Origin of the sequence: Mesorhizobium sp. (assembly GCF_005063415.1) — a bacterium.
Classification (GTDB): Bacteria; Pseudomonadota; Alphaproteobacteria; order Rhizobiales; family Rhizobiaceae; genus Mesorhizobium.
In genome coordinates this window covers 1-57,671 of sequence record NZ_SUEG01000003.1, presented here as the reverse complement: position 1 = coordinate 57,671, position 57,671 = coordinate 1, and the positions used below count along the sequence as shown (strand labels likewise).

Here is a 57,671-nt window from a genome sequence, read left to right as displayed (position 1 = left end):
GGACTTTCCACCTTGAGATCCAGCGCATTGCCGCGACCATAGTTAGAAGCAAACAGATAGGGATAAAAAATCGTCTGCCGCCATGCCGGGCCATTCGGAACGGTCATGATCGGCGCGATGACATTGACCAGTTGTGCCAGGCAGGCGATCTTGACGACATCGGAACGGCGGATGAAGGTGTTGAGGATCAGGCCGACCTGCAGCACATCCTCGAAATTATAGATGTCTTCGAGCAACGGCGGGGCGAACGGCCAACCGTCGCTGCCGCCAAGTATCTTCTTGTCCTGCTCCTTGGAATGGTACCAGACGTTCCATTCGTCGAACGAGATGTAGACCTGCTTGTTGGAGCGCTTCTTGGCCTTGATATAGTCGATGACGCCGGCGACCGAGACAATGTAGTCGTCGAGCTTTTCGCTCATGGCGAGATAGTTCGGAGCGTCGTTGGCTTCGTTGTCGAAATACATGTGCAGCGAGATGTAGTCGACCTCGTTGTAGGTATGGTCGAGAACCGTCGCTTCCCATTCCGGGTAGGTCGGCATCTTGGCATTCGAAGAGCCGCAGACCACCAGCTCGAGTGACTTGGAGAAGGCGCGCATGGCCTTGGCCGTCTCATGCGCCAGCCGGCCGTACTCGTCCGCGGTCTTGTGGCCGATCTGCCAGGGGCCATCCATTTCATTGCCGAGGCACCAGAGCTTGACGTCGAACGGCTCCTTGCGGCCGTTGGCGATGCGCTTGTCGCTCCATTTGCTGCCGCCGGGATGGTTGGCGTACTCCAGCAGGTTGCGGGCTTCGTCGAGGCCGCGCGAGCCGAGATTGACGGCAAGCATCATCTCGGTGTTGGCGCAGCTGCACCAATCGGCAAATTCATGCAGGCCGACTTCGTTGCTTTCCGATGTGTGCCAGGCAAGGTCGAGGCGGACTGGGCGCTGTTCCTTGGGGCCAATGCCGTCTTCCCAATTGTAGGCCGAGACGAAATTGCCGCCGGGATAGCGCACGATCGGAACATTGAGTTCCCTGACGAGATCGATGACGTCCTGACGCATGCCGTTGGCGTCCGCTGTCGGATGGCCGGGCTCATAGATGCCAGTGTAAACTGCCCGCCCCAGATGCTCGATGAAGGATCCGTAGAGCCTCGGATCGATTTCCGAGACAACATAATGCGGATGAGCCGTAACGGCTGCCTTCATGCATTCCTCCCATCGATATCACAAACGATGATTTAAATCATCTTGCCCGATATCAAAGCGGGATTGGCAGCCCTTCGTCAAGCCAAAATACCCAAATGTAGGACAATTAGACGAACGCTTTGGCACGGAAGAAAGCCAGCTAGTTGAAATTGCTGCGTTATCTTTAGAACCCGGTTTCATGATATCAACCAGTTTTGATCCTAAGCAGGATGTCCTGATCGTAATTTCCAAAGCCCTTGCCGAAAATGTTGATCCCACCGGGGCGCTTGGCGTCGTCCTTGACGCCGATACGGACGCGGATTGAATGATGGCTCTTCAGATCGAGTGCGGCGAGGCCGGTTTCGGAAATCCTGAGGCCGTCGACATAGGTGCCGTCATTGGCAATTCGCCAGTTCTTCAACTTGCCGTATTGCGAGCCCTTGAGCTTCCACCAGGAGGGCGTGAAGACGCCGCGCTTGTCGCCGAAATCCCCCGGCGACGTCCAGGTGCCGACATCGACGCCATTGATTGTCAGCGTAATGTCCGAGGGCCAATCGGCGCTGGTGCCCGGCACTTCCGAGGACAGCTCTATCGCCACTTCGAGTTCGGTGATCTCGGCATTGGCGAGCTTGGCATTGTTGGGGAACTGGTATTCGACAAAACCGCGCGTGAACCATAGCAGACCGGCTTTCATGCGGTCCGGATCGAGGAAAGTGTTGGGAACATCGAGCAGACCGATGATGCCGTCCGGCGAGCAAAGGCCGCAGGGCGCGGTAACCTCGAAGCCGGTGTAAAGCCCGATCGGCATCGACACTTCGATCGCGTCGTTCTTGACCGCACGATATTCGCTCTTGAACACGACGAGCACTTCTTCGGCCGTCGGATAACAGATTTTCTGACTGCCTTTCCTCGCTTTCAGATTCTCGGTGCGGATCAGCCCCGCATCCTCCAGCACCTGGATGTTGGTCGAGACGGTCGACTGCGGCAGCGACAGCACGGCGGCGATTTCGTTGACATTCATCGGCCCCTTCTCATGCAGCAGTTTCAGCATCGAGATACGCGCCGAAGAGGCAAGCCCCTTGAGCACGGCAATGCCTTCCTCAGGTTCAATCACCAGAAAATTGCGACTCATGAAATTGCCCGACCCATGCAAAATCTATATCCGAAATTATCCTGTATATCGGGATATCTGATTTAATCAATGGCAGGCAGAACGCCGAGCAATTTGTTGAATCCAGCAAGGCCGGTGGTCGCGCGGTGGCCCTGCACAGAATTTGTGCAGGAGCCATATGCAGAGTGGACACCTGAACGCCGATCGCCCAATCTAGTCCGGAGCTGAGCCGGTGATGGCGGCTTGCAATTAAAGCGGTTGGACGGGTCGTGACCAAAGGGTGGAAATTATACGATCAGCGACTGGCCTGGATCCTCGTCGCGCCTGTCCTTTTGCTGCTTATCCTGCTTCTGCTGCTGCCGATCGCGATGATGACGGTCTACACGTTTTTCACCTTCGTCACCGCGGGGGTGGAGTCGGCGGTGCTGACCTTCGACAATTGGAAGGAATTCCTCACCGATAGTTACTATCACGGCTTTCTTTGGAAGACCGTTCGCGTCGGCGCCATCACCGCTGTGATTTGCGCGATCCTTGGCTATTTCCCCGCCTATTTCATCTGGGCCACGACTTTCAGGCACAAATGGCTGCTGTTGCTGCTGCTCATCGTACCGTTCTGGATCAGCTTCACCATCCGGACATTCTCGTGGATCCATATTCTCGGCGAACAGGGGCTGATCAACGTCGTGCTCATCAGGCTGGGGGTTATCAGCGAGCCGTTGCCGATGCTCTACACCGAGGGCGCCGTCATCATGGGGCTGCTGCATTTTCTGCTGCCCTATATGATCCTGAACGTCTATGTCAGCCTGGAAAGCATCGACCGCACGCTGATTGCCGCCGCCCGCTCGATGGGCTGTACCAGCGCGCAGGCGTTTCGCGAAGTGACCCTGCCGCTATCGATGCCGGGGCTGGGTGCCGGGCTGCTGCTCTGCTTCGTGCTGGCGGCCGGCTCCTATGTGACACCGCAGCTGCTCGGGGGAAGCCGCGACGCGCTGTTCGGCAACTTGATTTACGACACCATCATGGGGCAGCTCAACTGGCCGATGGGCGCAACGCTTTCCATCGTCCTGTTCGTCCTGCTCGGCGCGGCCGCCGCCGCTTACAGCCGCTATATGGGCCTGTCGCAGATCATGAAGGGTCTTAGTGCATGAGAGCGGATCATCCCGATCGCGAAGGCAGATGGGCGTGGCGGCTGACCGGCGCGATCACGCTGTGCGTCTATGTCTTCATGTTCGCGCCGATCATCGCCACGGTCGTGCTTTCCTTCAACGCCTCGATGTTCGGCGGCTTTCCCCTCACCGGCTTCAGCCTGCGATGGTACGAAAAGCTGCTCACCAACGAGCCGGTTCTCGACGCCTTCCGGACATCGATGTGGATTGCCCTGGTGACGGCAACGGTGACGACGCTGCTCGGCATCATGGCGGCATTGGCGCTGGTGCGCTTCGAGTTCCGTGGCAAGCAGGCGATCAACACGCTTGTCATTCTTCCCGCGCTGGTCCCCGAAACGATACTCGGCGTCGGCCTGCTGGTCATGATCAAAGCCGTCGACCAGCCGCGCAGCATGGCGCTGCTGGTACTCGGCCACATTCTGCTCACGCTCCCCTACGTGGTGCTGATCGTTCAGGCGCGCATGGTCGGCATCAAACGTTCCTATGAGGAGGCGGCACTGTCGCTCGGAGCGCCGCGTGTGTCGACATTCCGCGAGATCACGCTGCCGCTGCTCATTCCCGCAGTGCTTGCCAGTATTCTGCTCGCTTTCACCATTTCGTTCGACAACACCTCGGCCAGCCTGTTCTGGCGGCCGGCGGGCGTCGAGACCATGCCGACTCAAATCCTTTCGATGCTGAAGATCTCGATCAGCCCCGAGGTGAACGCACTAGGAACCGTCATGATCCTTTTGACGGTCGGCATTCCCTTGGCTGGCGGGCTCATCCTGCAAAGCCTCACCTGGTTCAAGGCAGGCAAGTGAAAATGAAAATGGGAGAATGGAAATGAAACTGACAACCACCAAGCGACTGGAGCGGCTCAACGAACGCTATGCCAATGGCGACATCAGCCGGCGATCATTCCTGACGCTGACGGCCGCCGCTGCCGCCGCCACCGGGCTTTCCATGCCCTGGATGGGACGGGCGCTGGCCGCGGTTTCGGAAGTGCGCTTCGACGGATGGGGCGGCGTGGTGCAGGAGGCGATCGACAAGTACGCGTTCCAGCCTTACACCGCCAAGTCCAAGGTCAAGGTCGTCCAGGGAACCTTTGGCGACGAGAACGAGATCATCACCAAGATCAAGACGTCGAAGCCGGGCGACTTCCAGATCGTCCATTCTTCCGGCGTCAACTACTACATCAAATACGTCAACGGCGGTTTCAATTCGGAGATCAACGAGGCGAACATTCCAAACATGGCGAATGTGCTGACCGCCATGATCGAGCCGTTCCGCAAGATCACGCCGAAGCTGTCGGCAGTGCCATATGATTACGGCACCACCGGCATCGCCTACAACAACAAGGTCATCTCGCCGGAGGAAGCCAAGGAAAAGGGCGCCAACCTGCTTACCGACACGAAATATGCCGGCAAGATCGGCGGCTACGCCGATATGACGACGCGCGTCTGGTACGCGGCGCTGCAGACGAAACAGGACCCCAACAGCATCCAGGATATGGATGCGGTCTGGGCCAAGGTTCGCGAGACCCGCGACCTGGCCAAGAAGTTCTGGAGTTCCGGCGCGGAACTCATGGACCTCCTGTCGCGAAACGAGATCGTCGTCACTGACGCCTGGTCGGGACGTGTCGCCGCCCTGCAGCAGCAGGGCCAGCCGATCGGCTATCTCGACCCCGCCGGCTCATACGCATGGATGGAGGACATGCTGGTGCTCAAGGGATCGCCGATGGCCGAATGCGAGGAGTTGATCAACTTCATGCTGGATCCGGCCACGTCGATCGCCGTCGCCGAGGGCCAGAACTATCCGCCATCCCTTGACCCCACCAAGGTGAAGCTGACCGACAAGATCGCCGCGCTTCCGGCCTTCGACCCGACCGGATCGATGAAGTCGCTGACCTTCGCCGATCCGCTCTACTGGGCGAAGAACGAAGACGCCTGGACCAAGCAATGGGACAGGGTGTCGAAAGGTGCATGACGACAACAGCCACGACCAGCAGCCCCGTCCGGCTTCGGCCGGGGCTGCCGGCGACCAGCTCGCCCAGAGCGAGCGGCAGCCGACAGGAATGCCTGCGGTCGAGTTTCGCGACATTGATATTTTCTACGGCAAGTTCGCCGCTGTGCGCGATTTTTCACTGGCGATCCGGAAAGGTAGTTTCGTCACCTTGCTGGGGCCGTCCGGGTGCGGCAAGACGACGATCCTGCGCTCGATCGCGGGCCTGGTCGACATCTCCAGTGGCCAGATCTCGATCGGCGGAAAGCGGGTCGACGACATCCCGATCTACAAGCGCAACATTGGTCTGGTGTTCCAGAACTACGCGCTCTTTCCGCACAAGAACGTCTTCGACAACGTCGCATTCGGCCTGAAATACCGAAACGTGCCGAAACCGGAAATCGTGCGCCGGGTCAAGAAGGCGCTGGATATGGTGCGGCTGCCCGGCAGTGAGACAAAGCTGCCGTCACAGCTCTCGGGCGGCCAGCAGCAACGCATCGCACTGGCCCGCGCCATCGTCTTCGAGCCGGAAGTGCTGCTGCTGGACGAGCCCTTGTCGGCGCTCGACGCCAATATGCGCGAGGACATGCGCGTCGAGATCAAGAAAATCCAGAGGGAGACGGGCATCACCGCTATTTTCGTGACGCACGACCAGGAAGAAGCGTTATCGATGTCCGACCACATCGTCGTGATGAACGCCGGCCTGATCGAGCAGATCGGCTCCCCCGCGCAGGTCTATGACCAGCCGGCCACCGCATTCGTCGCCAATTTCCTGGGCAAGGCCAACATGCTGCCCGGCAGCGTGACAGTGATGGACGGCAAGATGGCGATGATCGCGCTGGCCAGCGGCCATGTCGTAAAGGTGGCCGCGCCGAAGGCGCTCGCGACCGGCAGCGCGGTCACCGTCGTCGTTCGCCCGCAGAAGCTTACCGTCGGTACCGCCGGTGCTGCCAACAGGCTGGCGGGACGAATAGTCTCGACCTCCTATCTCGGCGGCAATGCGGTCTACGAGATTGACATCGGCGCCGGCACGCTGGTGCGCGCCAACACGTTGATCGACGGCCAGCCGCTGCGTGAAGGCGAAGCGGTCGATGTCTGCTTCGGCCCGCTGGGCTGCGTGCTTCTCGACGCGCAAGGCTTGCGCATCGCCTAGCGAGGCCGACCTGAGCCGTTCAGTCTTTCGCGTCACCCTTTGGCCCGAGAAACCGCGCATAGACCTCACCGACAATACCGCGCCGGAAAACCAGCACGCAGACCATGAAGGTCAGGCCGGTGGCGATGGTCACCGGAAAACTCGAGGTGGCGAGCGTGTTTTCCAGGCCGACGACCAGACTGGCGCCGATGATCGGCCCGACCATGGTGCCGATGCCGCCGAGGAGCGTCATCAGAATCACCTCGCCCGACATCTGCCAGGTGACGTCGGTGAGCGTGGCAAACTGAAAAACGATCGCCTTGAGCGCGCCGGCCAGCCCGGCCAATGTCGCCGACATGACGAATGCCGCCAGCTTGTAATTGGCAACTGAATAGCCGAGCGAAATGGCCCGGCTCTCGTTTTCCCGGATGGAACGCAGGATCATGCCGAAAGGCGAGTTGATGATGCGCCAGATGGCGAACACGCCGATCAGGAAGACTGCCAGCACGAAATAATAGATGTTGATCGAGACGTTCAGGTCGAGCATTCCAAGCAGCTTGCCACGCGGCACGCCCTGGATGCCGTCCTCACCTCCGGTGAACGGCGCCTGCACGCAGAAGAAGAAGAACATCTGCGACAGCGCCAGCGTGATCATGGCGAAATAGATGCCTTGCCGGCGGATGGCAAAGAAGCCCATGACAAGGCCGAGCAGCGCGGCTCCCAGGGCACCGAGCAGGATGCCCGCTTCCGGCGGCCAGCCCCAGACCTTGACCGCGTATGCTGTGAAATAGGCCGCCCCCCCGAAGAATGTCGCATGGCCGAAGGACAACAGCCCGGTGTAGCCGAGCAGAAGGTTGAACGCGCAGGCAAACAGCGCAAAGCACAGCATCTTCATCAGGAAGATCGGATAGACGAAGAATGGCGCCACCAGCAGCGTCAGGATGCCGAGCCCCACCAGCGTCCATTCAAGCCATACCGAACTTTTGGCGCGCGTCTCGCGAAGTGAGAGTTCGGCCATCTCAGGCATCCCTTCCGAACAGGCCGGCTGGCCGGACAAGAAGCACGATCGCCATGATGACGAAGACCACCAGATTGGAGGCTTCGGGATAGAAAACCTTGGTCAGGCCTTCGGCGAGGCCAAGCATGTAACCGGTGACGATCGCCCCGAGGATCGATCCCATGCCGCCGACCACGACGACGGCGAAGACGACGATGATGAGGTCAGACCCCATCAGCGGGCTCACCTGATAGATCGGCGCGGCGAGAACCCCCGCAAGCCCGGCAAGAGCGGCGCCGAGGCCGTAGGTGAGAGTCAGCAGCAACGGCACGTTGACGCCGAAAGCCTGCACCAGGCCGGGGTTCTCCGTTGCCGCGCGCAGATAGGAGCCCAGCCTGGTCTTCTCGATCAGCGCCCAGGTGCCGAAACAGACGATCATCGAGGCGACCACCACCCAGCCGCGGTAATTAGGCAGGAACATGAAGCCGAGATTGGTGCCGCCGGAGAGCAGCGGCGGCACGGAATAAGGACTTCCCGATACGCCATAGTAGTACCGGAACACGCCTTCGAGCACGAGCGCGAGGCCAAAGGTGAAAAGCAACCCGTAGAGCGGGTCGATGTCGTAAAGCCTCGACAGCGCCAGGCGCTCGACCACGACGCCGAAGCCGCCGACGATCAGCGGCGACAGGATCAGAGCCGGCCAGTAGCCGATGCCGAACCGGGTGAGAAGCAGGTACCCGATGAAGGCGCCGAGCATATAGAGCGCGCCGTGAGCGAAATTGATGACGCGCAACAGGCCGAATATGACAGCCAGGCCCAGGCTCAACATTGCGTAGAACGAGCCGTTGATGAGGCCGACCAGCAACTGGCCGAGGAATGCCTGAACGGGTATTCCGAAGATCATCGTCATGGCGCCATCATACACCCAGCACTTCATGCAGCAGCGTCATACGATCCGGCAGTTCGCCGACCGGAAAGCCCGCCACGACCTTGCCGTGCTCCATCAGGTAGAAACGGTCGGTGACGCGGCTGGCAAAGCGGAAATTCTGCTCGACCAGCAGGATCGTCATGCCGCGCTTTTTCATCGTCGCCAGCAGATCGCCGATGCGCTGCACGATGACCGGAGCCAGGCCCTCGGTCGGCTCATCGAGAAGCAGCATTTTCACGCCGGTTCTGAGCATGCGCGCGATCGCCAGCATCTGCTGTTCGCCGCCCGACAGCCTGGTGCCGGGGCTGTTGCGTCGCTCCTTCAGATTGGGGAAGAGCTCGAATATTTCCTCCACGCTCATGCCGCCCTCGGCGACGATCGGCGGCAGGACCAGATTCTCGTCCACGGTCAATGTTGCGAAGATGCCGCGTTCCTCCGGCACAAGGCCAATGCCTTGATGCGCGGTCCGGTGCAACGGCAGGCGCATCAGATCCTTGTCGTCGAAAAAAATCTGGCCGGTTCGCTGGCGGATCAGCCCGATAATGGCGCGCAATGTCGTGGTCTTGCCGACGCCGTTGCGCCCCAGCAACGTCACCGTTTCACCTGGAAAGACCTCCAGGTCGACGCCGTGCAGCGCATGGCTCTCGCCATACCAGGCGTTGAGGCCGCGGACTGCGAGAAGCGGCGCGGCGTCACTCATCGGCGGTGCCCATATAGGCGATCCTCACCCGCTCGTCGCGGCTGACCGTGGCGTAGTCGCCGGCGGCAAGGATTTCGCCGCGCTGCATGACGGTTATCCAGTCGCAAAGATCGGCTACAACAGTCAAATTGTGCTCGACCATCAAAACCGCGCGCTCCTTGGCGACCGAGCGGATGATGTCGGAAACCGTGCGCACATCCTCATGCCCCATGCCGGCCATCGGCTCGTCGAGCAGCAGCATTTTCGGGTCGAGCGCTAGCGTCGTGGCGATCTCTAGCACGCGTTTCCTGCCATAGGAGAGATCGGCGGCGGGCCTGTTCTTGGCATCGTCGAGGCCGACCGACCGCAAAAGCTCCTCGGCGCGCGGCGTCAATCGATCGAGCGCAGACAGCGAGCGCCAGAACTGAACGCTGAGCCCGCCCGGCCGCTGCAGCGCAACGCGCACATTGTCGAGCACGCTGAGATGTGGAAACACCGCCGAGATCTGGAACGAGCGCACCAGGCCCATCCGCGCGACCTTGGCCGGCGAGGTGCGGGTGATGTCGTGGCCGAGCAGTTCGATCCTGCCGCTGGTCGGCGGCAGGAACTTGGTGAGCAGGTTGAAGACGGTAGTCTTGCCGGCGCCGTTGGGTCCGATCAGCGCGTGGATGTTGCCGTGGTAGAGGTCGAGATCGACATTCCTGACCGCGACGAAACCGGCGAAGTCGCGCCGCAAACCGCGGGCGGAAAGCACCACCCGCGGCTCACTCGGTTCGGGCGGTTCCATCGGTGCGCCAATCACTCGCCAGCCGTGGGACAGCCGCTCTCCTTGGGGCTCAGGAACGCCTCGTTACCGGGGATCGTGGCGAGCGGTTTGTAATAGTCCCACTCCTTGGTGCTCTCGCTCGGCGACTTGACCTGATAAAGATACATGTCGTGAACCATGTTGCCGTCGGCCTGCACTTTGCCGTTTGCCGTAACGTCGTTCACTGGCATCGCATGCAATTCCTTGGCGACCGCCTCGGTTCCATCGGTGCCGGCTTTGTCGATCGCCTTCAAATACTGGGTCACCGCCGAATAGGTGGCGGCCTGGATCATGTTCGGCATGCGGTTGGTGCGCTTGAAGAACCGCTGGGCGAAATCGCGGCTCTTGTCATCGCGATCCCAGTAGAAACCTTCAGTCAGCACCACGCCTTGCGCGGCCTCGAGGCCGAGCCCATGCACCTCGGCCAGCGTGAACAGAAGTGCTGCAAGACGCTGACCGCCCTGCACTATACCGAATTCGGCCGCTTGCTTGATCGAGTTGGAGGTGTCGAGGCCGGCATTCGCCAGGCCGATGACCTTGGCGCCCGACGATTGCGCCTGCAGCAGGAAGGATGAATAGTCGGTCGAGCCGAGCGGGTAGCGCACCTCGCCAACCACCTTGCCGCCATGGCTCTCGACGAACTTTGCGGTCTGCTCCTTGAGCGAATATCCGAATGCATAATCGACGGTGACGAAGAACCAGCTGTCGCCGCCTTGCTGGACGAGAGCGCCACCGGTCCCCACTGCCTGCGAATGCGTGTCGTAGGCCCAGTGGAAGCCATAGGGCGAGCACTGTTTGCCGGTTAGCTCGGTGGTCGCGGCGCCGGTGACGATGTCAATTTTTTTCTTTTCCTTGGAAATCCCTTGGACGGCGAGCGCCACCGAGGAGGTAGTCAGTTCCATGATGGAATCGACCTGTTCGGTGTCATACCACTGCCGCGCAATGTTGGAGGCGATGTCCGGCTTGTTCTGGTGGTCGGCGCTGACGATCTCGACCGGCGCACCTTGCACCTTGCCGCCGAAATCCTCGACCGCCATCTTGGCGGCCTCGACCGACCACTTGCCGCCGAAATCGGCATAGACGCCCGACTGGTCGTTGAGAATGCCGATCTTGACCTTGCCGTCGGAAATCTCGGCGGCTGCGGCAGGCATCACAGTCGCTGCAAGAAGCGCGGCCGAGACCAGGTACGATATCTTCATTGGTGACTTCCTCCCTTATGGTCGACAACCGAGCAAACATGTCGGCGGCTGCCTGCTGCGGCACGAAGAATGGCCTCCCATATTCCGTCCTCTCCGGCGCCAAATCACGCAGCGCTCTACGGCCGCCTATGCCCGTCCCTCAAATCGTAGCATCGCTCGGCAACGCGAGAACAGTTACTTTAGTATTAGGCATCGGCGATGCCCGGCCGCGCAGCGCCGAAGCGCAACATAGCGCCGGATCGTGCGGCGTCCAGATCGGCCGCTATCCTCGCCGAAAGGACGATTACGGCTGAACGGTCCTGATCCGATATCGCTGACCGAGAATTCCCATCGTCAACCGCCGGCTGGATGATGGCACGCAACCAGGCGGCCCTCGCCAATGCTTTGGAGAAGCGGACGCTCGCTGCGGCAGAGGGAGGTGGCGGCTGGGCAGCGGGTGTGGAACCGGCACCCGGAGGGTGGGCTCATCGGGCTGGGCAGGTCACCCTTGAGCACCAGCCGGCCGCGCCGCGCCCGGTCGATGCTGGGTACCGGCACGGCGGAACGCAGCGCCGCGGTGTAATGGTGTCTGGGCGCCGCAAAGACCTCGTCGGTCGGCCCACTCTCCACGATCGATCCCAGATACATGACCGCCACACGGCTCGAGATCTGACGCACCACGGAAAGGTCGTGGGCGATGAACACATAGGTCAGGTTGAACTCCTCGCGCAGGTCGGCGAGCAGATTGACGATCTGCGCCTGGATCGACACGTCGAGCGCCGAGACCGGCTCGTCGGCCACGATCAGCCGTGGCCGCAGCGCCAGCGCACGGGCAATGCCGATACGCTGGCGCTGGCCGCCGGAGAATTCGTGCGGATAGCGCGATGCGTGCTGGGGCGACAAGTCGACCCGGCGCAGAAGGTCGGCGACCCGGTCCGCCATTTCCGATGCCGAGAGGCGTTCATGGATACGGAATGGATCGGCCAGCAGATCGCCGACCCGCCGGCGCGGATTGAGCGAAGCGCTGGGATCCTGAAAGACCATCTGCATCTGCCGCCGCAGCGGACGGAGCTGACGCTGGGAAGCCTCGCTGATGTCGCGGCCCTCGAATTCCAGCGACCCCGAGCTGATTTCGGTCAGACGCACCAGACACCGGCCAAGCGTGGATTTGCCGCAACCGGACTCACCGACGATGCCGAGCGTTTCCCCGGGCCAGATGTCGAGAGACACCGTATCGACCGCATGTACGGTCCGGCGCTGCGCCGGGAAGATCGAGCGGCCGACGCTATAACGTTTCGACAGATCGCCGGCGCGAAGCAGCGGGCGCGGCACGGCATTCATCGTTGCATCTCCACGCCGCCAGCCCTCTGGACAGCGAATTGTCGGCGCGTTGTCTCCGGCAACAGGCACGCGGCGCGATGGCTCTCGCCTTGCATGATCGGCAGCTGGACCAGACAGGCGTCGTGGCGAAAGGCGCAGCGGGGGCTGAAGGCGCAGCCTTTCGGCAGGTCGGAGAGCGACGGCGGAATCCCCGTGATAGCGGCGAGCCGGGCTGGACGTGGTCCCTCCATCGGCGGGATCGAGCCGAACAAGCCCCATGTGTAGGGATGCAGCGGCGCCCGGAAGACACTGCTCTTGCCGCCCTCCTCGACAAAGCGTCCGCCATACATCACCAGCACCCGGTCCGCGACTTCGGCGACGACGCCAAGATCATGCGTGACCAGGATCACGGCGGAGCCGAACTGGTCGCGCAATCGTCCGATCAGTTCGAGGATCTGCGCCTGCACGGTAACATCGAGGGCTGTGGTCGGTTCATCCGCGACGAGCAGCGCCGGGTTGCAGGAGAGCGCCATGGCAATCACCGCACGCTGGCGCATGCCGCCGGAAAGCTGGTGCGGGTAGTTGTCGACGACCCGATCCGGATTTGCGATGCCGACCGCATCCAGCAATTGCACGGCCCTCGGCCGTGCCGCTTTCGCCGACACTTTTTCATGCGCGCGCACCTGCTCGGCGATCTGGTTGCCGATCGTATGCACCGGGGTGAGCGCCGACATCGGATCCTGGAAGATCATCGCGATCTGGCGGCCGCGAATGGCATCGAGCGCACGCCGCTTGAGTCCGATTAGTTCCTGTCCCATGAAACGGATGGAACCGGAGACGATAGCGTTGGGGCTGTCGATCAGCCCCATAATGGCGAGCAAGGTCTGGCTTTTGCCCGAACCGGACTCGCCAACCACACCGACGATCTCGCGCTGCTCGACGGAGAACGAAATACCTCCCACCGCGCGCACCAGGCCCTCGTCGCTGCGGAAGGAGACGGTGAGGTCCTTGACCACCAGAAGAGGAGCATCAGCCGACATCGCGAGCCCTCGGGTCGATGAAGACGAAGACCACGTCGACGACGAAGTTTGCCATCACCACGAAGAAGGCGGCGTAAATCACCGTGGCCAGGATCATCGGCAGATCGAGGGTCTGCAGCGCCTCATAGGTCAGTTTTCCGACGCCCTGCAGTCCGAAGACCACTTCGGTCAGCAGCGCGCCGCCGCCGACCAGGGCACCAAAATCGAGGCCGAACATGGTGACAAATGCGACCAGCGAGGTTCTGAGGCCATGATGCAGCAGCACCCGGCGTTCGCCGATCCCCTTGGCCCGGGCGGTGCGGATGAAATCCTCCTGCATCATCTCGATCAGGCTTGCCCGCAGCACCCGGCCATAGAGGCCGACATAAAGGGTTGCCAGCGTGAACCACGGAATGACGAGCGCCTTGAACCAGCCCCATGGGTTCTCGGCCAGGGGGATGTAGCCGAGCGGAGGAACCCAGGAAAACAGCCAGCTGTCGTGCCAGCGGCTTTGTGTCAGCAGGTTGGCGACCTCGCCCAGCCAGAAGACCGGGATCGACACGCCTATCAAGCTCAGGATCATCAGCGCCCGATCCACGAATGTACCGCGCGTTGCGCCTGCGATCACCCCGACGATCAATCCACCGAGCACCCACAGCACTGCCGCGCCACCGACCAGCGACAGCGTTACGGGAATGGCGCTTATCACGGTCGGAATGACGCGTTGCCCGCGGTTGACGAAGGAGGTGAGATCGCGGCTGACGAAAAGCCGGTTCATCATCAGCCCATATTGCACCGGCAATGGCCGGTCGAGACCGAAATCGTGGCGCACCTGGATCAACGTCTCTTGCGAAGCATTGCGGCCGGCAATGCGCGCCGATGGATCAGCGCCAGGCGTCGCAAAGAAGATCAGGAAAGCGACGACACTGATGCCGAACATGACCAGCACCATCTGGCCAAGCCGGAAGCTGAGCGCGGTAACCACTAGACGCCCCTCGGCGAGGATTTCGGATCGAGCGCGTCGCGCACGCCGTCGCCCAGAATGTTGAGGGCCAGCACCGTGATCACAATGGCTAACCCCGGCGCCAGTGCCACGACCGGCCGCGAATAGAGCAGGCCCTGGCCGTCCTGGATGATCGTGCCCCAGCTGGCATCCGGCGGCTGCACGCCGATCGACAGGAACGACAGCGAGGATTCGGTCATCATGTTGAGCGCCAGGATCAACGGCACGAAAACGATGATGCGGGTCACCACATTGGGCATGATGTCGCGCAAAAGGATGCGCCAGGGCGACGCGCCTAGGCCGATCGCAGCGGTGACGAATTCGGCATGCATCAAGGTCAGGACATGGCCGCGGATCGGCCGCGCCACATAGGGCACATAGACGATGCCGATGATGAAGACCGGTAGCCACAGGCTGCCGGAGCGGATTTCGAATGGACCGATCTGGATGCTCTGCGCAATCAGCACGATCGACAACGAAATCGCCAACAGGAAAATCGGAAAGGCCCAGAGCACGTCGAGAATGCGCGACAGGCCGATGTCGACGATGCCGCCGAAGAAGCCCGAAACGACCCCCAGAGACGTCGCGAGGACAAGGCACAGCGCGGCTGCAGCACCCGAGATCAACAGCGAATCCCGTCCGCCGTAAAACAGCCGCGCCGCGACGTCACGGCCCTGGTTGTCGGCACCAAGCATATAGGGGCCGATGCGCCAGGTCGGCCCGATCGGCGTCATGCCGAGGCCAAGGCCTTCGGTGGAGGGCTGCAGCACCGGCTGGGTCACCCCATCGACGACGATCTCGCCATTGAGATTGGTCACAAATGGATCGGTGCCGGAGACGTATCGCGCATAAAGCGGCGCCGCGAGCGAGGCGATCACGATGACGACGAGCACGGCGAAGGCAGATATTGCAGAACGATCGCCTTTCAGCTTGCGCCAAGCGGTGCGCCACGGGCCATCGGTGGCCCGGCGAACCGGGATGGCGGGCTGGTCCGCAATGACATTGACCATGAACAGGATTGCCTAGGAAAAATCGCGGCCTCGAAGATGCTCTGATCCGCCGGAAAAGGAAATGCGACGGAGAGCCAGCGGCACTCCGTCGCATTGGCTCCGGTCGGCTATTCCACCCAGGACTGGCTGACAATCCAGTAGAATTGCGGGCTGAAGGTGAAGTTCTTCAGCCTGGAAGAGATCACATCGACGCGCTTTGGCGTGAACAGGACAGCGACCGGAGCCTCGTCCGTCACAGCCTTGTCGATGGCGGTCCAGAGTGTCGCGCCCTTGGCCGGATCGGCGATGGTGGCTGCCTCTGCCTCGTCCATCGATGCGTCGATCGACTTGTCGCAGAACCCCGAAATATTGACCGAGGCGTCGGAGCCCGGCGTAAACGAGGCACAGCTGAACAAGACCTGCAGGAAATTCGATGGCGCCGGATAATCCTGGAACCATTGCGAGATCGAAATCTGCACCTTGTTATTGGTGTTCTGGATGTAGGTGAACTGTATGTTCTGCGAGATCGGCTTGACCGACGTCTTGTAGCCAAGCTGGTTGAGCACATCCTGCAGGTAGACGCCGATCGCCTTGGAGACCGTGGTGTCCTCGGTGATGATCGTCACCTCCTGACCTGCGGTTCCCGATTCAGCGACCAATTGCTTGGCCTTGTCCATATCCGGCGCGGACCACTTCTCACCCGGATTGGCGGTGAACGGGCAATAGGCTGCGAATGACGGGAAGCCCGGCGGCAGAATCTGACAGGCCGGCTGCGCCAGATTGCTGCCGCCGAACAACTTGACGATCGCGGCGCGGTCGATCGCGAAGTTCACGGCTTGGCGAACGCGGATGTCGTTGAACGGCGCCAGATTGGTGTTCATCGGCGCATACCACATCGCCGTCAGTGGGTGAACCGTGACCTGCTTGGCATATTTGGTGCCGAGTTCGGTGAGACGGTCGGACGGCGGCGGATCGAACATCCAGTCCGCCTGGCCATTCTCGACCGCCGCCTCGTCGGTAAGGCCGAATTCATAGTCGATCTCGTCCGGATATCCGGCCGGCTGCGCTTCCTTGCTCCATTCCTTGAAATGAGGGTTGCGCACAATCTTCATCAGCTTGTTGGGGTCGTAGCTGGCGATCATGTAGGGTCCGGTACCAAGGATCGGATCGGTGCCGGCGTCCTTGAGCGGCGCGCTCGCCGGCAGGATCGACGCATGTGGAACGGCAAGCTTCTGCAGGAACTCGGCGTCCGGCTGGACCAGGTTGAAGGTAATGGTTCCGGCCGCATCGTCAACCGACAGGCCGCCGTCGAGGGTGCATGTCGCGGGCGCCTTCAAGCACGCATCCGCACCAACGATGCCTTTGTAGAAGGTCCCGGCCGTCGGCCCGCTGATCTTGAAGATGCGCTGGAACGAAGCGACCACATCTTTCGTGGTGACGTCCGAGCCATCCGCGAATTTGATGCCCTTGCGCAGCTTGAAGACATAGGTCTTGCCGCCGTTCTCGACCTGCGGGAGGCTCTCCGCCAGGTCCGCGACGACCTCGAAGCCCGTCTTGTCCCCGGCCTTCTTGTAGGTCACCAGGCCATCGTAGAGGACATAATTGATCTGGAAATACTGCAGCGTGTAATTGATGTGCGGATCGGCGGTGCCTGCCGCGGCATTGGCCAGCAGTCGGAGTGTGCCGCCTGGCTTGCCCTCGGTGGCCAAGGCCGGCGACATCATCGTCACGCCGAGCAGAGCCAGCCCGGGTATCAACGCTGTAAATGCTTTTTGGAGTCGCATATTTGTTCCCTCATGGAGGCGTGTCGGCTTTTGCCGCGCTGAACCCGGTCGATCGACCATCGCGCGGCTGAAAACAGTGCTGGGTTTGCGAACGGCGTCCGCTACTTCGCCCAATCGCAAAAGACTACGGCGAGCGAAGCCGGACGGGATAGCTATTAAGATAGATAGGGTCGGACAGGCTTATCGCCGCCTATTTGTTGAGCAGCCGGCCGACATGGCTATTTGACAAGCAATCGTCAGCGGGTAAGCTTGCTGGATGCAAAGCCTTCCAGGCGATCTAGAGAGCCGGTTCCGAACTGGAATGAGCATCGACGCTGCCATGGCGGTGGCGACGGAGGTGCTGGAGCCCATCGGTTTCACCGCATTCATCTACGACTATACGCCCGTGCCGGTCAGTCACAAGGGCGAGCTTATCACGCCCTCGCTGATGGCTCTGCGCAACGTGCCGCGCGACATGCAGGATCTCTGGTGCAAGGGCGGATATTATCAGCTCGATCCCGTGCAGGAGGCCGCGCTCACCGTATCGAGACCGTTTCGCTGGTCGCACAGCGGCGTTCAGAGCACCGTCATGCAGCGCGTGCTTCAGTCCAAGCACGATCCTGTGGTCAGCTATTTGCTTGATACCAGGATGACCTGCGGCGTCACCGTACCCATTCGCCTTGCCGGCGGCGATCTCGCCACCTTCACCGCGATCCGTGCCGATCCGGAGGCCGGGTTCGAGCTCGAAGCCAGACCCTTCATCGCCGAGATCGGCGATCTGGGTCATCTGCTCCATGACTCCGTCTACGCCGGTTTCGACACCGGAATCCGCACCTGCCAACATGTCCATCTGACGTCGCGCGAACGCCAGTGCCTGCGCCTGGCCGCTGCCGGACTGACGGCCAAGCAGGTCGCGCGTGAAATTGGCCGCGCGGTACCGACCGCAACGCTGCACCTCAATGCTGCGACCCGAAAGCTTGGCGCGCGCAACCGCTTCCATGCCATCGCGCTCGCCGCCCATTACCGGCTGCTCGAACCGGAGCATTGAGGCTCGCGACCTGCGGGCGATCGGCCTTGCCTCGGGCAAACCCGTAACCGGCGAACCTATAAATAGTGCTAGCTGTAAATACGCCGGGCCGCTTAGTACCGTCGGCCGCAAACAAGGCTTGGGAGGGGTGCACCAAAGTGGCTCCTGCCGCGCCATGATGCGGAGCTTGGACTGTGACGGCACATGCGATCACCGAAGGATTTAGCGACTACAAGGGCTATCGCACCTGGTACCGCGTGACTGGGGACCTCACCTCTGGCAAGCTGCCCCTGGTCGTCGCTCATGGTGGACCGGGCTGCACGCACGACTATGTGGACTCATTCAAGGAGCTTGCCGGAACCGGGCGAGCCGTCATCCACTACGATCAGATCGGTAATGGCAAATCGACCCATCTGCCGGACAAGGGCGGCGACTTCTGGACCGTCGATTTCTTCCTGGGCGAACTCGATGCGCTGCTCACCCATCTCGGCATCGCCGGCCACTATGCCCTGCTCGGCCAGTCCTGGGGCGGCATACTTTCGGCCGAGCACGCCGTGCGCCGCCCTGAGGGGCTCAAAGCGTTGATCCTGGCCAATTCGCTGGCCTCGATGGCGCTGTGGGTGGAAGGAGCCCGGCAATTGCGCGCCGAGTTGCCAGCCGATGTTCAAAGTGCGCTCGACCGGCATGAAGCGGCGGGAACCACCGATCACCCCGAATATGTTGCGGCAACGAAGGCTTTCTACGACCGTCATGTCTGTCGCGTCGTCCCACTGCCGCCAGAGGTCGCCCGGACATTTGCTGCAATCGAGGAAGATCCGACCGTCTATCACACCATGAACGGCCCTAATGAGTTCCACGTCATCGGCACGATGCGGAACTGGACTATCGTCGACCGCCTGCATCGGATCGAGACGCCGACCCTGGCTTTTCGCGGCTTCTACGACGAAGCGACCGAGGCCTGTGTCCAGCCCTTTCTCGATCGTATTCCGCACGTCGAAGGCCTGGTCTTCCCGAATTCCAGCCACATGCCGCATGTCGAGGAAAAGCACGACTGCCTCGCCGCCGTCGGGCGCTTCCTGGCCAAATACGATTGACGTTCCAGCACCAGGCCCTTCTGTTCCGACGGATCGTCGACACGGCACGGTCGTCGTGAAGGCAGGTTCAGAAAACCGCAAACCGTCCCATCTCTCCGCCGACGCACATTGTTATGCCTCGGTGGTGGCGACGCCACGCGATGTGAATGTCCCGCAAAGGCCTGCAGGGTCGTTCGATGAGGCCAAATCACGGACAGAATGCCAGGTCACGGACGGCTAAAAGGGCCCCTTCGAGCGCCTTTTTCATTGCCCGCGGAGTGGAGGCCTAACGTTGCGGCGCAGATTGGATCGAAGCGCAGCATGTCGCTGGCGTGGCCGGAATCAGCCTACCTTCCCCTGAACTGGCATCCCCGTCGCTGAAAAACCTGACGGATACGGCGTGGGAGCGACCCCGGCGCCGGTGGGTATGGAAACCATTGCTCCCAAAGTTTCGCTAAACACGTTGCAACCGAATTCATTAGCCGCCGTTAAAGTGCGGGTGATCTAGCGGGGCATGGGAAGGCTTTCATGCAGACGTATCTCGTCGAGCGTATGGACGGCGACGATGTTATATCGGTGCGCGTTGTCAACGCCCCGAGTCCGTTCAGAGCCGCAGCTATGATGGCGGGCGGGCGTATTACCTTCCGAACATGGGAAAAGGATTGGATCCGCGTGACCGACGAAAATCGGGGACAGATCTATGCATATTGTTTCGTCCCCGGCAGCTATTCCGACACCGAAGCATCGCCGGTATCGCCGGGGAGAAACACAGAATAGGCAATATGCCTGAATAGCGGCAATTCCGTCTTCGACCCACCTTGGTCTTCGATCCCGCCTTGGCATGTGTCCAACAGGCGTTGCCAAGTTGGCACAAACGCCAGTGCTCGCCGTGTCATGCGCACCACAACAGCCTGCGAGCTCGGCATGATTGGCTCGGCCGGCGGCTTGCGAAACAGGCGAAGGGCATCATCAGAATGATCGATGAAAAGATTGGGGCGGGGGGCGATAAGTGACCCTAATCTTAGCGTGGGCAACTCATGTCTTCGGCATATTTGGGATCAGACGTCGCGGATCAGGATCTAGCGGTGGATTGTCAGACAACGACCTCCAATAGTTGGTCAAGTGTCTCACAATACGCATTGGATCAGGGTGGTCCCGAACTGCACCCATTTCAAAGATTGGGCGCCGATTTTACCAACATTGCCGCCTTCGAGCACCTGAGAAGTATCGTCCGCCAGTACCCCGACAAGCTTGCAATCAGCGACGGCGCCAATCGTCTGACCTATTCCCAGCTTCTCCGGTCAGTTGAGACGCTGTCCTGCCAGATCGCGGCGGCCGTCCCAGACGGACAGGCGATAGGTATTCTTCAGGCCAACTCGGCCTGGTATCCCATCGCCATGCTGGCAAGCATGACGGCTGGACGGCCTTCGGTGCCACTGAACGCGCGAGATCCTGGCTCGCGGATTCTTGAAATCGTGGCCGGGGCGCGGCTCTCAGCTGTCCTGGGCGAGGGCAATGTCCGACCCGACGGTTTGCCTCACCGGGTCAGTTGGATCGATGTGTCGACCAGTGTGGCCTCGCAGGCTGGGCAAGTATCTCAGCCTTATTCCGTCTCGGTCGATGCGCCCGCCATCGTGCTTTATACGTCAGGGAGCACGGGCCGGCCCAAAGGCATCGTTAACAGCCAGCGCAGCTTGCTGTGCCGGGTCCAGCAATATGTCGATGCATGCCACATCAACTCGGATGATGTTTTCCTGCCATTGACCGGACCCGCCACAATCGCCGGGTGCCGGGAGATTCTTGCAGCTCTTCTCACCGGCGCCACCTTGCATCTGGTCGAAGTCGAAGCGGTCGGCTTGCGGGCCGTTCAACGCCTGGTGCGTTCCGAAGGCGTGACAATCACCTATCTGGTGCCGGCGCTGCTTCGCGCGCTCATGGCAGACGGACCTGCTGAAGCGTTCCATTCACTTAGAGTCGCCCGGATCGGTGGCGAAAAGGTGCCCTGGACCGACATCGCCCTGCTGCGCAAGGCCGTCTCCGATACGTGCCTCATCCAGATCGGTTACTCGTCAACCGAGACCACCGGCTCGCAATGGTTCCTGCCGCGAGACTGGCCGGAGCATGGAGATTCGGTCCCAGTTGGCTGGCTGTTGCCTGGCATCACCTTCGCAATTGTCGACGAAGCGGGCGGCCGCGTTCAACCGGGCCGTAGCGGAGAGCTTCTGATCAGGAGCCCGTATGTCTTGCTTGGCCATTGGGAGGACGGAGCGGTTGTGCCGGCAACATCAGACCCGGACGATCCGGGCTTTCGGATTTTCGCGACAGGTGACCTCGTTCGACTTGATGATCAAGGCTTATTGCATATCGTCGGTCGCAAGGGGCGCCAGGTAAAGATCAATGGTCGACGCGTCGAGCCCGCCGAACTCGAACGAGTGCTGCGTTGCGCACCCTCTGTTGCGGATGCTGTGGCAATCGTGGCTGCGGCGACTGAGCTTGTCGCCTTTGTTGTTCCCCGGCGCTCGGCCGAAGCGACCTTTTCGGACGAGCTTCGCCAGCTTGTAAGGACCAATCTGCCGCCGCCGCTGCGTCCCTTGCGGTTGCACACGATCGCCGAGATGCCGCGTCTGCCGAGCGGCAAAGTCGACATCACGACACTTGCAGAGATGGATCTTTCAGCCAGAGAGACAGCAGCGACCGCGCGTCCGCTCGAGCCGCGAGGCAAGCTGACGGCGCAGCAGGTCGTCCAGCGGGCATGGACCAGCATTCTCAATACGCGCGTGGCGGCAGGGCGCTGGGATGACGCCGGAGGAGATTCACTGAAGCTGCTGCACTGCGTCATGGAAATCGAAAGCGCCATCGGGCAGGAACTCGGTCTTGAGGCCTTCACCGTCGGGATGAGCCTGGACGAAATGGTCAAGGCGGTCGTATCTGCCCAGGCAGGCGATCAAAGCGCGCGCGCCGAGAGGCACAACCCTCCCATTCTTTTTCTGTTTCCGGGATCCGTCGGCTATGGCCCGAGCCTTGCTGCCTTTGCAGCAGCGATGGGCAAGGTCACCCGCGTTGCGCCGATCAGGTATCCGGCTCTGGCTCTGATACTGCGCGGACAAAACAGCCTCGCCGACATGGCCGATGCCGCCGTCGAGCAGATCCGCCGCGCTCAACCGTCGGGCCATGTACGACTTCTCGGCCATTCGCTCGGTGGCGCTGTTGCTTTCGAAGTTGCGGCGCGGCTGCTGGCCGCGGGGCGAACCGTAAAGTTCGTCGGCATCCTCGACACCAGCCTCGTCGGCGAGCGAAGCGCCTACTTGGAGACGTTTACACGCACATTCAATCGAATCCGGACCAACCGCGTATCCGCTTACCGGATGGCTTGCCGCGCCCTCGCGAAAGTCGCCGTGAAAATGCGGCGAGAGGCGCAACTGGTCCAGCTTCTCGATCGCTACGCTCAGGGACAGTTCAATGCGACGAGCTTTAGAACCAAACTGGAACTGCAGGAGGTTTTGCGGGCACGGGCCTTCTTCCAATGGCTGACAGAGCCGAAGCCGGCGCTGCCGATCACCGGCACCCTGTTTCGCTGTGCTCGACCCGGAATGACTCTGGCCATCGGCTGGGATCGCGTTTTCGCCCATCTGGACGTGATTCCGATCGTCGGCACCCACATCGATTTGGTCATAGAGCCTCACCTCGCCACCAACCGTCCCCTTATCGAGAAAGCGGTGGCGCAGACCTATTCGCCAACCGAGTCTCGCAAACTGGAGTACAAGTCATCGACCTGATCTCAACATTCGGCAAGGACGCGCTGGTGCTGGACGCTGGCGCGGAAGTCGATCGCATCGTCCAGATCTTGTGCCAGCAGGTCTTTGGCACGCTGCGACGTCGAGGGGTGGTTGTCGGCCTCTCAGGCGGCATCGACAGCTCAGTCGTCGCGGCGTTGTGTGTTCGCGCCTTTGGGAAAGACAAGGTCCTCGGGATATTCATGCCGGAGCGCCATTCCTCCGGCGACTCGCTAAGGCTCGGCCGCACTGTTGCCGCACAGCTTGGTATCGATACGATCCTGGAGGATATAACGCCGGCCCTTGAAGCGATCGGCGCCTATAGACGGCAGACGGAAGCAATCCAGACTGTCGTTCCCGAATATGGGGACGGCTGGAAATGCAAGCTGGTGCTCGCCTCGGTTCTCGAGAGTAACGGTCTCAACATCACGCGCCTCACGGTTCAGGACCCTGAAGGCAAGACCGACACGGTGCGTCTGCCGTCGGCCGCCTACCTGCAGATCGTCGCTGCAACCAATTACAAGCAGCGCCTGCGCAAGATGACCGAATACTACCATGCCGACCGCCTCAACTACGCAGTAGCGGGCACGCCGAACCGCCTGGAGTACGACCAGGGCTTCTTCGTCAAGCAGGGCGACGGAATTGCCGACCTGATGCCAATCGTTCACCTCTACAAGACCCAGGTCTACCAGTTGGCCGAATATCTTGGGGTGGAGGAAGAGGTCCGGCGCAGACCGCCCACCACGGACACCTTCTCGCTGGCGCAGAGTCAGGAGGAGTTCTACTTCGCGCTTCCTTATTATCTGATGGATCTGTGCCTCTACGGCTTGAACCACGGGATTGCCAACGAAGACGTCGCTGAGGCCACCGGCCTCACCGTGGTGCAGGTTCAGAAGGTTTTCAAGGATATCGACAGCAAGCGGCGCGCCGCACGTTATCTTCACGCGCGGCCGTTGGTGTCCTCTTCAATGGGCGAGGGCTAGTTCAATGGGCGAGGGCTAGGCGATGTGCGGCATCGCCGGAATTGTGTCGCTGAGCACCGCCGCGGCGCCTCCTTCCCGGGATGCGCTGCTGCGCATGGTGGGCGCGCTGGCGCATCGCGGCCCGGACGAGCGCGGCCTTTACCGGGACAGACGCGCGGGATTGGCGCATGCCCGCCTGTCCGTCATCGATCTCGCGAGCGGCCAGCAGCCACTCGCCGGCGCGGGCGACACAATGTGGATCGTCTTCAACGGCGAAATCTTCAATTACGTCGAGCTGCGACAAGACCTGGTCGCGCTCGGCTATCGCTTCCGCACACGCAGCGACACCGAGGTCATCGTCCATGCCTATCATGCCTGGGGCGAGGCCGCCTTCGAACGAATGAATGGGCAGTGGGCAGTCGCCATCTGGGACTCCGTGGCGGGTCGTCTCGTCTTGTCGCGGGATCGGTTCGGCATCTGCCCGCTGCACTTTTGCGAGCATGGCGGACGGCTTTACTTCGCCAGCGAGGTGAAGGCCATTTTCGCGGCCGATGCGGACATACCCCGCGCCTTCGATCCAGCCGGCATCGATCAGACTTTTACACTTTGGACTGTCGCGCCGCCACAAGGCGTGTTTGGAGGAGTAAGCGAACTCACGCCAGGGCATGTCCGCATTTATGACAGCGGCGTCGTTCGCGAGCGGGCTTTTTGGAAGCCTGGCTATCCAGAGGTTGGCGCACCCGGCGATGATGAATTCAGCGGCTCGCTTGATGACGCGGTGGAGGAAGTGCGCAGCGCCCTGGAGGCCGCGACGGCGCTCAGGATAGTACGCGCCGACGTGCCGGTCGGCTGCTATTTGTCCGGCGGGCTCGACAGCTCACTGGTCGCCACGCTGGGGAGACGCTTCGCGGGCGAGCGCTTCCAGACCTTCTCGCTGCGTTTTGCCGACGCCGAGTATGATGAGACGCATTTCCAGCGCCTGGTTGCCGGCGTGGCCGGCAGTGACCACCATGAGGTGGTTGTTTCGCGCAGCGATATCGCTGGCATCTTTCCTGAGGTGATCTACCACACCGAGCGGCCAATCCTTAGGACCGCGCCGGCGCCACTGTTCCTGCTCTCGAGACTGGTGCGCCAGCATGGCATCAAGGTCGTGCTGACCGGCGAAGGGGCCGACGAAATGTTCGCGGGCTACGATTTGTTCCGCGAGGGCAAGGTCCGCCGCTTCTGGGGACGCCAGCCCGCCTCGACGCGACGCTCCCGGCTGCTGGAGCGCCTCTATCCCTATCTCAGCCGCTCGCCGGTGCAGCAGCAGGCGATGGCACGCCAGTTCTTCGGGCGCGACATCCACGCCTGTGACGCGCCTGGTTTTGCGCATGGCACGCGCTGGCGTACAACAAGCGCCATCAAGCGGCTGTTTTCGGCAGACATGCGCACCCAAACGGAGCGCCGCAACGCCGTGTCCGAGCTGCTTGCCCGCCTGCCACCGGAGTTTTCGCGATGGGGCTCTCTTGCGCAGGACCAGTATATCGAGATCCAGACGCTGATGTCGGGGTACCTGCTTTCCTCACAAGGGGACAGAATGCTGATGGCTCATTCCGTCGAGGGGCGCTTCCCGTTCCTCGATCATGGACTCGTGAGGCTCGCGAATTCGCTTCCGGCCGCCTACAAGCTGCGCGTGCTCGATGAAAAGCATGTGCTGAAGCGCGTGGCGCAACCGATCGTGCCGTCGGAAATCGTCACCCGCAAGAAGCAGCCTTACCGGGCCCCCAACGCGCTTTGCTTCGTCGCAGATGGCGCTCCGGCCTACATTCGCGAAGCACTTTCGGAGCCCGCGCTGCGCGAAGCGAACGTCTTCGATCCTAAGTCGGTTACCCGGCTCCTGAGCAAGTGCCAGGCCAGCGCCGGCGGCGGCGACCTGTCCAACTCCGACAATATGGCGCTGGTCGGGGTGCTGTCGACGCAGCTTCTCCATCAGCAATTTATCGCGAGCCGGCCAAGTGGGGCTCGCACGCTCAACCTCAGCATCGATATCGACCGCGTGCGTCGCGAAGAGGTGCTCGCGTGATGCATGGCGCCGTACCGCTCCTGCACGACTATCTCACCCACTCTGCCAGCCGGCTCGGCGGCAAGGTGGCCCTGGTGTGCGGCAACCAACGTGTCACCTATGGCGATCTCGATATGCGCTCGAACGCCATAGCGCATAATTTGACCGAGGCTGGAATCACACGTGGCGATCGGGTGGTGATCTTCGCCGACAACACTGTCGAGGCTGTCGTTGCGTTCTGGGCGGTGCTCAAGGCCAACGCCGTGGTGTGCATCGTCAATCCGCTCACCAAAAGCGACAAGCTTGATTATCTGCTCAACGATTGCCGCCCGACGGCATTGATCACCGACAAACACCTGCACTCGATTTTCAGGGAGCCGGCGCGGAATTGCCCATCGTTGCGCCGCATGATCGTCTCCGGACCGATCGAACGCAACGACCTGCAAGAACTGCCGCATGCTGTGCGCTGGGATACTGCGGTCGCGGCAGCCCGCAGCACGCCGCCCGCGCGCCGCTGCATCGATATCGATCTCGCTGCGATCATTTATACGTCCGGCTCGACGGGCGAACCCAAGGGCGTGATGCTGACGCACCGAAACATGATTGCCGCGTGCGCCTCGATTTCCTCATACCTGGCGCTTGCCGAGGACGAGGTGATCCTCAACGTCCTGCCCCTCGCCTTCGACTACGGTCTTTACCAGATGATCATGGCATTCGGCGCCGGCGCCCGCCTCGTGCTTGAGCGTTCGTTCGCCTTCCCGGCGCAGATCCTTGGGCTGATCAAGCAAGAGAGGGTGACGGGTTTTCCCGGCGTACCGACCATCTTTGCCGCACTCGGGGAGCTCAAGTCTCTCAGGGATCAGGATTTTTCGAGCATTCGCTACGTCACCAACACTGCGGCCGCCCTGCCGCTCAAGCACATTCTCCTGCTTCAGGAGCTGTTTTCTGGCGCCCGTATCTATTCGATGTACGGCCTTACCGAATGCAAGCGCTGCACTTACCTGCCGCCGGACGATCTGGAGCGAAAGCCGTTGAGCGTCGGGATCGCCATCCCCAATACGGAAATGTGGATTGTCGACGAGCATGACAGGCGGGTCGGCCCCGGCGTCGTTGGTCAGCTCGTCATCCGCGGAGCGACGGTGATGAAGGGCTATTGGGGCAAGCCGGAGGCGACAGCCAGGAAGCTCAAGCCCGGTCCTCTGCCGGGTGAGCAGGTCCTGTACACGGGCGACTACTGCCGGATGGACGCCGAGGGCTACCTCTACTTTGTCGGTCGCGGCGACGAGATCATAAAATCGCGCGGAGAGAAGATAGCGCCGAAGGAGGTGGAAAACGTGCTGATGAACATTGCGGGCGTACGGGAAGCCGCGGTCATCGGCGTTCCGGACGAGCTGCTCGGGCAAGCAGTGAAGGCGTTTGTCGTGATGGAGCAGGGAAGCATGATCGGCGAAAAGCAGTTGCAGAAAGAGTGCCAGAGACGGCTGGAAAACTTCATGGTTCCGAAGTCCATCGTCATCGTACCCAGTCTGCCGATGACCGACACGGGCAAACTCAAAAAAACGGCCCTGTCATGAGTCGGTACCAGGGCGAAGTTGATCAGCATTCATCTTTTGTACCGGAGGCGAAATCAATGTTATCTACCAAGGATAGAACCGATACCTGCAGCGAACAAATTCGCGCTTTCCTGGCCTCGAATTTCTATATAGCCGATCCGGAGAGCCTGGAGAGCGACACCTCGCTTCTCGACCAGGGCATCGTGGACTCGACGGGGGTGCTTGAGGTTATCGGCTTCATCGAGGAGACCTTCGGCATCACGGTCGAAGACAGCGAGCTGCTGCCCGAGAACCTCGATTCCATCCAGGGAATTGCGCAATACGTCATGCGCAAGAGAAACTGATTCCCGAAACCTCGCAGCTCTGTTTCAAGTCCCCGGCCGTTAAGCCGCGACAGCGTGTCTGAAGCCTGCCGCGACTGTAGTGCTTATGCCTGCGCCTTTGTATGTCCCACAACCACCCTGCCCTCGCCGGCTGGATTGGTAACTGCCCGGATACTCTCATAGGCCTTGGAACGCTCGAGCAAACTCATGACCTGTCGGTCCTGGCCAAGCCCGACCTCGAAAAGCAGGATGCCTCCGCGCCGCAAATATCGCGGCGCCTCCTTGAGCACCCGCATATGGATGCTCAGGCCGTAGGGGCCGGCTGCGAACGCTTCACGCGGCTCGAGTTCGACCAGATGCGAACGGTCGCCCTCGAGCCGTTTTTCCGAAATGTAGGGCGGGTTGCAAACGATCACGTCGATCGTGCCGTCAAGCTCCAGGCCGGAGAAGGCGCTGAATAAGTCGCCCTGAAGCACCGTTACCCGCTCCTCCATATCAAGATGGATGACGTTGCGGCGCGCGACCTCCACGCATCCGTCGGTAAGATCGCTTGCCCACACGCGCGCGGTGGGAGCGTGGTGTGCGATGGCGCACGCCAGATTACCCGCCCCACAGCACATGTCGACAACGCGAGGTACCGGCAAGTTCAGTTGGCTCAGAACATCGAGAGCGGCCTTGCCGAGCAGTTCCGTTTCCGGCCGAGGAACAAGCGCACCGGGCGAGACCAGCAATTGCAATCCCATGAAGGTACTGCGGCCCCTGCCATAGGCATCGGCGACATTGATCTCTTCGCTCACGACACTCGCCTCCCCGTATTAGCCGGCGTTGGTGGCCGACAATGGCGTACCGATGAAGTGTATCTCAAAATCGTTTAGCTCTCGATCGACAAAATCAAAACCCATCCCTCCCCAGACGCTTTGAAGCCTTGATGCTACGAAGATGACCATAAGCTTCTGCGCCGTGTCATGATTAGGAATATCTCCTTACTCGACCCGGTTATCCCCAGCCTGGCGAGCCAGTTGCCGAATTTTCAGCCTGGCGTCACGATTTTGCTACATTTTAATCAAAGAAGGCACGTATGTAAGCAATTCGTAATGTTCCAGCAGCGGGGCGGGGCTGCTGCTTCCCGGAAGGTTAAAGTTTGTCCCTCATCGAAAGAACCGACGAGATTGCGCGGCAATTTCGCGTCAACGAGCGCACATCATGAAGTCAACCAAAGGGCGCTCGCTCGATCTACGCTCCGCAATGTTCGGCTGTGTGCACGGCCTCGTTGGCGTAGGCGTTTTCTCCGGATTGATAAATATCCTCGCCTTGACCGGCTCCGTCTACATGCTCCAGGTCTACGACCGCGTGCTGCCTTCGCAGAGCGTGCCGACTCTTATCGGATTTACAGTCGGGATGCTGGGACTTTACGCGGCCTATGGGCTCCTCGATTTCGTGAGGCTTCGCCTGTTGGTCCGCATCGGCAGCCGCCTGCATAAAAATCTTCAGCAAAAGGCGTTCGCAGCCTCACTTTCCCTGCCCCTCGTCGCCGGGCCGGATGCGAACCGCGTACACCCGCTTCGTGATCTGGACCAGCTACGTGGCTTTCTTTCCGGACTGGGGCCGACAGTCCTATTCGATGCTCCCTGGATACCATTTTACATGGTGGTCATCTATTTGCTGCACCCGGCGCTTGGTGTGCTGGCAACGCTCGGCGCATGCGCCGTTGTGTTTTTGACGGTGGTTGCCGAGATCATCGGCCGCAAACCCGCGGCTCGTGCATCTGAAACACTCGTAGCACAGCGGCTTCTGGCCGATTCCGGCCGCCGCAACGCAGAGGTTGTTCAGGCGATGGGCCTGTCCGCTCCGCTTAGCCGGCGCTGGAACGAGGTCAGTCATCTTTATCTGAAGAACCAGGAACGGCTTTCCGATGTCGTCGGCGCAGCGAGCTCCCTGTCGAAGACGCTTCGAATGGCCTTGCAATCATGTGTGCTGGGGCTTGGTGCCTACCTTGTGATCGGGGGCGAAGCCTCGCCGGGCGTGATCATCGCATCGTCCATTTTGCTGGGCCGCTCACTGGCGCCGGTCGATGTGGCCATCGCAAACTGGAGGGGGTTTCTGGCAACCCGCAAAAGCTATTCCGAGCTGGCGGCAGCACTGGATGCCTTTGCTAGCCAGCAAGAGACAATGGAACTGCCGCGCCCAAAGGCGGAGCTTGCGGTCGAAGAATTGACCGTCGCGCCACCAAGTCTGCAGAAGCCAACCATCTTCAATGTAAGCTTCCGCTTGGCGAGAGGCGCAGGGTTGGCGGTCGTCGGCCCGAGCGGCTCCGGCAAGACCACGCTCGTGCGCGCTTTGGTCGGGGCATGGAAGCCGCTTCGTGGCACGGTAAGATTGGACGGCGCCTCGCTCGATCAGTGGAATTCAGAACTGCTCGGCATTCATATTGGCTACCTGCCACAAGACGTTGAGCTGTTCGACGGGACGATCGCCGACAATATTTCGAGGTTCGGCGGCAAAAGCGACGCAAAAGGCGTGCTGGCAGCTGCCAAGACTGCGGGCGTGGACAAGATGATCATGCGTCTTCCGCAGGGTTTTCAAACACGCATCGGAGAAGGCGGCGCGGCCCTTTCGGCTGGGCAGAGGCAGCTCGTCGGGCTTGCCAGGGCACTTTACGGCGATCCATTCCTCGTCGTTCTTGACGAACCAAATTCCAATCTGGATGCAGACGGCGATGCTGCTTTGGCCGGCGCAATCCTGGCAGTGCGTCAGCGCGGCGGTATCGTGATCGTCGTTGCGCATCGCCCCTCCGCTCTCGTCAACATCGATCAGGTACTCGTCCTGTCGAACGGGATGCTCCATTCGTTCGGCTCGCGCGAAGACGTTCTGGCAAATGTGATCCGGCCCTTCCCGCGTCCGGACAAGCCAAACATTGTCGTTCCGCTGCAGCACGGTGCAAGCGGGCATGCGTGAGGTATTGCTTAGTGTCTAACGTGACCATGTCGTCATATGCTGCGGTTGGCGGCGAAGGCCAGCCGACCGGGGCGAAGCCGGAGTCGGATGGCATTCGAGCCAATCTACCTTGGGGTAATCTGGTCCGGAGTTTGGTAGCGAATTGTCGTTCCGCCGCACAAAGGTGCAGCCGGGCATATGTGAAGTATCGCTCTACCGTTACCGTGTCGTCATACGTCGCCGCCGGTGGCGAGAGCCGTTCGTTGGAGACGAAGCCAGATCCGGATGGCATCCGGGCCAATCTGCTCTTGGGCCTGGCAACCAGTTTGCTGTTGATCTTTGGCGGAGGGCTCTGGTTGGGATTGACCAAGATTGCCGGCGCGGTGATTGCGCCTGCGACTGTGGTGGTCGAAAGCAACATAAAAAAAGTCCAGCATCAAACCGGCGGCACCATCGGCGGAATCTTCGCGCAGGACGGCGATCATGTGAAGGCCGGCGACGTGTTGGTCAGGCTGGACAACACCTTGACCCGAGCAAACCTGCAGATAATCACCGAGGATCTCAATCGAGCCACCATTCGTCTGGCCCGACTGGAGGCCGAGCGCCAGGGTCTGCCGGAAATGCAGATCCCGCCCGACCTTCGGGCTCAAATGGGTGACCCGCAAGTGGTGGCACTTGTCAGTGGCGAGCGTGCCTTGTTTGAAAGTCGTGCTGCGGCGCTGGCTGGCCAGAAGGCACAATTGCAAAGCCGCGCGAAGCAGCTGGAACGTCAGATCGATGGCCTCAAATCGCAGCAGTCTGCTACGGATGAGTCTCTGGATCTGCTGACCAAGAACCTTACAGATGTCGAATCTCTCTACGCAAAGAAGTTGGTGTCCAAGGAGCGGTTGAGCAATGTCAGCCTGGAGAAGACCCGGACTCGCGGCGAATCGGGACGCCTTGTCGCAGCGATAGCGGAGGTACAAGCTCACATCAGTGAAACGGACCTGCAGGTGCTTCAGCTCGACGAACAAATGCGGAGCGACGTGACCAACGAACTTCGCGAAACGGAAGCCAAGCAGACCGAACTCAGTGAGCGCAAGGTGGTGGCCGAAGACGAACTCGGCAGGACAGACATTCGTTCCCCGCAATCGGGCACGGTACAAGAATCCTCGGTCCACACCGTCGGCGGCGTGATTGGCGCTGGAGAGGTGCTCATGATGATTGTGCCCGATTCCGACAACCTTGTCGTCGACGCTTCGATTCCGCCGTCGCGTATCGATGAGATTCATCCCGGACAGCAGGTGTCGATCCGTTTTCCGGCGTTCGACGCCGGCACCACACCTGCTTGCGAAGGCTCAGTCAACCGCGTCTCAGCAGATCTGATCAAGGATCAGCAACGCCAGCTTTCCTATTTTTCGGCGCGCATCGACGTCGAGAATGAAGCGACCTGCCTGACAGGAGACAAAATACTCAAACCCGGCATGCCCGCCGAAGTCCACATAAGAACCGACGAGCGCAGCGTCTGGTCCTACTTGATGAAGCCTCTTACCGATCAGTTTTCCAGAGCCTTCAGGCAGTAAAGCGGTTGCCAAACTCAACCGGCAGTACGGCGGCCCGGTCTATCGCGTCGCCGCGTTTTCGAGAGCGCTGCTGAACCTGACCTCGATCGTGTCTCCCGGCATGACCTCGGTGTCTTCTTGGGCCGGCTGTTTCCGCCATTCTTCGTCGACTTTGCGAACGATCGTGACCTCGGCCTGGATCCTTTCGCCGGCAACCGGCAACGGCAGGGCGGCCGCGCCCGTGGGCTGCAACTTCTGGCTGGCGGCGCGAAGTCTTGCGCTGACGTCGGCAAGACGCACATTGGTATCCTTCAGCTCGGTCAGCAGACCGATCCTTCTTTGGTTGTCATTGCGTTCGTGCTGTCTGGCAAAATCGTCCTGCTGACGTCGTGCTCTCATAAGTTCAACCGAGGTTTCGAGCGCCCGGCTGGAAGAGAGAACCAAAGCGCGCCGGACGTCGGCGAGCCGGGTATTGGTTAGATTTCCCGACTCAAACGCTTTTCTTACGCGCGCCAGCTCGTCTTCGTCCGCCTTCACCCCATCCGCTTCGGCCTTCTCGCGCTCGAGCAAGGTCTCGGTTTGTGCAGCAGCATCCTTGCCGCTTTTATCAAGAAAGCTCTGCTCTTTCTGGAAATTGTCCAACGAGAGCTTCAGCCCTTCTGCTTCGGCCTGCGCGATCGCCGACGCAAAACTTGCCTGCAAAGGCGACCCTTGTGGTGGCTGCATGTCGAAAGTCGACTTACCCTGAAGTTCGGCGCGGAGACGGGCGCTGTGAAAATAGTCTCGCGTGTATTCCCCCCAAAGCGACTCATAATCGCGCCGCAGATCCACCGGATCGGGGCCAACCTGAGTTGCCCGGGACCGCAAAAGGCTGAAACCACCTGACACGGCAATCGCCTGCCGCACGGTCATCAGCGGGCGGTAGGCCTGCTGTCCGGGAGTAAGCACGTCGCCGGTCACATAGATCGGCCTGTACTCTGCAACCACGGCGGTCACGTCTGTCGGCTTGATGACGATCATTTGCTCCCGCCCGTCAGGCAGCCGCTGGTGGAATATCTTGGTTGGCAAGATCGTCTGCATGCGTGTCTGCAATTCGGCCGGAGTCAGGCCGCCCACCGAAACCATCCCGACTTCGGGAAGCGCGATCGTGCCGTCCATCTGGACCACCGCACGTTGCGTTCGCTCAGAGATGGAGGCAATTCCTATCTCGACGGTATCGCCGGCGGAAAGTCGATAAGCAACCCGCGCTTCCGCTGCAGCGGCCGTTTCCACGGTAGCCAGCATACCGAGCGCGACAAGAAGGATTCGATTAACGAGGACCATTGGCGGCAATCTCCTTCTGGTTCGACCGCGGCTCTTCCGGCCAATCGAGACGGGTGATGAATTCGTAGACCGGCCCGCCAGGCACGCCCCAGTTGCTCGACCAGATTACCTGAGAGCCGTCGGGTGACGGCGAGGCATGGGTTTCGCTCCAATAGTCGGACGGGACGTTATGGGTTTGCGTGACCCGTCGAACGTCACCGCTGCCATCGAGGCGCAGCGCGATCACCTCTCGCGCATATGGCGCCCAGTCGGGATTGGCAGAGATCTCATCGGGATTGCCGCCATAGCTCACGAACACCCAGCCGCTCCTGTCCAGTGCCCGCACGGACGCATGCTCGGCTTCGCCAAACTTCATAAGCGAGGTGACCTTCCCGTCGACCAGTCTCCTTTTGATGACGTGATATTTGTCAGGGTCGGATTTGCTGATGCCCACGAAAACTTCGCTGCCGTCTTCATCGACCGTCATATCGCCATGGCCGGGCCGATGATGGTCCGTCCATCTCTGCCGCAACGTCCCGTCGACGGAGAAAACAGCTCGCTGTTCTGTGTCTTCCTTCACGTTCTGAAAGCACAGGATGTTCGCTCCGAGCGGGGAGATCGAGCAGGCGCTGACGGTTCCGGCAAGTTGGGCAAGATCGATGTCCGGAAATTTCCGGCGCTGCTTGAGATCATAGGCAAAGGCAACCATCGCACCATCGCCACGGATTGCGCGCACTGCTATGCGATCGCCGTTACGGCTGGGATTGCCTTTGGACGGCCCGAACTGAAGATCATGGTAATTCGGCGACACGAACAGCACGTCTTCGCGATTGGTCCGCGGCGCCCAGGTCGAGATTTTCCGGTCCTGAACGCAAATCATCAGATCGGCATTTTGCGGATGCCATTCGCATTCAGCCGATCGAGCGCGACGGAAAAGCGGGACATAGGTCTGCCCGTCGAAAAAGCACATGCCATTGCAGCCATTGGTGATGACGAGGAGACTCTGGTCTGAATTCCACGCCTGGGAGCTGGAATAACGGTGGCTGCAAAATTTTTTCTCGCATACGACGCCATTGCCAAGAGCGCCAGGCTTGGTAATGCGCATGAAAATTGTCCCGAAGGCTGGATCCGTCACGGGTTGGAGATAATCGGGCAGATCCATCATCACTGGCGCGACAAACTGTGTCGGCGCGCTGTCTTGCCGGCCACCGGCCGTGGACAAATCCAACGACAAGGCAGCCGCAATCAACAGTGGAGCCAGCCCACGCGGGCGAAAGGTCATGTCATGTAGCCCATTTCGTGTCGCACCCGGCCTTCGCTGAGGCGCCCTTGCCACCATCCGATGGTCCGCTCCAAGCCTTCGCGCAGGCTGGTCTGGGCGCGCCATCCAGTCTTGCTTTCGAGGAGCGAAGAATCGGCCAGCAACGCACGCACCTCGGAATTCTGCGGCCGCAGGCGGCGCTCGTCGCGGTGAATCGGTTTCTTGCAGCCACTCAATTCGATCACCAGATCCAATATGTCCGAGATCGTCACAGCGCGCTGGCTTCCGGCATTGTAGGCACGGCCAAATTCGAGCTCGGCCGAACCTGCGGTCAAAAACGCCGCCGCAGTGTCTTCCACGAAAGTAAGATCGCGGATCGGGCTTGTGTCTCCCACCATGATCGCCGGGCATTTTTTGTCGAGAGCCTGACGTATGATGGTCGGTACGATGGCCCGCTCACTTTGGCGTGGGCCGTACGTATTGAACGGCCGCATGATAACCACGGGGATGTCGAACGATCTGGCGTAGGACTCCGCCATCATGTCCGCACCGATCTTGGATGCCGAATATGGCGACTGTCCCTGCAAAGGGTGGGATTCGCTGATAGGCATTGTCAGCGCGGTGCCATAGACCTCGCTTGTCGAGGTGTGCACCACACGCTCAGTCTCCCATTGGCGCGCCGCTTCGAGGACGTTGACCGTGCCCAGGATGTTGGTTTCCACATAGGACTGGGCGGCCGCATACGAATACGGGATAGCGATCAGTGCGGCGAGATGAAACACGACCGCCTGGCCACGCACTATCCGATTAAGGAACGCGCTGTCGCGAACATCGCCGCGGATGAGGTTCAGCTGGCTTCGTATGGTGTCCGGTAAATCGTCCAGCCAGCCGTGGCTGTCGAAGGAATTATAGAGAGCCACCGCCGTGACGTCGGCACCGCTACGGACGAGTGCTTCGGTGAGATGCGAACCGATGAACCCATCGGCACCCGTAACCAGAACTTTCCTGCCCTTGTATGCCATGACCCAAGCGTTCCCCCTATGACGTGAGGCACTGACTTTGCAAATCCACGAGAGCGCGGATGTCCCACCTGCTCTCAAGTTCCGATCGGCGGCGGCGAAACGACGCCAAGCACCGCCAGCAGCCCGCGCACCATCCACACGACATCGGAGACGATCGTGCGCTGCGGATAATAGGAAAGGTCGAGCCTGGCTTTGGCAGGAAACAGAACCTCGCGGTAGAACAGTAGCGGGTCCACGGATCCCGGATAAAAATGCGCTTCATTCCGGAAGAGGACCTGGGCTGGACCCAGCAAGCCTGGCTTGTATTGTAAAATACCCTCGAAGCTCCCGCGAAAACAATCGGCGAAGACAAGGCTCTCCGGGCGCGGCCCGACGATTGCCATCTCGCCTCTGAAGACGTTCCAAAGCTGCGGCAGCTCGTCGAACTTGGTGGCGGCGAGGAACCGTCCTACCGGCGTCATGCGGCTGTCATCGGCCATGGTCAGCGCCAAGCCACCGGGATCGCATTGCACGCTGAACTTGCGGAACTTGTACATGCGGAATGGGCGAGCACCGGCCCCGACGCGGGTCTGCGTAAAGAAGATGGGCCGACCACCTTCCAGCAGCAGCGCCACGGCAATCAGCAGCATCAGCGGAGCGAAGACGATCGCCGCGGCCGCAGCAACGACGAGATCAATTGCTCGTCTCACAGACCCATGGGCGGCGCTCGAGACGTTAGGCCGGTGAATGGCTAGGTCTAGGGCATTCATGCGGCTGTTCCTGTCTGGGCGCAACTGTTAACCGCTGCGGCAAGAGCGACAACCACCGTTTCGACCAAAGGTGCTGTGACCTGCGGATGCAGCGGTACCGTCAGCTCGCGCTGCGCGAAATCTTCAGTGCGCGGTAAATGAGTACCGGGAATAAGCTCACGATAGAGCGTCATCTGGTGCACCGGCGGGTAGTGGATAGTGGTTTGTATCCCTTGCGCGCGCAGTGCGTCGATGACGTCTTGCCTGTCGGCGTAACGTGGCAAAAGGATAGGCATGATGTGGTAGGCCGACGTCCGCGGCTCGTGGAACGGGATGGTCACGGCCGGGCAATGCTTGGCTATGAGACGGCGATACAGCATGACCAGGATACGCCTGATCTCATTCCACTCCTGCAAATTTTGCAGCTGGACCAGTCCGATCGCAGCCCGCAATTCATCCATGCGATAGTTGAATCCGAGCATGGTGACATCATACTGAGGGGTGCGGCTGTTCAGCCTTTGACGTGTCCCGGTGGTCATCCCATGTCCACGCGCCTGGCGGATTGTCTCGAGCAGACCGGCATCCCTGGCGATCACAGCCCCGCCTTCCGCCGTGGTCATGTTCTTGTTGCCGTAGAAGCTGAAGGCGGCCGCGGCACCAAATGTCCCCACCTCCTTCAAGCCCGGCGCATGCGCCGCGTCCTCGACGATATGCAGCCCCCGGGCACGGGCGAACCTCTGCCATTGTTCCCGATCGGCGAGGTAGCCGGCGAAATGGACGAGAATGATTGCCTTGGTGCGGGTCGTGCATTTCGCTTCGGCTTCCACGATCGACATCAGCGGCACGTCGGCTGACTCGATGTCGACGAAGACCGGCGTCGCACCGACATAGAGGACCGCATTCGCGGTCGCCACGAAAGTCAAGGATGGCACCAGCACCTCGTCGCCCGGTCCGATACCAAGTGCGTGCAAAATGAGATGAAGTGCTGCGGTACAAGAGCTGACCGCGACGCAATCCTCCGCGCCATGCACGTCGGCAAAAGCTTGTTCGAAGGCTCGTACCTGCTCCCCCATGGTCAGCCAGCCGCTGTCGATGACCTTGGTCAAAGCAGTCTTCTCCGGCACACCCAAGATCGGGGCACTGACCAAGAGCATCACAACCTCCTAGACTGATAACTGTGGGACCGGGCTCGTGATTTCGTCATGCAGCCGTCGCAGTGACCTCGATCGACGCCGACTGGTCTTCCCAGGAAATGGTCTGTGCGTTCTGAAAGTCGTCGACGCGCCCGATATCGAGCCAGAGACCCTCATGCTTGTACACGTGCACGGTCGTGCCGTTCTGCATCATCTGCAACATCAGGTCGTCGAACCCAAAGGGTATGCCGGATGGGATGAACTGCAGAACGTCGGGGTTCATGCAGTAAATTCCCATGCTGACCAGATGCGAGAGCGTCGGTTTCTCGCGAAAGACCTGCACGGTATTGTCGACTTCGTCGATGACGCCGAAATCCATCTTGATCAGACGACAGGCTGTTGCGATCGTCACTGGATCGGTGTGCTTACGGTGCGCTGCTACAAATCGACTGAGGCTTAGATCCGTAAGGACATCGCCATTGAGAACGATGAATGGCTCCGTCAGTTCATCCCTGATCAAAGACAGTGGCCCGATGGTGCCAAGCGGCTCCATCTCCTGCGTATATCGAATTTTCAGGTTCCACTGCGAGCCATCTCCACACACGGTGCGGATCAAGTGGCCGAGATACCCGGTTGTAATATAGACTTCCTGAATACCGTTGCGTCGCAACCATTTCAGAAGCATCTCGAGAACCGGCCGTGCGCCGATCGGCATGAGCGGCTTCGGCAAGACCGAAGTGAAGGGGCGGAGGCGTGTTCCCATTCCTCCACATTGAATAACCGCTTTCATCCTGGTCCTCCCTTGTTCATTCGGCCTGAACGCTGTCGTCACGGGCCGGCTATCCTGCCCTGGTCAGCACCCGGGAAACGCGTTCTTGTCCCCTCAGAAGAACCGGTGAGATTTCCCGTAGAAGACCGGTGAGATTTCCCCACTGTCCCCTGATCCGGACATTGCATCTGGATGGTATGTGGCCGTCAGGGTGGATGTCGTCGTGCATTCGAATGGTAACAATTCAGCCGTTTTGCTGTTCTATATCTTTAGACCTATAGCAGTGCTGAACGACCGACCGGTCTGTCAGCTGTCCAAAAGGTCAGAACGTATGTTCGACGACGTTCGGCGGGTTTCGCTCACAAGGGGCAAAAAAAAGAGGAGCGTTTCCCGTCATTTAAGATTATATTAGAAATCTGGCGTTTGCGGTGTTGGGGGTGTCGCAGCGTCGGCTGGATGAATCGACGAGTGGATGGCCACGACTTTCAGGCCATCACCGTTCAATCCATTCAGATAGGCGTTGGGGTAGTTCAATGTATCGAATCGTCATCGCCGACGATCACGGCTTGTATCGTCGCGGCTTGCGATTGGCACTGACCGCAGGCATTCCAGGTGTGGAGATATTTGAAGCGTCTTGTTTCGACGCGGTGCTCAGTTTGCTGGCAGAGCAATCGTTCGTGGATCTTGCGATCCTGGACCTGAATATGCCGGGCCTGTTCAATCAAGAAGTGCTCGGCGGGATCCTGTCTGCCTATCCGGACACGCGATTTGCGATCGTTTCGGGAAACGATTCGCGCTCGGAAATACTCACGGCTCTGTCGATCGGGCTTCACGGCTACATCGTAAAATCGCAGACGGACGAAGAGGTTGTTTTGGCCGTCAACGAAATCCTCTCCGGCCGCATCTATGTTCCTGCACTTCTGTCACGCTCGGGTGCAACGCAAACATCCCACGCGCATACCCATTCCGACGACAAAAGCCCACAGAGGCGGACCGCTGGCGTCAACCTTGGCAGGCTGACCTCAAGGCAAAAGGAAGTCCTCAAGCTGATGGCGGAAGGCTATTCGAACAAGGAAATTGCGCGCGATCTGGAAATCGCAGAGGCGACCACGAAAATCCACGCTGCTGCGGTTCTGCGTGAGTTGGGGGTACGCAATCGGACCGAGGCTGCCGTTATGCTGAAGACTTGGCTTTCGAGACATGCCAGCTAGAACGCCGCGCGTCCTTTTGGACGTGCAAACGGCGTCCCAAGATTCCTCATGCATATTACTGCATATCCCAAAGCCGCGGCACAGCTTTGGGCCAACGACATTCTTGGAAGGAACCCTGCGCATCTTAAAGGCCGCTCAGCGACCCGCCTTTAGATATCTGCTTTCCGATTGGAGCACTGCACTACGAACCGATTTCCTTGCGTGACAGCCGCAGCGAATACCGCAACCCTTGGTCCGATATCTCCAGCTTGGGAGAGTGACCGACAAGCGGCGATCCATCCACTCCGATTATCATGGAACCGAAGCCATGACGGATTACGCTTGAGGTCCGCCGCCGCCCTGATTCCACCCACTCGAACACAATATCACTGCCTGTGTCTTCAGGTGCGAACGTCCAGCTTACGTCGATTCGGCCTTTTGGATCGCCAAGCGCTCCATATTTCATGGAATTGGTGGCAAGCTCGTGAACGATCATTGCAAAACTCTCGGCGGCGCCTCCCGACATCGCCACGGAAGGACCGCTGACCGATATGGCGCGTGTTCCCATATAAGGGTGCAACTCTTGCGCAACGAGATCGTTTATCGCCCCCGATACGCTGCCGTTGCGTGAAAGGAGCAGATGGGTTGCCTCGAGCGCGCGTATCCGGTCGATCAGCATTTCCTTGTATTTGGCGACGTTGTTTCCGGGAACATCGACCATCTTCACGAGCGCCGTGATCACCGCGAAAACATTGCCGAATCTATGACGCTGTTCGAGCATGATACGCTCCCGCTTCTTCGCCGCGGCGCGCAGCAGCATGGTTTGTCGTCTCTCGCTCAGGTCGGCAGCCACTCCAAGCCGCTGTCCACCATCGTCATGTCTTTCCTCCCTTCCGCGTAGGGCAACCCAGCGGATATGTCCGTCCGGTCGGCGGACGCGTATCTCAACATCGTAATCCGTGACCGATGGTGCGGACTTTCTCGATGCCGCCAGCTTTGGCCAGTCCGCCGGATGAACGACAGCTGATAGTTCCTCTAAACGGCGGCGATTGGCCTGGGCCAGGCCGAGAATGTCCCAGAACGTGTCGGAGCCCGTGACTGTCCCGTCTTTAAGGTCGATCCGCCACGTGGCCAAGCGTCCAGCAGACAGAGCGAGGTCCAGCCATTCCTTCTGAGCCCGAAGCGCTTCGTGAGCAGCTCGTCGGTCCGAAATATCATCGACCACCACGAAGATACTCTCCGAAAGAACCCCCTCGGGCACGGACGAAGAAAGCGTTAGACGAGCCCAGAATGCCGTACCGTCCTTTCGTGACAGACGCACCTCCGAAACGAACGAAGAAATGTCATTGCCCAGCCTCGCCAGCAATTGCGCCAAGGTGTGCCGGTCGTTCGGATGGGCGAGCGTATCGAGCTGCAATTGGGCAAGCTCCTCTTCCTTGTACCCGGTCATCTCACAAAGGCGTTTGTTGGACTGCAGCAACTCACCTTTCTCGTTGGTGTTCGCGAATCCCATGGCAGCACGTTCGAAGGCCCAACGATAGCGGCTCTCGGTCGCTTCGACGGCAGCGAGCCTGGCCTCGGCGACTTCCAGCAACTCACGCAAGTCCTGCCGAAGGCGATGGAACGTCATGGCAATCACCCCGCCCGAAACCAGAAGCAGGATTGCGCGTGCCCAATCTCCATTTGAAATCTGATCGTGTCCTCGTGCCCATAGGCCGACTGTCACCATCAGAATGGTCGCAGCGAGCGCAGGTACGCGATCTTCGAGATAGGCGATTATAATAATAGCCGGAACAAATTCCAGAAAACTGGCGCCTTGCCCAATATAGGCTGACAATTTTATTTCAAATATCAGTGTGGCAGCTAATACCGATGCAGAGGCAATATGAGTTAGCAATCTGCCCGACGGGTTCGAATTCGACCTGCGCGACTGCGAGCTCATGGACACAGACTACAACCTTCTGACTAGCCCGTCGAGACTAGAGCAAAAAACGTACAGCTTAGTACCACTGCCGGATTGCCATACCGCTATCATAGCGCGCATTTTATCGGATGCAGCGGGGCCTAAGAGCTGCCTTAGAATTACAGATCATATTAAGTTTCAAGGTGGTGATGCACATATCATCCGTCAGCGCATAGAAGACTAGAATCCAGCTAAACATAGAAGACTGTCTGAATCCCGATGACTTATTTCGGGCGTGTGAAACTTTTGGGTTAGGGGTAGAAAATGAATCTGATCGATAGACAGGTCGATGCTTCTTCGAGCAATCGGTACATTGCTACGAGGACCAAGTATGATTTTGAGGCGCGGAATACGCGACCCTCTTCTGGTCACCTTCCCGATCGTGCATCGGATCCATTGGACGCAAGGCTCGGGGAACCAAAAGGCCGCAGTCTGGAATCCATAACCGGCGTGCTTGATCGCATTGGCTGTGGCTATCTCGTGCTGAATCGCGAAAGAAAAGTAGTCGAGTGGAACGCAGCCGCCCAAACCACGCTTGAGCGCCAGGGCGAAGCGGCCGACACGGCGAGCGGACTTACGGCCGCCCTGAGGCGGCTGATCGCGAATGTTCCGGGCCAATTCCTGCCGGGCTCGTTGTCCTGGGTCGTGATCCGCAGCAGGGGCGACCGGCCGGTGATACTGAACGAGAACGGCGTTATCGCTCCCGAGGGAACGAGCATTGTGGCGTTGCTGGATCGGGACAACAGATCTGGGCCAAATCCTCGCACGTTGCAAAGAATGTTTGGCTTGACGAGCGCAGAAACGCACCTCGCCTTGCGCTTGGCTCAGGGCGACGCACCTTTGGAGATCGCTCGCAGCTGGCGTCTCAGCCGCACCACGATCCGTTCCCAGCTTGCCTCGCTGTTCGCCAAGACCGAAACAAAACGCCAGGCGGAACTGGTGGCCCTTCTTGGGCGTATTTCGGTCCTGCCATAAGGGCCGGTCACTTGGACACAATCGCCGGACGTCGGCATCCGCCCGGGATTTAGATGGCGCAAGTTGGAGTGTCATGACTTGGCAGTTCGTGCCCCGCATTGCGCACTCCACCAGGTTCGATGCGCCGGCGTAAATATCGGAAGCCGCAATCCCGGACCGGCAATTCGGTACTGTCGAACGGATTCGAAAGGCGACAAGTTGGACAACGATCTATGCAGCGAGTCTGTTCTTGCCGCAGCGGAGAAGGTGGAAATCGCTCGATCGCGTTCGGACCGCGCGGTGAAGAGACTTGCACGGACCGGACCGATCGTCGTCACCGGCGCGGCAGGCTTCATTGGTTTCCACGTCGCCTTGCGGCTTTTGCATTTGGGTGTCGAAGTCATCGGCGTCGACAATTTCACCTCCTACTACGATCCACGACTCAAGGAAGCGCGGTTTGCGCGCCTCTGTGCCGAGTCGGGCTTCACTCCGATGCGAATTGATCTGGCGGATGCGGCGCGCGTCCAGTTGCTGTTTTCAGAAGTTCGACCTTCAAACTTTGTGCATCTCGCGGCTCAGGCCGGCGTGCGACATTCACTAGTTGACCCGCATGCCTATGTGCAATCGAACATAGTGGCGTTTCTCAACGTCCTTGAGGGCTGCCGGCACTTCGGCGTTAGTCACCTCGTCTACGCCTCGTCGAGCTCCGTCTACGGCTCAAATCGAACCATACCGTTTTCCGAGCATCACGGCGCCGATCATCCTGTCAGTCTGTACGCCGCAACCAAGCGTTCAAACGAATTCATGGCGCATTCATACAGTCACTTGTTCGGCTTGCCCGTGACCGGACTGCGCTTCTTCACCGTTTATGGCCCCTGGGGCAGGCCCGACATGGCGGTCTACATGTTCACGCGTGCGATTATCGAGGGGAACCCAATCGAAGTAGCCAATGCCGGCCGCGTGTGGCGAGACTTCACCTATATCGACGATATCGCTGAGGGCGTGGTTCGAGCACTTGCTGCACCGCCGCGGCCCGATCCGCATTGGGACCCTTGCACCGCCGACCCTGCTACAAGTTCCGCGCCGTATCGCGTCTACAATATCGGCAACGACCGGCCCGAGGAGATCAACCGGCTGATTTCGATCATCGAGACCGCCCTTGGCAGCCGGGCGCTTCGCGTGGATGTGCCGTTGCCGCCTGGCGACGTTCTGGAGACACGCGCCGACGTCAGCGATCTTCGCAAGGCCGTCGGCTTCGCCCCGACGACACGGCTTGAGGACGGAGTGCAGCGCTTTGTCGAATGGTACCGGGACTTTCATGGAACAGATGCCGCGGCCAGCATATGGCAACAAACGTTGATGCATGTAGAGGCCACCGTGTAATCCGCGCCTTATCGGAGCGACGGATCCACGCGTCCGCTATCCTGGTCGGCTGCTGGTCTGGTCAAAAGATCAAGCTGATGCCGCATAGCGTAACGACGACATTTCCGGTCATCGATGCCCGCGCGATCCTCGCAGAATCAGCTCATCGCGGGCAATTCCAATGAGCGATCTCAATTCAGAGACTGCAGTTGTACTTGGCACGGAGCACAAAGAATTCGCCGCATCCGCGTTCTGCCGAACGATGTCATTCAGATGGATGATGGTGACGTTCGGGCCCCATCGTAAGCTCTGCCCAACCGCATTTTGCCTCCTCGGAATCGCGAGCTCATGTCCCAAAGCTACTTTCTGAGATCCAGGACGGTTCCTACGGTCGAGAAAATAATCACCCGTGTTCCTCCAAGCCCGATCGGCGGTATTCTTCGAGCGGCAGGAGGCGTTTCGGCCATGGCGATTGCCGGCCAGCTGACCCTCGTCGCCGCTATTCCCGTTTTGGCCCGGCTCTACTCCCCGGCAGATTTCGGGATCTTCACGATTTACCTGTCGATCGTAAACATCCTCGGTGCGATCGCAGCACTGCGTTTCGAGGCCTCTCTTTATGGGGTCAAGGACAGTGCGCAGGCATACGTGACTGTTAAGCTCATTCTCCTGGCTGTCTCGGTGACGAGTGTCCTGGCCTTTGCAGCAGGACTGCTGTGGGCGAGCATCGCTCCAGCGCGGGTTGGCCACCTCGCCTGGCTTGTTCCACTTGGGATGGGGGGCGCCGGTCTCGTCGAAGCAATGAATTGCTGGAGTCTGCGCGTAGGCCTGCTACGCGACTTTGCCCTCGGCCGCCTGATTTTGCCGGTGACCATGGCCCTGCTGCAACTAACTTTTGGGCTCGCCCATTTCGGAGGTGAGGCGATGGTACATGCTCATATCCTGAGCCAATTCGTCTTTATCGGGATCCTCGGCTCTCGGATTCTGAGCAGGAAGGACATAGGCGGCATCGCCCGAGCGCCGTGGCGGACCGTCTTTGCCGTCGCCAGGCGAGAATACAAGTTTCCGTTGTTCGACATTCCCTCGGCCCTAGCGAGTTTTGCCATCATCAATCTTCCCGCAATACTCGTTGGTTCGCTGTTTGGCGCCGCTTTTGCCGGTTACCTGGGAGTTGCGTCGCGGCTGGTGACTGCACCCGTCACGCTGATCGCCAACCCGCTTAGCAATGTTTTTGTATCTGAGGCAAACAAAACCAGCAGTCGCGCCCATTTGCTCGGCACCGCGCACGGCCTCTTGATGCTTTCAGCCGGCGTCACTGCATTGCCAATATTAGCGCTTGGCCTAGCCGCGCCATATATCGTCGTTCCCCTCCTGGGCGCGCCCTGGGTCCCCGCCGCAGACATTATGACCGCGCTGGCGTTCATGGGTGCTACGCAGGCGCTGTCGACACCGCTTCAAGATGTCCCAGCTCTTCTGCGGCGGCAAGAGGTACGGCTTCTCGTCGACGGCGCGCGGACGGCGCTTGTATTTGGCCCGCTGCTCGCCGGTGCTGAGGCAGGTTGGGAGCCACTCAAAGTCATCTATCTGATGGCGGCCGGGGGCGCCGTCGGGTTTGCACTGAAAACGGCGGCCTCTCTGTATCTTCTCCGCCACGACGTCGAACCAGTGGGAGCCGCCATACCAACGCAGAATCATCATCTCGAGGGAAAAACACCATGAAGCAATCGCAGCTTGATCAGCTTCTGACGACCGATGTGGTTGACCAACATCATCGCGCTGATGCTTCGCGACTGCGCCCTTTCATTTCAGTTGCCATCCCAACCTTTCGCCGACCGGACACGATCCGCCGGGCGATGGATAGCATTCTGAGTCAAGATTTTGCCAGTTGGGAGCTGGTCGTCAGCGACGACGAGGGCCGAGAGGGAGCGACCTGGGCAATCGTGGCCGAGTATGCACGGACCGAGCCTCGCATCCGAATTGTCGAGAACGGCCGGGGCCGGGGTCAGGTCGAGAATACCAACAACGCCATGCTCGCTTGCGTCGGAAAATGGATCAAGCTGCTCCATGACGATGACTGGCTGGCCCCAGGCGCACTCAAGACCTTTGCCGAGGTTTCAACCAAGCATCCCTCGGCTGCATTCATGACCTGTGCCGCCAACATAATTGAGGACGATCGGATGAAATTCCGATTGCCACCGCAAGGGCGACAACGGATCTCCGTCTACTCGAGCCAGCAATGCCTAACGGACCTCTATCTGGTCCGTGCGACGCGGAGCCTTGGGATCATCCCGTCGACGCTGTTGATCAACCGCGACGTCATTCACGCGGGTTGCCTGATGCGCGCGCACAATTCAATCCCGGCCGGAGTCGACCAGCTGTTCTTTGTTGACCTGGCATGCCACGGAGACATGGTCGCGATAAATGACGGCTTGATCTTCTACGACGCGACGAATCACCCGAGCATCACTACAACCAAGAGCTTCGATGAAGTTGATCAAGTAACTCTTGCTGTCAAAGAGCTTAACTGGAATCTAATTCAGGATCGTAAACACCTTCCTCGCCCCAAGACTTTGTTACGGGCGCTGCGGGTTGCTCGTATTCCTAGCAGATTCCACCAGCAGTCCTGGCGAGCGACGATCCAAGATGCTATCCAAATTCTTCGCCCATCAGTTATGAAAATTGCGAGCCAGCACATTCTTACCTACGTGTTCGCGATCCGCCCGAGACTGGGCCGGTTGCGTAGCCGGAGACGAATATAGCGTGGCGGCGGCGTCGAGCGCCCGCGGCGGGCCGGCCGGTGTGCATTCTATACCGTCGAAGGCGACGTTCCTTCGTCCAGCTTTTGGGGATAGCGAGATGACCATTTGTCCGGCGTGTGGCAGTGTATCAACCGCAAAATTGTTCGAAGTGACAGCAGACGAGGCCTCTCGACATTTCATCAATCCGCGTCAGGACCCCGATCGCTCTCGAAAGTTAACAAGCCACCTGTCGGATCTCTGGGGCAGCAACACTTGCGACATTCGCAAATGCGCAGATTGCGGATTCGGTTTCGCAGATCCGTTCGTCGCCGGCGGCTTTGAGTTTTATAACTTAGCCTGGGCGTACCCTTCTTATCCAACTATGAAATGGGAATATGCAAGGACAATCGAAGAGCTCGCGGGCCTGAATACTGGCGGAAAGACTGCTCTCGAGGTGGGATCGGGGTTCGGGTATTTTCTGGACCGCATTAACAACAAATTCTTCCATACTTCGGATATTTCGGCGGTCGACTACAACGAAACGGCGCGATCAGTTTTGGCGTCAAAAGGCTTCAAGACCTTTGCGAGCGATTTTCGGGAAGACACCTTCGATTCCATGAAAGAAGCCTTCGATTTTATTTTCATGTTTCAGGTCTTCGAGCATATGGACCAAGTGGATGAGGTTTTTGCTCGCTTAAAATATCTTCTGAAGGCGCAAGGATCTGCCTTCATTGCCGTGCCAAATGAAAACAGAACGTACTATATGGAGTCTCACGGCTCGCTCGTAGACATGCCACCAAACCACATTGGCCGATGGACGAAAGAAGCCTTCGATGCCATATGTCGGCGGCACGGCTTGCAATTGAGCAAATGCGAGCGCGAGCCGTTCAATCTCGCGAAATTCCTGAAGCAAGACATCGTCCACAGCTTTTTGCGAAAGGGACAAAAACCAGGTAGTGTGAGTGAGTTCGTGCGGGCCCTGCCGCGAAGCAAGGCGCAACGAATGGCGCAAGGTTTGACTGCCCTTGCGATTTCACCGTCACGCTTGCCGGCATGGGCATACGCCATCAGGAACGCATCTACGATGGGCGGGAGCGCACTCTGGGCGAAAATCGACAAAGTCTCGTCACCTGCGCTTCGGATTCATCGCCAAGCCAAGCAGTAATGAGCGGTGCGCCATGCCGCTTGCAGCGGGAAGGTGATTTTGACACCACCAGGCTGCGGGACCTGCCAAGCAGACGAAGGACGGCGTCAGGGGCGTCGTCTCAGGTGTGGGTTCCGGAATTCATGAATGCCGGTCCGGCGGCTCCTGGCCAGTAGGTTCCGTTGTGACACATCGGACCCACGCTCCGGATGGATCTCTCCGCGGCAACCCCCGCTACTGACGAATGGCCCGCGCCGGCAGCCGATCAGCGTAGCGCCCAAAGCGGTGATTTTCAATGAGGCGGTGGCGGGAAGTACGCAACAATAAAAGCCGCGCTCGTCATGCCCTCTCCAGCAAGAGATCAGCGCTGTCCCCGAACCGGTAACCCGCGTGCTTCCTGAGATTAACCTTCGTGAGAACGCTTGCGACGGGAACCGAAGCTGGCGTATCGCCCGCAAGCAGGTCTAGAACGCCTCGCGCGATGCTGCGTCGCGTTTTCGCCCAGCGAACGGCGAAAAGAACCACGTCACCCCAGCCTGTCAGGAGTCTGGCCTCTGGTCCCTCAAGCCCCAGCGGTCCATTTATGATGACCACCCGATAGACCGAGTGCAGTTCATCTTTGAAAGGGGAGCCGTCGACACTGGACAGCAAGGGCAGCAGATCCTCCGACGGTGCGAGCGCCATGAAATCGATTCCGATTGCCGACATTCCAGCTATCGCATCGTGCAGCGCACAACGGTCACTGATATAGTCTCCGAAAAAATTGTGCGGCTTACGTGCGCTGAATTCCTTCACAAACTCGCCTGTAAGGCGGCGGTCCGTGCGGTCCAGATCAATAAAGAGTACTCGCCCTCCAAGTCTGGTGGCCGCCAAGGCCATGCTCCATGCGAGCTCGGTCTTGCCATCATCCTCACCGCAGGATGTTATCACGATTATGTTCGAGCAATCCCTCGCCCGTTGGGGCGCCGCGGCGACAAGCAGGGCCGTCACGGCGCGGCTGTATCTGGACTCCTGCTGGCCTGAAACCAGCTGCTGCAGTCGCCTCGCGTGCGTTGTGGCAGCCTGGGGTATTAGCCCGAGGCACGGAACCTTGAGCGCTGCTTCAGCTTCGGCCTCTCCGCGCAAGGTGCTATCGAAGCGTTGGCGGACAAGTATGAATATCCCCCCAATCAGGCCAAACACGACCATGCCGGGCGGAATAAGAAATATTGGCGAAAGAGTCGTTGGATTGGTAGGGGGCCACGCCGCTGAGAGAAGCCTGACTCCGGGGGATGGACTTGCAATACGCCGCGTCAAGTCTTGTTGCCGGGTCAAAAGGTCGTTGTAGCGCTGCGTCAGGATGCTGACCTGCGGCTCGAGAGCGCGCAATCCGGAAAGCCGGCCGGCTGTATCGGCTACGACCGCATCCAGGACATCCTTGCGCTTTTGCAGCGCCGCAATCTGAGAGCGATAGATGTTGGCCTCGGCAGCGGCGCTGGCGATTTCTTGGTCAATCTGACGGTCGATCGCATCTGTGACGTCCTCATCTGTCGTGTCGTTGGCCTGGCGTGCCAAGAGATCGGCCAGCACGGGTGATCCGACGGCTTCGGCGATCGAGGCAACCGACGCGCCCCGCTTTCGCAAGTCCTGAATGTGTTGGAGTCGAGATTCCGATGCGGAGAGATCCGCTTTCGACAAGGAGATTTGCTGGGTAAGTTCGACTATCTCTTTGGCGGCATTGTCCGCTGCACCTTGGTCGACCGCGCCATGGCTCAGCCGATACCTCTCAAGACGATCGGTCGCTTCTGCGAGACTGTTTTGTGTAGCTGGAAGTCCGGCAACTATCGATTCAAGTTCCAGTCTGTCCGATGCTTGGCTTTTCCTTGCCAGATCGCCAATATACACTTGGGCGAACGTGTTGGCGATCAAGGCGGCCCGCGCCGGATCGTGATCGGTGAAGCCGACACTGATGACCCTCGATCGCAGCTCCTGGCCGATCCTTATACCCTTGCGCAGTATCTTGAGTTCAGCCGCATCTGGCTCCGCCGGAGTGCTTCGCGGCCAAATTTTGGCCAGCAGATCGGCTGTACCCGAGCGCAACTTCGGCGGCCCAACGCCCGCAGGGTTAGTAGCAGAATTTTCGGTGCCAGCATCAACCTTTGTAGTACTGTTGAGAGCGTCCGTTTTGCGCAACGCTGCCACCACGCTTCGCAGATGGCTTTGCGACGAGAGCATGGTTATATGGTCGTCAATGCTGGAATCCACCGCATCCTGAGCAGAGACCAAGCCGCCGGCAGGTCCCGCTCTGCTGGGTGCGTCGACGATCACCTGTGTGGTGGCTTCATACAGGGCAGGCCGTGCAAGACCGGCAAGCGCGGCTAATACGCCGCCGCTGACGACCATGGTCATCAGGAACCATTTTTTTCTTGCCAGGGTAACGAGGAGCTGATGGAACGGAGTTTGCGTGTCCATCTGTTCGCGTAGCGGACGTTTCATGCGCGGAGCGATTTCGCGCGCAGGCACGTGCATTTCGTTAACGTGCGGAAGGTGGATGCGGCTAACTATGGACCCTTCCATCTTAATCTCCTGTAAGTTCGGGCACGCGAGAACCCGTTGCGGGCGGCGATGGCCGCCTTGCCTCGTTGTGCCAGGCCTGGAACATCAAAGCGGGCCACAATTTGCGAGAATGGTCGTGCCTGCCATCAACGTGATCGCGCCAGCACGCATCGACCTCCGCAAGGTCGAAAATCCCGTCTCCGGACAAGCGCATATCGGCGACAAGATCGTTTGCCCAACTGAGCAGCGGGCCTCTCAGCCAGACTGCTATAGGAACATCAAAACCCTGCTTCGGCCGCTCGATCAGCCGCTGCGGAACGTACCGGCGCAACAACTGACGAAGGATCCACTTGCCTTTGCCATTACGAACCTTCGTATTCGTCGGCAGGCGCCAGGCAAATTCGACAACACGATGATCGAGCAGCGGGCACCGCCCCTCGAGGCTGTTGGCCATGCTGGCGCGGTCCAGCTTCACCAATATATCCCCGGGCAGGTATCCGGCCATATCGTCATACAAAAGCCGGGACAGCAGCCCATCAAGCCGGTGCTCGACGTGAATTGATGAGGGTGGCTGGTGGAGGCTCAGGTTCTCGGTCGATGATCCCGTAAGCCGCCGATACAACTCGTCCTCATTGGCTGCAGCGAGGAGCTGAGCTAGGCGATTCAGCCGATCCCCCCGAAGCGCATGCCGTGCACCCTCCGAAAGCGGCAGCTTGCCGACGAGATCGTGACGGGCTGCACGGGCCAGTAACCCAGTGCCTGCCGCGAGCGCCCGACGCAGTGCTGACGGCAGAGTATGCTGTCGTCGCAGACGGGCCGCCATGAAGTGGCGGGCGTAGCCGGCGAAGCATTCATCGCCACCGTCGCCCGACAGAGCCACCGTAACGTGCCGGCGGGCGAGCCGCGCCACCAGCAGAGTTGGTATCTGCGATTCGTCAGCGAAAGGCTCATCCCAGATCTGCGGCAGTTCTGGAATGACGTCGCGCGCTACGGCAGCCGAAAGGTGGACTTCGGTATGGTCGGTGCCCAGATGCCGCGCGACTTCCGCGGCGTGGGGAGCCTCATCGAACCCGCCCTCTCCGAAAGCGATCGTGAACGTGCGCACAGGCTTTTCCGATTGAGCCTGCATCAGGGCCACAACCGTCGAGCTGTCTATTCCGCCCGACAGGAAGGCCCCCAGCGGGACGTCAGCGATCATGCGCTCCCGAACGGCAAGCCGAAGCAGGCCGTCCAGTTCATCGGTGAGTTCCTCGTCGCTGCCGGCGACCTGCTCCGTCCGCCCTTTCGTGGCGGCTTCGGCCAGCGACCACCAGTGTCGAATGCGATGCGACAGGGAGGCGACACTGCGTTCCCCGGAGAACTCAGCGGCCGTTACCGACAGGACCGAACCCGGCGGCAGCTTGAATACGCCTCGCCAAATGCAGCTGTCATCCGGTACCCATCCCTTCGAAAGCATTGCCGCGGCCGCATCGACATCGAGCTCCTGGCAAAACCCTGGAAAACGGTTGATCGCCTTCAACTCGGAAGCAAAAACAAGTGCATCGCGTGTTGAGGCGACATAAAGCGGCTTTTTGCCCATTCGGTCGCGGGCGAGATGGAGCGTCCTTGTCTTAAGGTCCCATAATCCTAAAGCGAACATGCCGGCGAAACGCGTGAGTGCTTTTTCGAGGCCCCAACTCTCAACTGCGGCGAGCATGACTTCGGTATCGCTGGCGCTCCGAAAATGATGGCCTGTACTCTCTAGCTCACGGCGCAAATCACGGAAATTGTATATTTCGCCGTTGAATGTGATGACATATCGGCCGCTTTCGGAATGCATCGGCTGACGGCCAGCCTCCGACAGGTCAACGATGGCCAGCCGCCTGTGACCGAAGGCGACACCCGATTCACAGTTTACCCAGAATGCCTCGCCATCCGGCCCGCGGTGGCGAAGTGCGGCCGTCATCTGCTCTATTGCCCTGAGCGGCCTTGTGTCCGCTGAATCGGATGCAAGAAGAATTCCGGCAATACCACACATACCATTACCCCGGATTGTTGGAGATTGCAGAAACTGCTTTCGGCGTACCGGCGACAAGGCAGATGGTCAGCGCAAACCACACGATCGGGTGGCGGATGATCAGGTGCGGCATCCCGAAGATGATGATTGACACCACGAGCGCTAACAGCGCGTCGAGCTTCGCACGCCACACCGACATGATGGCGGCGCCGACGATCCAGACCAGCGCCAAAACCGCAATGAGACCACCTTGAGTGTACAGGTCGAGGATCGTGTTGTGAGCCTCGAAGGGTCGTTCCAGAAATTGCGAGTCGAACACTGATGGGCGCTCGAGATGCGGACCTGGACCAAGGCCAAGCGATCCGGATTCGGCGCCCTTCTCCAACGCTTCGTCCCAGAGATGCACGCGGAGCGCGGCGGTTTCCGCAGTAGCCTCGCCGCCCTTGTCCTTGGTCAGGCCCTTGGCGAAGTTTTCGAGGACGCTCGCCTCCGTTACGGCATAGGGGGTTATCGCCATCGCCAACGGAAGGATACCGACAAGCAACAGGAGGACGGCTTGCCGTGAAAAGCTGATCCCGTTGCCACCGGTCTTGAGCCATGTCCTGATCCGCAGCCCGAGGAATGTCAGGCAGGTCAGGATGCTGGTGTACAAATAGGTATCGCTCTTTGTCAGCCTCCCGACATAGAAGGTCAGGAACAAGCTGGCGATCCCAAGAAACCTGCCCCATCGGTTGCTGGTGGTGGTCGCAAGATGCAAGGCTAGGGGGCCAAAGATTGCGCAGTAGAGCGCGAGCTGGTTTGGATTATGCGACCAGCCACGAAAGCGGTCCCAGTACCAGGGATCGACGCCAGCTCGGGGGATCCAGCCCCAACCCTGTCCCAGCTGAATGGCAAGGGCCATATTCGCGATGCCCACAACCCACCAGCCAGTACGACGCAGACGGCGATCAGCCTCGGGTTCTGCAGCGGCAAGGCAGGTGATGCCGACCAACAGCAGGTAGGCCATCGTATCGTGCATCAGGCCCGTCAGATATAGAACTGTGGTCAGATAGCCGACGACGGTGCCGACCCCGAGAGCAAGCGCCATGATCGTCCAGAAGCTCACAAGGCGTGTCAGCGCCGGCCTGGTCTCCAGGTGACCGCCGGCGAGTACGCGCCCAATCGACAGCATGATCCAAAGTACGAGGAGTAGTTCGCCAATCCCCAAGGGCGACCCAGGAATGTCGAGTTGCACCGCATAGGTCATTGCGAGGCCGCAGGCCAGGATCGCGTCCCGGATCATCGGCTCACATCCAATCTACTACTGACAGCACCCTCTCCAATTAAGATCGGAGACGCCGGTCGGGCGAGATCGCTGTGGGATTTGGCGCCAAGGATATTTTTGTACAGATCGCAATATTGGGCCACCACCCGCGGCAGCGCGAACTGCTCCCGGACGAGTTCGACAGAACGACCGCCCATGACTTTTCCGCGACTGCGGTCGGACAGGATGTCAACTATTCGAGATGCAAGACCATCGGCGTCGTGCGGTTGTACAAGGTAGCCGTTCCATCCATCCTCGACCACTTCATTGCAGCCGGGCATCTTTGAGGCGACGATGGGCAATCCCGCCAGCCCTGCCTCGAGCAGGACGCGCGGGATTCCTTCTCGATATTGTGTGGGGAAGGCGAACACGTCGGCCATGCCAAGAAGCGCTGGAACATCGCGTCGTGGGCCAAGCGCGATGACATGAGGAGCGTGTCGATCGATTTCCGACTTGTCGACTGCAAATGGACCTTCGGACTCCCAAGGGCCGACAAGCACGAAACGAGCATTAGGCCTTTTAGAAAGGACGCGGGGGACTGCTTGAAGCAGTACCGGGATGCCCTTCTGGCGGGTCAGCCGGCCTACAAAAATTACGATCTCTGCTGACTGGAGCCCGAGTTCCTGGCGCATTTTCGTTGCCGGCGGAGCAAGATGCCTCGCCATGGCGAACGCATCGACGTCGATGCCAGAACTGCGGATCACTCTTCCGCTGCCGGGTTCAATCAATCGAAAGCGCTTGAAGAAAGCCTCATCGTCCCGATTCTGAAACACCGTCGCTGCCGTCCAGAAGGAGGCAAGCCATTGCAATCCGCAAAACATTGGACGCAAGGCCAGAGCCCGCGGTTCCAGCGAGGAGAATGTCCAGCCCAGGCCGTTGATCGTGCGCACGACCGGCACCGTTCCGCGCACCGAAAACGGCGCCAGCAGGTTAGGCTTGGTGTCGAAACTTTGGATGATGTCAGGCCGGAGTTCCGCAACCAGTTTCCGAATCGCTCTTACGGCGGTCCACTCGCCACTGCCGCTGGCAAATCGATCGAAACCGTAGCGGCGATGCGGAATGCCATGCCGCAAAAACGCGGCCTCATCACCGGTCGAAACTGCAGTGACCCGGAAGCCGCTTTCGCGCAGCGACATTAGGAACGGAATTCTCAGGGCGTGATCTTCGCCTCCCACACAAACGAGATGCGGATTCATCCCGAAGCTCCCGTCCGTGCGCCGTGTTTCGGTCGCGTGAAGTAACTGCCTTTCGCATCTGCTTTCATGGTTTTGCTTCGTTACTTCTGTGCGCGTGAAAGGGTACGGTAGGAGGAGGCTTGCCTACTGTCCTCGTCTGTTTGAATGAGGTAAACCGCATTGGGATCACGGCCTTACGCATATCGCGAAGCACCTCGGCGGCACCTTGTTGGTACGCGGATGAATTGCGCCTCGAACTCAAGGGAGTTCTGCCAGCCGGACTCGCCACTGATAAGACAAGCGAAGAAAGCGCTTCCGACAGTCGTGCGCTGTACGGCTGCTCTGCGCTGGGATTCCTAAGCTCCCTGTCCGGTCCGCGTGCTACCAGGCATGATGATCAGCCCCCCCTCAGCCACAACGCCCGACGCGACTTGCCTCCTGCGACCAGCGGATAAGCCGATTCGACCCCTCCCGATGTCGGAAACCTGATCTGCCGACCGATATCCCGCGACAAGCGTGCAGACGCCTACGAATTGTCCACAACTAATTGGTTGCGGCAATGAGACTGTGGAGGGGCTTGGCTCTTAGATTAGATGTTCGTCTGATCTGTAAATTGGCAAGTTAACAGCTAAATAACAATTTTAGTTCACAATTCAATTCCGCAACACGCAAGCTACCTTTTTAGACCATGAAACTACCGATTTCCAATCAAATCAGATAAGCTTGATAGATATACGGACTTAAAGCGGTTGAGGCGGCCGGCGGCGGTGCCGACAGGGTATTTTCCTCGGTGAGCTATGCTCTTTCGGCCGGCTCGCAGGTTGAGCTTCTTGCCACCACAAATCCTTCCGGCACGGGAGCAATCAACCTCACTGGCAATGAGCTTAGCCAAGCGATCCTGGGCAATGCCGGCGCCAATGTAATCAACGGCGGACGAGGTGCCGACATCTTGACCGGCAATGGAGGCAACGACGCATTCGTGTTCAACAGCGCTCTTGGGGCCGGCAATATCGACAGGATCACCGACTTCAACAAGCTCCAGGACAAGATCCAACTCGACGACGCGGTTTTTGCCGGGCTTAAACTGGGTGGCCTTTCATCCGATGCTTTCTTTGCTGGCACGGCCGCGCATGACAGCTCCGACCATATAATCTACAACAGCTCAACCGGGGCGCTGTCTTTCGACAGCGACGGGATCGGTGGCGCAGCTCAAATACAGTTCGCCACTCTCTCTCCAGGTCTGTCGCTTGCGGCAGGTTCGTTTCTTGTGATCTGAACGACCCGGAACGGCGGACCTTCTGCTCGAGCCGGTCCGCCGCTCCGTCTTTGTTCAAGCACCGGATTTTCCAAAGCGGGTGCCCATTCGGGCTGATGCTTAACCTTGTCACCCCAGCGGGTTCGCTAGCAGGCATCATTGAAGGGTGGCTTGAATCTGCCCGCCACCGAGTTTACTCGGCGCGGTTCGCGATCCGCTTCCGTGCCTTGAACGGGCTAGTGCATCTCAGTGAAATAGAAGCTCATCGCACGGTGCATGACGAAGCAAAACGGCTTCGCGAGTAATCCGGTATGCACTTTCTCGTCTCTTTACTCTTATTCGATTCTTCTCGGCAACGAACGGTCAGATCCCATCTGAACCTGGAATCGAGTACCAGATCCCTAGGCCGCTATCAGATCCTCTGCGCAATAGCGGCCATAGCTTCGCAAACCGCCCCTTCGCAGATCGGGGATAGATAAATCGGGAATGCCAATTACCTGAGCGCGAGAGCAGGGACCAGGCACCGCGACGCCGGCAGCCATTCGGCAGTTGTCCCTCGCTCATAAACGTCGGCCGAACAGTTTTGACGTCGCTTAAGTCTTCCTCATGAGCGAGTGCGGCAGGCGCTCCGACTGGGAACCGCCCCTATTCTCACCTTGAGCGGTTTCCTTACATTGATTTGATCTCGATTACGGAGATCTGCCGACCGATATAGGATGATGAGCGCGCAGATGCCTACGAATTGTCCACAACTAATTGGTTGCGGCAATGAGACTGCGGAGCGGCTTGGCTCTTAGGTTAACGTCTGTCTTATTTTCATCTCGTAAGGTAAATTTATAAATCGAAACAGACCAATAATGTAACGTCCCCGTAATACAAACGTCATGAGTTGCGAATCTACAGCTGCTTCAAAATAATGTCGCGATTCCGCCGGGATTGTGACCTCAGAAAGCGATAAATTTCTTGTCTACAATCGGTTTTGTCAAAATAAGCCACAATGCATGCAGCATTCCTACAAACGGTCAATGATTCTATCAACGAGTGTCTGTATGTGATTTGGTGCTAATATACACCCTCTAGTAGGTAGGCCTCGGGCGCTATCGAACGAGAAAAAAGGAATATTGGATGGCAACTCTGCACTACACCTCGGGTGGTTCCGCCACCGAAATTGCAACCGCCGGCTTCAATTTGGCCGACGTTCAATATGCTAGCCAGGTCGATGCATTGCCGGATGGCACGAAGGGTCTGGTGTATCTCAATGAGCACGAGGGCGTAACCTCATCCTTCATCGAGAAAATGACCCCCTTCCTTGGCAATCCGAATGTGTTTGGGTTCTATCTTGTTGACGAGCCCGATCCCACCGGCAGGTGGGGCACCT

General features: G+C 59.6%; 45 protein-coding genes and 1 pseudogene (1 of these 46 running past the window's edge). 22 read left to right on the top strand and 24 right to left on the bottom strand.

Annotated elements, in window-relative coordinates; translation table 11 throughout:
• Positions 1-1,187, bottom strand: the 5' portion of a protein-coding gene (locus E5W70_RS01920) for an alpha-N-arabinofuranosidase (protein ID WP_292653771.1). 325 nt of this gene lie to the left of the window's left edge; the window shows 1,187 of its 1,512 coding nt (coding positions 1-1,187); its start codon is at positions 1,185-1,187; the stop codon falls past the left edge of the window.
• Between the two features lie 184 nt (positions 1,188-1,371).
• Entirely contained in the window at positions 1,372-2,298 is a 927-nt protein-coding gene (locus E5W70_RS01915; RefSeq protein ID WP_292653770.1) for a helix-turn-helix domain-containing protein, read from the bottom strand.
• Positions 2,299-2,546: 248 nt separating this feature from the next.
• Here E5W70_RS01915 and E5W70_RS01910 point away from each other — a divergent pair, with 248 nt between their 5' ends.
• The 4 genes from E5W70_RS01910 to E5W70_RS01895 are packed head-to-tail and all read left to right on the top strand — an operon-like array spanning position 2,547 to position 6,576.
• Positions 2,547-3,425 (top strand): ABC transporter permease, encoded by an 879-nt coding sequence (locus tag E5W70_RS01910; RefSeq protein ID WP_292653769.1) that lies wholly within the window; start codon positions 2,547-2,549, stop codon positions 3,423-3,425.
• On the top strand, positions 3,422-4,243 hold the full coding sequence (locus tag E5W70_RS01905; RefSeq protein ID WP_292653768.1) for an ABC transporter permease: 822 nt from the start codon (positions 3,422-3,424) through the stop codon (positions 4,241-4,243). The genes E5W70_RS01910 and E5W70_RS01905 overlap by 4 nt, the downstream gene beginning before the upstream one ends.
• A 22-nt stretch (positions 4,244-4,265) precedes the next feature.
• A complete protein-coding gene (locus E5W70_RS01900) occupies positions 4,266-5,408 on the top strand; it encodes an extracellular solute-binding protein (protein ID WP_292653767.1) in 1,143 nt (380 codons plus the stop codon).
• Positions 5,401-6,576, top strand: a complete 1,176-nt coding sequence (locus E5W70_RS01895) for an ABC transporter ATP-binding protein (protein WP_292653766.1) — start codon at positions 5,401-5,403, stop codon at positions 6,574-6,576. The genes E5W70_RS01900 and E5W70_RS01895 overlap by 8 nt, the downstream gene beginning before the upstream one ends.
• Before the next feature lie 19 nt (positions 6,577-6,595).
• On the opposite strand, the gene E5W70_RS01890 is transcribed toward E5W70_RS01895, so the two are convergent.
• The 10 genes from E5W70_RS01890 to E5W70_RS01845 form a co-directional block, all read right to left on the bottom strand.
• A complete protein-coding gene (locus E5W70_RS01890; protein ID WP_292653765.1) occupies positions 6,596-7,573 on the bottom strand; it encodes a branched-chain amino acid ABC transporter permease in 978 nt (325 codons plus the stop codon).
• Between the two features lies 1 nt (position 7,574).
• Positions 7,575-8,462 (bottom strand): branched-chain amino acid ABC transporter permease, encoded by an 888-nt coding sequence (locus E5W70_RS01885; RefSeq protein WP_254819527.1) that lies wholly within the window; start codon positions 8,460-8,462, stop codon positions 7,575-7,577.
• A gap of 7 nt (positions 8,463-8,469) precedes the next feature.
• Complete coding sequence (locus E5W70_RS01880; RefSeq protein WP_292653764.1) at positions 8,470-9,180, bottom strand: ABC transporter ATP-binding protein; 711 nt, start codon at positions 9,178-9,180, stop codon at positions 8,470-8,472.
• Positions 9,173-9,946 carry an ABC transporter ATP-binding protein gene (locus E5W70_RS01875; RefSeq protein ID WP_292653763.1) on the bottom strand — a complete coding sequence of 258 codons (774 nt, stop codon included), beginning with the start codon at positions 9,944-9,946 and terminating at the stop codon, positions 9,173-9,175. Before E5W70_RS01875 ends, E5W70_RS01880 begins: the two co-directional genes overlap by 8 nt.
• A gap of 11 nt (positions 9,947-9,957) precedes the next feature.
• Positions 9,958-11,163, bottom strand: a complete 1,206-nt coding sequence (locus tag E5W70_RS01870) for an ABC transporter substrate-binding protein (protein WP_292653762.1) — start codon at positions 11,161-11,163, stop codon at positions 9,958-9,960.
• Positions 11,164-11,496: 333 nt separating this feature from the next.
• Entirely contained in the window at positions 11,497-12,483 is a 987-nt protein-coding gene (locus E5W70_RS01865; RefSeq protein WP_292653761.1) for a dipeptide ABC transporter ATP-binding protein, read from the bottom strand.
• A complete protein-coding gene (locus E5W70_RS01860) occupies positions 12,480-13,502 on the bottom strand; it encodes an ABC transporter ATP-binding protein (RefSeq protein ID WP_292653760.1) in 1,023 nt (340 codons plus the stop codon). Before E5W70_RS01860 ends, E5W70_RS01865 begins: the two co-directional genes overlap by 4 nt.
• Positions 13,492-14,466: an ABC transporter permease gene (locus tag E5W70_RS01855; RefSeq protein ID WP_292653759.1), complete on the bottom strand. Its 975-nt coding sequence runs from the start codon at positions 14,464-14,466 to the stop codon at positions 13,492-13,494. Before E5W70_RS01855 ends, E5W70_RS01860 begins: the two co-directional genes overlap by 11 nt.
• Complete coding sequence (locus E5W70_RS01850) at positions 14,466-15,494, bottom strand: ABC transporter permease (RefSeq protein ID WP_292653758.1); 1,029 nt, start codon at positions 15,492-15,494, stop codon at positions 14,466-14,468. Before E5W70_RS01850 ends, E5W70_RS01855 begins: the two co-directional genes overlap by 1 nt.
• A gap of 107 nt (positions 15,495-15,601) precedes the next feature.
• Entirely contained in the window at positions 15,602-17,257 is a 1,656-nt protein-coding gene (locus E5W70_RS01845; protein WP_292653757.1) for an ABC transporter substrate-binding protein, read from the bottom strand.
• 301 nt (positions 17,258-17,558) lie between these two features.
• Here E5W70_RS01845 and E5W70_RS01840 point away from each other — a divergent pair, with 301 nt between their 5' ends.
• From E5W70_RS01840 to E5W70_RS01805, 8 genes are all read left to right on the top strand, one after another.
• Positions 17,559-18,284 carry a LuxR family transcriptional regulator gene (locus tag E5W70_RS01840; protein ID WP_292653756.1) on the top strand — a complete coding sequence of 242 codons (726 nt, stop codon included), beginning with the start codon at positions 17,559-17,561 and terminating at the stop codon, positions 18,282-18,284.
• 173 nt (positions 18,285-18,457) lie between these two features.
• Entirely contained in the window at positions 18,458-19,357 is a 900-nt protein-coding gene (locus E5W70_RS01835) for a proline iminopeptidase-family hydrolase (RefSeq protein ID WP_292653755.1), read from the top strand.
• A gap of 507 nt (positions 19,358-19,864) precedes the next feature.
• A complete protein-coding gene (locus E5W70_RS01830) occupies positions 19,865-20,113 on the top strand; it encodes a hypothetical protein (RefSeq protein ID WP_292653754.1) in 249 nt (82 codons plus the stop codon).
• A gap of 401 nt (positions 20,114-20,514) precedes the next feature.
• Positions 20,515-23,112: an AMP-binding protein gene (locus E5W70_RS01825; protein ID WP_366509642.1), complete on the top strand. Its 2,598-nt coding sequence runs from the start codon at positions 20,515-20,517 to the stop codon at positions 23,110-23,112.
• Positions 23,109-24,092, top strand: a complete 984-nt coding sequence (gene nadE / locus E5W70_RS01820; protein ID WP_292653816.1) for an NAD(+) synthase — start codon at positions 23,109-23,111, stop codon at positions 24,090-24,092. Before E5W70_RS01825 ends, nadE begins: the two co-directional genes overlap by 4 nt.
• Before the next feature lie 22 nt (positions 24,093-24,114).
• On the top strand, positions 24,115-26,136 hold the full coding sequence (asnB, locus tag E5W70_RS01815; RefSeq protein ID WP_292653752.1) for an asparagine synthase (glutamine-hydrolyzing): 2,022 nt from the start codon (positions 24,115-24,117) through the stop codon (positions 26,134-26,136).
• A complete protein-coding gene (locus E5W70_RS01810; protein ID WP_292653751.1) occupies positions 26,136-27,689 on the top strand; it encodes a class I adenylate-forming enzyme family protein in 1,554 nt (517 codons plus the stop codon). The genes asnB (E5W70_RS01815) and E5W70_RS01810 overlap by 1 nt, the downstream gene beginning before the upstream one ends.
• 56 nt (positions 27,690-27,745) lie before the next feature.
• Complete coding sequence (locus E5W70_RS01805; protein WP_292653750.1) at positions 27,746-28,012, top strand: acyl carrier protein; 267 nt, start codon at positions 27,746-27,748, stop codon at positions 28,010-28,012.
• Between the two features lie 83 nt (positions 28,013-28,095).
• On the opposite strand, the gene E5W70_RS01800 is transcribed toward E5W70_RS01805, so the two are convergent.
• The gene (locus E5W70_RS01800; RefSeq protein ID WP_292653749.1) at positions 28,096-28,788 is read right to left on the bottom strand and encodes a class I SAM-dependent methyltransferase; all 693 of its coding nucleotides are present in this window, start codon (positions 28,786-28,788) and stop codon (positions 28,096-28,098) included.
• 406 nt (positions 28,789-29,194) lie between these two features.
• Between E5W70_RS01800 and E5W70_RS01795 the strand changes: the two genes are divergently transcribed.
• Both E5W70_RS01795 and E5W70_RS01790 read left to right on the top strand, forming a co-directional pair.
• A complete protein-coding gene (locus E5W70_RS01795; RefSeq protein WP_292653748.1) occupies positions 29,195-30,946 on the top strand; it encodes a type I secretion system permease/ATPase in 1,752 nt (583 codons plus the stop codon).
• A 242-nt stretch (positions 30,947-31,188) separates the two neighbouring features.
• Positions 31,189-32,487 (top strand): HlyD family type I secretion periplasmic adaptor subunit, encoded by a 1,299-nt coding sequence (locus E5W70_RS01790; RefSeq protein WP_292653747.1) that lies wholly within the window; start codon positions 31,189-31,191, stop codon positions 32,485-32,487.
• A 39-nt stretch (positions 32,488-32,526) separates the two neighbouring features.
• On the opposite strand, the gene E5W70_RS01785 is transcribed toward E5W70_RS01790, so the two are convergent.
• The 6 genes from E5W70_RS01785 to E5W70_RS01760 all read right to left on the bottom strand — a co-directional run bounded on the left by E5W70_RS01785 (position 32,527) and on the right by E5W70_RS01760 (position 38,702).
• Positions 32,527-33,789, bottom strand: a complete 1,263-nt coding sequence (locus E5W70_RS01785) for a polysaccharide biosynthesis/export family protein (RefSeq protein ID WP_292653746.1) — start codon at positions 33,787-33,789, stop codon at positions 32,527-32,529.
• Entirely contained in the window at positions 33,776-35,050 is a 1,275-nt protein-coding gene (locus E5W70_RS01780) for a hypothetical protein (protein ID WP_292653745.1), read from the bottom strand. Before E5W70_RS01780 ends, E5W70_RS01785 begins: the two co-directional genes overlap by 14 nt.
• On the bottom strand, positions 35,047-36,051 hold the full coding sequence (locus E5W70_RS01775; protein ID WP_292653744.1) for an SDR family NAD(P)-dependent oxidoreductase: 1,005 nt from the start codon (positions 36,049-36,051) through the stop codon (positions 35,047-35,049). Before E5W70_RS01775 ends, E5W70_RS01780 begins: the two co-directional genes overlap by 4 nt.
• Positions 36,052-36,125: 74 nt before the next feature.
• Positions 36,126-36,800, bottom strand: a complete 675-nt coding sequence (locus E5W70_RS01770) for a sugar transferase (protein ID WP_292653743.1) — start codon at positions 36,798-36,800, stop codon at positions 36,126-36,128.
• A complete protein-coding gene (locus tag E5W70_RS01765) occupies positions 36,797-37,933 on the bottom strand; it encodes a DegT/DnrJ/EryC1/StrS family aminotransferase (RefSeq protein ID WP_352467095.1) in 1,137 nt (378 codons plus the stop codon). Before E5W70_RS01765 ends, E5W70_RS01770 begins: the two co-directional genes overlap by 4 nt.
• A 46-nt stretch (positions 37,934-37,979) precedes the next feature.
• A complete protein-coding gene (locus tag E5W70_RS01760; RefSeq protein ID WP_023675619.1) occupies positions 37,980-38,702 on the bottom strand; it encodes a sugar phosphate nucleotidyltransferase in 723 nt (240 codons plus the stop codon).
• Between the two features lie 512 nt (positions 38,703-39,214).
• Here E5W70_RS01760 and E5W70_RS01755 point away from each other — a divergent pair.
• Entirely contained in the window at positions 39,215-39,892 is a 678-nt protein-coding gene (locus E5W70_RS01755) for a response regulator transcription factor (RefSeq protein ID WP_292653741.1), read from the top strand.
• A gap of 181 nt (positions 39,893-40,073) precedes the next feature.
• On the opposite strand, the gene E5W70_RS01750 is transcribed toward E5W70_RS01755, so the two are convergent.
• Positions 40,074-41,708, bottom strand: a complete 1,635-nt coding sequence (locus E5W70_RS01750; protein WP_366509641.1) for a PAS domain S-box protein — start codon at positions 41,706-41,708, stop codon at positions 40,074-40,076.
• A gap of 390 nt (positions 41,709-42,098) precedes the next feature.
• Between E5W70_RS01750 and E5W70_RS01745 the strand changes: the two genes are divergently transcribed.
• The 5 genes from E5W70_RS01745 to E5W70_RS01725 all read left to right on the top strand — a co-directional run bounded on the left by E5W70_RS01745 (position 42,099) and on the right by E5W70_RS01725 (position 48,050).
• Positions 42,099-42,809 (top strand): helix-turn-helix transcriptional regulator, encoded by a 711-nt coding sequence (locus E5W70_RS01745; protein ID WP_292653739.1) that lies wholly within the window; start codon positions 42,099-42,101, stop codon positions 42,807-42,809.
• Positions 42,810-43,088: 279 nt separating this feature from the next.
• Positions 43,089-44,171 (top strand): NAD-dependent epimerase, encoded by a 1,083-nt coding sequence (locus E5W70_RS01740; RefSeq protein ID WP_292653815.1) that lies wholly within the window; start codon positions 43,089-43,091, stop codon positions 44,169-44,171.
• A gap of 444 nt (positions 44,172-44,615) precedes the next feature.
• Positions 44,616-45,866 (top strand): lipopolysaccharide biosynthesis protein, encoded by a 1,251-nt coding sequence (locus E5W70_RS01735; protein ID WP_292653738.1) that lies wholly within the window; start codon positions 44,616-44,618, stop codon positions 45,864-45,866.
• Positions 45,863-46,906, top strand: a complete 1,044-nt coding sequence (locus E5W70_RS01730; protein ID WP_292653737.1) for a glycosyltransferase family 2 protein — start codon at positions 45,863-45,865, stop codon at positions 46,904-46,906. The genes E5W70_RS01735 and E5W70_RS01730 overlap by 4 nt, the downstream gene beginning before the upstream one ends.
• 1 nt (position 46,907) lies before the next feature.
• Positions 46,908-48,050, top strand: a complete 1,143-nt coding sequence (locus tag E5W70_RS01725; RefSeq protein ID WP_292653736.1) for a class I SAM-dependent methyltransferase — start codon at positions 46,908-46,910, stop codon at positions 48,048-48,050.
• A 318-nt stretch (positions 48,051-48,368) separates the two neighbouring features.
• Here E5W70_RS01725 and E5W70_RS01720 read toward each other — a convergent pair whose 3' ends face one another.
• Genes E5W70_RS01720 through E5W70_RS01705 form a run of 4 tightly spaced genes read right to left on the bottom strand, consistent with a single transcriptional unit; the run spans position 48,369 to position 55,059 of the window.
• Positions 48,369-50,585, bottom strand: coding sequence for an exopolysaccharide biosynthesis protein (locus E5W70_RS01720; RefSeq protein ID WP_292653735.1), 2,217 nt, complete (start codon positions 50,583-50,585; stop codon positions 48,369-48,371).
• A 1-nt stretch (position 50,586) separates the two neighbouring features.
• On the bottom strand, positions 50,587-52,581 hold the full coding sequence (asnB, locus tag E5W70_RS01715) for an asparagine synthase (glutamine-hydrolyzing) (protein ID WP_292653734.1): 1,995 nt from the start codon (positions 52,579-52,581) through the stop codon (positions 50,587-50,589).
• Positions 52,582-52,585: 4 nt separating this feature from the next.
• The gene (locus E5W70_RS01710; protein WP_292653733.1) at positions 52,586-53,842 is read right to left on the bottom strand and encodes an O-antigen ligase family protein; all 1,257 of its coding nucleotides are present in this window, start codon (positions 53,840-53,842) and stop codon (positions 52,586-52,588) included.
• Positions 53,839-55,059 carry a glycosyltransferase gene (locus E5W70_RS01705; protein WP_292653732.1) on the bottom strand — a complete coding sequence of 407 codons (1,221 nt, stop codon included), beginning with the start codon at positions 55,057-55,059 and terminating at the stop codon, positions 53,839-53,841. Before E5W70_RS01705 ends, E5W70_RS01710 begins: the two co-directional genes overlap by 4 nt.
• Positions 55,060-55,828: 769 nt before the next feature.
• On the opposite strand from E5W70_RS01705, the gene E5W70_RS01700 reads away from it, so the two are divergent.
• Together E5W70_RS01700 and E5W70_RS01695 are read left to right on the top strand one after the other, a co-directional pair.
• Positions 55,829-56,314 (top strand): hypothetical protein, encoded by a 486-nt coding sequence (locus E5W70_RS01700; RefSeq protein ID WP_292653731.1) that lies wholly within the window; start codon positions 55,829-55,831, stop codon positions 56,312-56,314.
• A gap of 1,104 nt (positions 56,315-57,418) precedes the next feature.
• Positions 57,419-57,671 (top strand): annotated as a pseudogene (locus tag E5W70_RS01695) (calcium-binding protein); the annotation flags it as partial.

Bases quoted from the DNA above. Each gene is read 5' to 3' on its own strand.
- E5W70_RS01865 (WP_292653761.1), bottom strand. From the start codon at position 12,483: ATGAATGCCGTGCCGCGCCCGCTGCTTCGCGCCGGCGATCTGTCGAAA.
- E5W70_RS01780 (WP_292653745.1), bottom strand. From the start codon at position 35,050: ATGACCTTTCGCCCGCGTGGGCTGGCTCCACTGTTGATTGCGGCTGCC.
- E5W70_RS01890 (WP_292653765.1), bottom strand. From the start codon at position 7,573: ATGGCCGAACTCTCACTTCGCGAGACGCGCGCCAAAAGTTCGGTATGG.
- E5W70_RS01805 (WP_292653750.1), top strand. From the start codon at position 27,746: ATGTTATCTACCAAGGATAGAACCGATACCTGCAGCGAACAAATTCGC.
- E5W70_RS01845 (WP_292653757.1), bottom strand. From the start codon at position 17,257: ATGCGACTCCAAAAAGCATTTACAGCGTTGATACCCGGGCTGGCTCTG.
- E5W70_RS01775 (WP_292653744.1), bottom strand. From the start codon at position 36,051: ATGGCATACAAGGGCAGGAAAGTTCTGGTTACGGGTGCCGATGGGTTC.
- E5W70_RS01850 (WP_292653758.1), bottom strand. From the start codon at position 15,494: ATGGTCAATGTCATTGCGGACCAGCCCGCCATCCCGGTTCGCCGGGCC.
- E5W70_RS01915 (WP_292653770.1), bottom strand. From the start codon at position 2,298: ATGAGTCGCAATTTTCTGGTGATTGAACCTGAGGAAGGCATTGCCGTG.
- E5W70_RS01830 (WP_292653754.1), top strand. From the start codon at position 19,865: ATGCAGACGTATCTCGTCGAGCGTATGGACGGCGACGATGTTATATCG.
- E5W70_RS01785 (WP_292653746.1), bottom strand. From the start codon at position 33,789: ATGGTCCTCGTTAATCGAATCCTTCTTGTCGCGCTCGGTATGCTGGCT.
- E5W70_RS01860 (WP_292653760.1), bottom strand. From the start codon at position 13,502: ATGTCGGCTGATGCTCCTCTTCTGGTGGTCAAGGACCTCACCGTCTCC.
- E5W70_RS01720 (WP_292653735.1), bottom strand. From the start codon at position 50,585: ATGGAAGGGTCCATAGTTAGCCGCATCCACCTTCCGCACGTTAACGAA.
- E5W70_RS01900 (WP_292653767.1), top strand. From the start codon at position 4,266: ATGAAACTGACAACCACCAAGCGACTGGAGCGGCTCAACGAACGCTAT.
- E5W70_RS01795 (WP_292653748.1), top strand. From the start codon at position 29,195: ATGAAGTCAACCAAAGGGCGCTCGCTCGATCTACGCTCCGCAATGTTC.
- E5W70_RS01705 (WP_292653732.1), bottom strand. From the start codon at position 55,059: ATGAATCCGCATCTCGTTTGTGTGGGAGGCGAAGATCACGCCCTGAGA.
- E5W70_RS01735 (WP_292653738.1), top strand. From the start codon at position 44,616: ATGGCGATTGCCGGCCAGCTGACCCTCGTCGCCGCTATTCCCGTTTTG.
- E5W70_RS01875 (WP_292653763.1), bottom strand. From the start codon at position 9,946: ATGGAACCGCCCGAACCGAGTGAGCCGCGGGTGGTGCTTTCCGCCCGC.
- E5W70_RS01870 (WP_292653762.1), bottom strand. From the start codon at position 11,163: ATGAAGATATCGTACCTGGTCTCGGCCGCGCTTCTTGCAGCGACTGTG.
- E5W70_RS01905 (WP_292653768.1), top strand. From the start codon at position 3,422: ATGAGAGCGGATCATCCCGATCGCGAAGGCAGATGGGCGTGGCGGCTG.
- E5W70_RS01840 (WP_292653756.1), top strand. From the start codon at position 17,559: ATGAGCATCGACGCTGCCATGGCGGTGGCGACGGAGGTGCTGGAGCCC.
- E5W70_RS01730 (WP_292653737.1), top strand. From the start codon at position 45,863: ATGAAGCAATCGCAGCTTGATCAGCTTCTGACGACCGATGTGGTTGAC.
- asnB (WP_292653752.1), top strand. From the start codon at position 24,115: ATGTGCGGCATCGCCGGAATTGTGTCGCTGAGCACCGCCGCGGCGCCT.
- E5W70_RS01810 (WP_292653751.1), top strand. From the start codon at position 26,136: ATGCATGGCGCCGTACCGCTCCTGCACGACTATCTCACCCACTCTGCC.
- E5W70_RS01745 (WP_292653739.1), top strand. From the start codon at position 42,099: ATGAATCTGATCGATAGACAGGTCGATGCTTCTTCGAGCAATCGGTAC.
- E5W70_RS01880 (WP_292653764.1), bottom strand. From the start codon at position 9,180: ATGAGTGACGCCGCGCCGCTTCTCGCAGTCCGCGGCCTCAACGCCTGG.
- E5W70_RS01710 (WP_292653733.1), bottom strand. From the start codon at position 53,842: ATGATCCGGGACGCGATCCTGGCCTGCGGCCTCGCAATGACCTATGCG.
- E5W70_RS01885 (WP_254819527.1), bottom strand. From the start codon at position 8,462: ATGACGATGATCTTCGGAATACCCGTTCAGGCATTCCTCGGCCAGTTG.
- E5W70_RS01755 (WP_292653741.1), top strand. From the start codon at position 39,215: ATGTATCGAATCGTCATCGCCGACGATCACGGCTTGTATCGTCGCGGC.
- E5W70_RS01770 (WP_292653743.1), bottom strand. From the start codon at position 36,800: ATGAATGCCCTAGACCTAGCCATTCACCGGCCTAACGTCTCGAGCGCC.
- E5W70_RS01765 (WP_352467095.1), bottom strand. From the start codon at position 37,933: ATGCTCTTGGTCAGTGCCCCGATCTTGGGTGTGCCGGAGAAGACTGCT.
- asnB (WP_292653734.1), bottom strand. From the start codon at position 52,581: ATGTGTGGTATTGCCGGAATTCTTCTTGCATCCGATTCAGCGGACACA.
- E5W70_RS01760 (WP_023675619.1), bottom strand. From the start codon at position 38,702: ATGAAAGCGGTTATTCAATGTGGAGGAATGGGAACACGCCTCCGCCCC.